The organism is Vibrio sp. V15_P4S5T153, assembly GCF_963874485.1.
In the GTDB taxonomy this organism is placed as follows: Bacteria; Pseudomonadota; Gammaproteobacteria; order Enterobacterales; family Vibrionaceae; genus Vibrio; species Vibrio anguillarum.
In genome coordinates this window covers 57672-108508 of the sequence record NZ_CAWNHR010000022.1, presented here as the reverse complement: position 1 = coordinate 108508, position 50837 = coordinate 57672, and the positions used below count along the sequence as shown (strand labels likewise).

General features: G+C 43.4%; 42 protein-coding genes, 2 tRNA genes and 1 pseudogene (1 of these 45 only partly in view). 27 read left to right on the top strand and 18 right to left on the bottom strand.

The features are described from left to right. Window positions 1-472: 472 nt before the first annotated feature. Window positions 473-1465, bottom strand: a complete 993-nt coding sequence (locus AACT42_RS24140; RefSeq protein WP_094131634.1) for a nitrilase family protein — start codon at window positions 1463-1465, stop codon at window positions 473-475. Window positions 1466-1527: 62 nt separating this feature from the next. Between AACT42_RS24140 and AACT42_RS24135 the strand changes: the two genes are divergently transcribed. From AACT42_RS24135 to choV, 8 genes are all read left to right on the top strand, one after another. Then, on the top strand, window positions 1528-2406 hold the full coding sequence (locus AACT42_RS24135) for a LysR family transcriptional regulator (RefSeq protein ID WP_094131633.1): 879 nt from the start codon (window positions 1528-1530) through the stop codon (window positions 2404-2406). Between the two features lie 308 nt (window positions 2407-2714). Next, window positions 2715-3503 carry a lipase family protein gene (locus tag AACT42_RS24130; RefSeq protein WP_094131632.1) on the top strand — a complete coding sequence of 263 codons (789 nt, stop codon included), beginning with the start codon at window positions 2715-2717 and terminating at the stop codon, window positions 3501-3503. Window positions 3504-3718: 215 nt separating this feature from the next. Continuing rightward, a complete protein-coding gene (gene betI / locus AACT42_RS24125; RefSeq protein WP_094131631.1) occupies window positions 3719-4312 on the top strand; it encodes a transcriptional regulator BetI in 594 nt (197 codons plus the stop codon). A gap of 21 nt (window positions 4313-4333) precedes the next feature. Further along, the gene (betB, locus tag AACT42_RS24120) at window positions 4334-5794 is read left to right on the top strand and encodes a betaine-aldehyde dehydrogenase (protein ID WP_094131630.1); all 1461 of its coding nucleotides are present in this window, start codon (window positions 4334-4336) and stop codon (window positions 5792-5794) included. Between the two features lie 18 nt (window positions 5795-5812). After that, window positions 5813-7513 carry a choline dehydrogenase gene (betA, locus tag AACT42_RS24115; RefSeq protein WP_094131629.1) on the top strand — a complete coding sequence of 567 codons (1701 nt, stop codon included), beginning with the start codon at window positions 5813-5815 and terminating at the stop codon, window positions 7511-7513. 36 nt (window positions 7514-7549) lie between these two features. Beyond that, window positions 7550-8494: a choline ABC transporter substrate-binding protein gene (locus AACT42_RS24110; RefSeq protein WP_094131628.1), complete on the top strand. Its 945-nt coding sequence runs from the start codon at window positions 7550-7552 to the stop codon at window positions 8492-8494. 49 nt (window positions 8495-8543) lie between these two features. Further along, the gene (gene choW / locus AACT42_RS24105) at window positions 8544-9392 is read left to right on the top strand and encodes a choline ABC transporter permease subunit (protein WP_017048787.1); all 849 of its coding nucleotides are present in this window, start codon (window positions 8544-8546) and stop codon (window positions 9390-9392) included. A gap of 2 nt (window positions 9393-9394) precedes the next feature. Further along, window positions 9395-10582 carry a choline ABC transporter ATP-binding protein gene (gene choV / locus AACT42_RS24100; protein ID WP_094168067.1) on the top strand — a complete coding sequence of 396 codons (1188 nt, stop codon included), beginning with the start codon at window positions 9395-9397 and terminating at the stop codon, window positions 10580-10582. A 132-nt stretch (window positions 10583-10714) separates the two neighbouring features. Here choV and AACT42_RS24095 read toward each other — a convergent pair. The 4 genes from AACT42_RS24095 to AACT42_RS24080 form a co-directional block, all read right to left on the bottom strand. Next, window positions 10715-10788, bottom strand: a tRNA-Cys gene (locus AACT42_RS24095). Between the two features lie 37 nt (window positions 10789-10825). Continuing rightward, window positions 10826-10912, bottom strand: a tRNA-Leu gene (locus AACT42_RS24090). 346 nt (window positions 10913-11258) lie between these two features. Beyond that, the gene (gene viaA, locus AACT42_RS24085) at window positions 11259-12704 is read right to left on the bottom strand and encodes an ATPase RavA stimulator ViaA (protein WP_094168066.1); all 1446 of its coding nucleotides are present in this window, start codon (window positions 12702-12704) and stop codon (window positions 11259-11261) included. Window positions 12705-12713: 9 nt separating this feature from the next. Next, window positions 12714-14372, bottom strand: coding sequence for an ATPase RavA domain-containing protein (locus AACT42_RS24080; protein ID WP_094133667.1), 1659 nt, complete (start codon window positions 14370-14372; stop codon window positions 12714-12716). 277 nt (window positions 14373-14649) lie between these two features. On the opposite strand from AACT42_RS24080, the gene AACT42_RS24075 reads away from it, so the two are divergent. The 3 genes from AACT42_RS24075 (at window position 14650) to AACT42_RS24065 (ending at window position 17113) form a co-directional block, all read left to right on the top strand. After that, a complete protein-coding gene (locus AACT42_RS24075; protein ID WP_017048791.1) occupies window positions 14650-15165 on the top strand; it encodes an NUDIX hydrolase in 516 nt (171 codons plus the stop codon). A gap of 109 nt (window positions 15166-15274) precedes the next feature. After that, the gene (gene ltaE / locus AACT42_RS24070; protein WP_017043160.1) at window positions 15275-16279 is read left to right on the top strand and encodes a low-specificity L-threonine aldolase; all 1005 of its coding nucleotides are present in this window, start codon (window positions 15275-15277) and stop codon (window positions 16277-16279) included. Window positions 16280-16402: 123 nt separating this feature from the next. After that, entirely contained in the window at window positions 16403-17113 is a 711-nt protein-coding gene (locus AACT42_RS24065; RefSeq protein WP_094133666.1) for a TetR/AcrR family transcriptional regulator, read from the top strand. A 10-nt stretch (window positions 17114-17123) separates the two neighbouring features. Here the strand turns inward: AACT42_RS24065 and AACT42_RS24060 are convergent, their stop codons facing one another. Continuing rightward, complete coding sequence (locus tag AACT42_RS24060; RefSeq protein WP_094125726.1) at window positions 17124-18389, bottom strand: DEAD/DEAH box helicase; 1266 nt, start codon at window positions 18387-18389, stop codon at window positions 17124-17126. 607 nt (window positions 18390-18996) lie between these two features. On the opposite strand from AACT42_RS24060, the gene AACT42_RS24055 reads away from it, so the two are divergent. Further along, window positions 18997-20214 carry an aromatic amino acid transport family protein gene (locus tag AACT42_RS24055; RefSeq protein WP_017047351.1) on the top strand — a complete coding sequence of 406 codons (1218 nt, stop codon included), beginning with the start codon at window positions 18997-18999 and terminating at the stop codon, window positions 20212-20214. 187 nt (window positions 20215-20401) lie between these two features. Beyond that, complete coding sequence (locus AACT42_RS24050; protein WP_094133742.1) at window positions 20402-21829, top strand: methyl-accepting chemotaxis protein; 1428 nt, start codon at window positions 20402-20404, stop codon at window positions 21827-21829. Window positions 21830-21924: 95 nt separating this feature from the next. Here the strand turns inward: AACT42_RS24050 and galE are convergent, their stop codons facing one another. Beyond that, entirely contained in the window at window positions 21925-22941 is a 1017-nt protein-coding gene (gene galE / locus AACT42_RS24045) for a UDP-glucose 4-epimerase GalE (protein ID WP_029189705.1), read from the bottom strand. Between the two features lie 208 nt (window positions 22942-23149). Here galE and AACT42_RS24040 point away from each other — a divergent pair, with 208 nt between their 5' ends. The 3 genes from AACT42_RS24040 to AACT42_RS24030 are packed head-to-tail and all read left to right on the top strand — an operon-like array spanning window position 23150 to window position 25592. Beyond that, complete coding sequence (locus AACT42_RS24040) at window positions 23150-23893, top strand: 5-oxoprolinase subunit PxpA (RefSeq protein ID WP_094123368.1); 744 nt, start codon at window positions 23150-23152, stop codon at window positions 23891-23893. Between the two features lie 53 nt (window positions 23894-23946). Further along, entirely contained in the window at window positions 23947-24666 is a 720-nt protein-coding gene (locus tag AACT42_RS24035) for a 5-oxoprolinase subunit B family protein (RefSeq protein WP_094133739.1), read from the top strand. After that, window positions 24663-25592 carry a 5-oxoprolinase subunit C family protein gene (locus tag AACT42_RS24030; RefSeq protein ID WP_176429106.1) on the top strand — a complete coding sequence of 310 codons (930 nt, stop codon included), beginning with the start codon at window positions 24663-24665 and terminating at the stop codon, window positions 25590-25592. Before AACT42_RS24035 ends, AACT42_RS24030 begins: the two co-directional genes overlap by 4 nt. 44 nt (window positions 25593-25636) lie before the next feature. Here the strand turns inward: AACT42_RS24030 and AACT42_RS24025 are convergent, their stop codons facing one another. The 3 genes from AACT42_RS24025 to AACT42_RS24015 all read right to left on the bottom strand — a co-directional run bounded on the left by AACT42_RS24025 (window position 25637) and on the right by AACT42_RS24015 (window position 30509). Beyond that, window positions 25637-27118, bottom strand: coding sequence for an FAD-dependent oxidoreductase (locus tag AACT42_RS24025; protein WP_094133741.1), 1482 nt, complete (start codon window positions 27116-27118; stop codon window positions 25637-25639). 275 nt (window positions 27119-27393) lie between these two features. Beyond that, the gene (locus AACT42_RS24020; RefSeq protein ID WP_094168056.1) at window positions 27394-29835 is read right to left on the bottom strand and encodes an ABC transporter permease; all 2442 of its coding nucleotides are present in this window, start codon (window positions 29833-29835) and stop codon (window positions 27394-27396) included. Continuing rightward, window positions 29835-30509: an ABC transporter ATP-binding protein gene (locus AACT42_RS24015; RefSeq protein ID WP_013867953.1), complete on the bottom strand. Its 675-nt coding sequence runs from the start codon at window positions 30507-30509 to the stop codon at window positions 29835-29837. Before AACT42_RS24015 ends, AACT42_RS24020 begins: the two co-directional genes overlap by 1 nt. On the opposite strand from AACT42_RS24015, the gene tesA reads away from it, so the two are divergent. The 4 genes from tesA to AACT42_RS23995 all read left to right on the top strand — a co-directional run bounded on the left by tesA (window position 30508) and on the right by AACT42_RS23995 (window position 36245). Beyond that, window positions 30508-31110, top strand: a complete 603-nt coding sequence (gene tesA, locus AACT42_RS24010) for a multifunctional acyl-CoA thioesterase I/protease I/lysophospholipase L1 (protein WP_064626273.1) — start codon at window positions 30508-30510, stop codon at window positions 31108-31110. The genes AACT42_RS24015 and tesA overlap by 2 nt on opposite strands. An 81-nt stretch (window positions 31111-31191) precedes the next feature. Then, on the top strand, window positions 31192-32391 hold the full coding sequence (gene fabV, locus AACT42_RS24005) for an enoyl-ACP reductase FabV (protein ID WP_094132541.1): 1200 nt from the start codon (window positions 31192-31194) through the stop codon (window positions 32389-32391). 200 nt (window positions 32392-32591) lie between these two features. Beyond that, complete coding sequence (locus AACT42_RS24000; protein WP_094132538.1) at window positions 32592-34502, top strand: bifunctional diguanylate cyclase/phosphodiesterase; 1911 nt, start codon at window positions 32592-32594, stop codon at window positions 34500-34502. A gap of 87 nt (window positions 34503-34589) precedes the next feature. After that, window positions 34590-36245, top strand: a complete 1656-nt coding sequence (locus tag AACT42_RS23995) for an ABC-ATPase domain-containing protein (protein ID WP_026028209.1) — start codon at window positions 34590-34592, stop codon at window positions 36243-36245. 166 nt (window positions 36246-36411) lie between these two features. Here the strand turns inward: AACT42_RS23995 and AACT42_RS23990 are convergent, their stop codons facing one another. Beyond that, entirely contained in the window at window positions 36412-37074 is a 663-nt protein-coding gene (locus tag AACT42_RS23990) for a DNA-J related domain-containing protein (RefSeq protein ID WP_094132536.1), read from the bottom strand. A gap of 331 nt (window positions 37075-37405) precedes the next feature. On the opposite strand from AACT42_RS23990, the gene AACT42_RS23985 reads away from it, so the two are divergent. From AACT42_RS23985 to AACT42_RS23975, 3 genes are all read left to right on the top strand, one after another. Further along, window positions 37406-38583, top strand: a protein-coding gene (locus tag AACT42_RS23985; RefSeq protein ID WP_094167903.1) for an IS3-like element ISVch4 family transposase whose coding sequence is annotated in 2 segments (ribosomal slippage) — window positions 37406-37664 and window positions 37664-38583 — 1179 coding nt in all. Because the reading frame shifts where the segments join, the coding sequence is not laid out codon by codon here. A 19-nt stretch (window positions 38584-38602) separates the two neighbouring features. Continuing rightward, the gene (locus AACT42_RS23980; protein WP_094133238.1) at window positions 38603-39271 is read left to right on the top strand and encodes a DUF2238 domain-containing protein; all 669 of its coding nucleotides are present in this window, start codon (window positions 38603-38605) and stop codon (window positions 39269-39271) included. A 114-nt stretch (window positions 39272-39385) separates the two neighbouring features. Next, window positions 39386-39598: a hypothetical protein gene (locus AACT42_RS23975; protein ID WP_010318303.1), complete on the top strand. Its 213-nt coding sequence runs from the start codon at window positions 39386-39388 to the stop codon at window positions 39596-39598. Here AACT42_RS23975 and AACT42_RS23970 read toward each other — a convergent pair. The 3 genes from AACT42_RS23970 to AACT42_RS23960 all read right to left on the bottom strand — a co-directional run bounded on the left by AACT42_RS23970 (window position 39555) and on the right by AACT42_RS23960 (window position 42758). After that, window positions 39555-40247: an HAD family hydrolase gene (locus AACT42_RS23970; protein WP_176429076.1), complete on the bottom strand. Its 693-nt coding sequence runs from the start codon at window positions 40245-40247 to the stop codon at window positions 39555-39557. The two genes, AACT42_RS23975 and AACT42_RS23970, sit on opposite strands and share 44 nt — an antisense overlap. Window positions 40248-40387: 140 nt before the next feature. Further along, on the bottom strand, window positions 40388-42178 hold the full coding sequence (locus AACT42_RS23965; protein WP_094133236.1) for an HD domain-containing phosphohydrolase: 1791 nt from the start codon (window positions 42176-42178) through the stop codon (window positions 40388-40390). 70 nt (window positions 42179-42248) lie between these two features. Beyond that, window positions 42249-42758, bottom strand: a complete 510-nt coding sequence (locus AACT42_RS23960) for a hypothetical protein (protein WP_013867962.1) — start codon at window positions 42756-42758, stop codon at window positions 42249-42251. A gap of 379 nt (window positions 42759-43137) precedes the next feature. On the opposite strand from AACT42_RS23960, the gene AACT42_RS23950 reads away from it, so the two are divergent. Continuing rightward, complete coding sequence (locus AACT42_RS23950; protein ID WP_061897517.1) at window positions 43138-43605, top strand: CreA family protein; 468 nt, start codon at window positions 43138-43140, stop codon at window positions 43603-43605. A 72-nt stretch (window positions 43606-43677) separates the two neighbouring features. Here the strand turns inward: AACT42_RS23950 and AACT42_RS23945 are convergent, their stop codons facing one another. The 4 genes from AACT42_RS23945 to AACT42_RS23930 are packed head-to-tail and all read right to left on the bottom strand — an operon-like array spanning window position 43678 to window position 47637. Then, a complete protein-coding gene (locus tag AACT42_RS23945; RefSeq protein ID WP_064626280.1) occupies window positions 43678-44241 on the bottom strand; it encodes a uracil phosphoribosyltransferase in 564 nt (187 codons plus the stop codon). A gap of 2 nt (window positions 44242-44243) precedes the next feature. After that, the gene (locus AACT42_RS23940) at window positions 44244-45506 is read right to left on the bottom strand and encodes an AAA family ATPase (protein ID WP_094183062.1); all 1263 of its coding nucleotides are present in this window, start codon (window positions 45504-45506) and stop codon (window positions 44244-44246) included. Next, complete coding sequence (locus AACT42_RS23935) at window positions 45503-46411, bottom strand: radical SAM protein (RefSeq protein WP_094132144.1); 909 nt, start codon at window positions 46409-46411, stop codon at window positions 45503-45505. The genes AACT42_RS23940 and AACT42_RS23935 overlap by 4 nt, the downstream gene beginning before the upstream one ends. After that, window positions 46408-47637, bottom strand: coding sequence for an ankyrin repeat domain-containing protein (locus AACT42_RS23930; protein WP_094132143.1), 1230 nt, complete (start codon window positions 47635-47637; stop codon window positions 46408-46410). Before AACT42_RS23930 ends, AACT42_RS23935 begins: the two co-directional genes overlap by 4 nt. A gap of 272 nt (window positions 47638-47909) precedes the next feature. Here AACT42_RS23930 and AACT42_RS23925 point away from each other — a divergent pair, with 272 nt between their 5' ends. The 3 genes and pseudogenes from AACT42_RS23925 to AACT42_RS23915 form a co-directional block, all read left to right on the top strand. Beyond that, window positions 47910-49199, top strand: a complete 1290-nt coding sequence (locus tag AACT42_RS23925) for a hypothetical protein (RefSeq protein WP_094132142.1) — start codon at window positions 47910-47912, stop codon at window positions 49197-49199. Then, window positions 49199-50197, top strand: a complete 999-nt coding sequence (locus AACT42_RS23920; RefSeq protein WP_094132141.1) for a DUF6035 family protein — start codon at window positions 49199-49201, stop codon at window positions 50195-50197. The genes AACT42_RS23925 and AACT42_RS23920 overlap by 1 nt, the downstream gene beginning before the upstream one ends. Window positions 50198-50536: 339 nt before the next feature. Beyond that, window positions 50537-50837: pseudogene (locus tag AACT42_RS23915) on the top strand (CreA family protein); its annotated part runs 89 nt beyond the window's last position; the annotation flags it as partial.

Sequence of the window (50837 nt, the reverse complement as noted above, 5' to 3'; positions counted from 1 at the left end):
TTTTTAATTATGAAAGAAAATGAATTACTGATGTAAATCAATTACAAACTCAAACTACCCTAAAGAGGTAGCCATAAAGAGGAATATCAGATAGAAATAAACACCTTATCGTAAATACTAGGAGACGACAGGTATAGGAAGATAATTTATATAGTATGATCACTTCCAATCAAACCTGATCATTTACAACAAAATTTGTCAGTTTTCCTCTGCCAAAGCACTTGGCAGAAGTTATATAAACAACTTAAACACGCTCATTATGCTTTCGAGTAGAAGCTTATGACGACGCTGTTCCTCCTCTATTTAGGGGGAGGGAATTAATTTCGTGAGTATTGGGTATGCTATTTATGATGAGCGATATAGTTTGTTGGAATGTTTTTGCCCCAAAGTTTGTTAGGGGTTCTTTATGAAACAATATAATCATAATCGCCAACGTATTACTCGTTGGCGACCACTCAATAAGTTACGCCATCTATTTTTGTGTCGAGAATCTTGCCTGATAAGGCGTCAGTTCATTCCCTTCCATCGTTAAGGGAGCGTATAGATTAGGTCTACGACCTCTGATCCAGCGTCTGCCTGTACACATATTTAAATCTTTCGCATTGAGATCGGCAATAACCATATCATTATCGATGCAGTCAGTTTCAGCGATAATTTCACCATAGGGATTGAGCACCATCGCATTCCCCGTTCTAACTTCATCCATATCAACCCCAACACCGTTACTAAAGATCAGGAACATACCATTGTCATGTGCACGCGCGGGTAGCCAACGCATTAACCACTTTCTTCCCTTAGAACCTTGCATTTCAGAACGAATCGAATCTGGATCTTGGTGACGATTATGCCAAAGCTGGGGATCAATCAACCCCATCGCATTAGGGCTGCGAGAGTTCGTTCCGCCTGTTTGATGAGGCGCGACTAGTATATCAGCCCCTTTTAATGCTGTTATTCGAACATTCTCGACTAAATTATTATCCCAGCAAATCAGGATTCCTACACGGCATCCATGTGGCGTATCAAACACAGTGTATTCATTGCCACTTCTCATGTGTTTGCTGACAAACGTATGCAGCTTTCTGTGTTTGGATATCTGGCCATCAGGCATTGCCATTACGTAAGAATTATAGAGATTTCCGTCCTTGTCCTTTTCAATTAAACCTGCGCCGATACTGAGTTGGTATTGTTCAGACATTTTTAGCAAGCGTTGGGACGTTTCCCCTTGTGGAATAAACTCGGACAAATCATTGATCTCTGATTTCTTAAGTTTCGAAACATGCCAATAACCAGTCACACACATTTCAGGGAAGGCGATGATTTTTACCCCTTGTTTAGCAGCCTTTTCTACGTAACTTTGAATAACTGATAAGTTGTAGTTTTTGTCGTTCGCATGGTGGTTAAATTGGACAGTCGCAACACGGATATCTTTCATAATTGTTCCTTTTACTTGGTGAATTTCAACCATTTTAAAAAGCTCCTTTGATTCCGTATAATGAATAAAATTCCTATAATTAATGAGCACATGGAATGGATTTTGTCGATTTACGCACATTCTGCCAGTTAGCGGTAGATGGTAACTATCGAGTAGCTTCAGAGCACTTACACATCACTCAGTCAGCTTTAACTAAGAAGATTCAGCGCCTTGAAGCTTTTTGTGGAGTGGTTTTATTCGAGAGAGGAAGACAAGGGGCCAGTCTAACTGCGGCAGGCGTAGCTCTTTTACCTGAAGCGCAACGAATTGTATCAAGTTTTGAATCTTATAAATCTCTAACTCAACGAGTCGCCAAGGGAATTGCAGGAAATCTCAATATAGGTTTTGGCATATCTTCCTACCACCTTGCACCAGATTACATAGCTAAGTTTAAAAAACACTACCCAGAGATCCACATTACGCTTAACGATATACCATCTCAAAAGCAGTCAGAATTTCTACTTCTAGGGGATCTTCATCTCAGTTTTAGTCGACTACCAACTGTAGCTCCGCTGAAGGGCGTGAAGCTCTGTACAGATCATCTAGTGCTTGCGACGCATAGAAGTCAAATCATAGACAAAAACAAACTGTGGTTTTCGTTAGATTCAATCGATTATTTACAGCTTAATCCTGAGCGAGGTAAGGGGCTAAGCCAACAAATAAACATGCTATTAGAGGAGCATGAGAAAAAACTGAATGTAGTTCAGGAGGCCGATGATATTCAAACATTGTTGGCACTAGTATCAGCAAATTTGGGGTTCACTATTGTTCCTGCAAGTGTAAAGCATATTGCGAATGAGCATGTCGCTTTTTGGGAACTGTCAGGGAAAAATAGCTCATGGGATGTCGGTCTAATTTGGAATGAGCAGTTAGAGAGCTTTGCAAAAGACAATTTCATTCAATTTGTTCAGAAGATGCAAATTGAATGTCGTTGATTCTATAGGTGTGCTGTAACTCATTTTTGTCCAAACTTTTGTCAGGCCGATCTTCGCTGGCTCATTTTTGCCCCATTATGCTCCAGAGTGGAAGCTGAACCGTTCTGTTCCTCCCCCTTTCAGGGGGAGGTTAGGAGGGGGTGTGCAGGCCCTACCCCTTGAAGGGGAGGGAATTTTGACATTCTGTCCTTCGCATCTTTATGGCTGACAGCATTTAAATATAAATACTCCCCCACCCAAAACTGCATCATTCATAAAGCATTCACATTCAATCGCTACGTTAGCTCAATATCTTCGAGAGCTGTCATGTGAAACCACTTAAACGCTATCAATACGAACGCTATGCCGTGCTGTGCAACCTTGCTTATCCCAGAGTGTTTAGGCAGACACGTTACGGTTTTGATCCGAACGGTCAGCACATCATCCGTAACCAGTTTGGTAAAATCATGATTCGAGTGCTGTGGAGTAAAAACCAAGAAGAGGCCGTGGTGGTCATCAAAGGTTCGCACAGTGTCAGTGATTGGCTTTTGAACTTTGCAATGTGGACACGCAGTTGCAAACACTTAGGATTGGATTACCGTATCCATGCGGGCTTTTACCATCTCCTGCATCAAGAGAGCCTGCCAACGCGCAACGAAGATAAACTCGGCCTATCGGTTTTACAACGGCTGGAAGCCGTCGTTGTTCCTCTGATCGAGAGCGGCAAACGCATTGCCATCACTGGTCACTCTTCGGGTGGGGCTATTGGGTGTATTTTTGCTGACTACATCGAAAAGAAATACCCAAAATGCATCAAACGCATTGTGACATTCGGCCAACCCGCGATTGGTAATTGGCGTTTTCGTCAACGCTACGCGCTTAGCCACAAAACCTATCGTATTTGTTGTGACCTCGATATCGTCACCTTTATGCCACCCATTCCTTTAATCTATTGGCATGTGGGTAAATTGCTGTGGCTTTACAATGGGCGTATTTACGAAAACACACCAACGTTCATTCGATTAGGCAGGTCTTTATTGAGCTGGCTAGTTCGCCCCTTCTCTTACCACCTCATGAGTAAATACATCCGCAATAAGGATTTCTTCGATGAACGATAGAAGCTAGCACCGAACAAAAAACACGGTGACTTCAAATATTTTTCACACTAAGCAATTATGAAAAATTAATTGTAATCAATTGAATTAAAGCAATATTTATCATTAACCATATAAATTTAATGGCAATTATCATTCAAAATAGATTTGAACTCTAAACATTATCGTGGCATTTTATATTTAACTAATCGTTCAATATAAAATAATCAGGATGAATTATGCCAAAGGTAGGGATGCCAGACATACGCAAACCTCAACTTGTCGCCGCAACAATGACAGTCATTGAACGCGTTGGATTACATGGCGCAAGTATCGCTTTAATCAGCAAAGAAGCAGGTGTCTCGACAGGGATTATCAATCACTACTTTGGCGGCAAACATGGATTATTGGAAGAGACAATGCGTGTTGTTTTACGTGAGCTTTCAACCACCATCACTCAGCATTTAAACCAACTCCCAAAAGAGGCTCATTACGAACGCATTAATGCCATCGTAACCGGCAATTTCAAAGGGTTCCAAGCAGAAAACCAAGTCGTTAAAACATGGTTAGCGTTTTGGGCTTACTCCATGCACGACGCACAATTAAATCGCCTGCAATACGTCAATGAACAGCGTTTACTTTCTCATCTTAAGATTGAACTCAAGCAGCTGCTCCCATCAGAACAAGTCAACCTCGTGGCTCATGGTATCGCGTCACTGATTGATGGCATTTGGCTACGCGGAGCATTAAACCCCAAAGGGATAGACCCTGCTCAAGCACATTCCATCATTAACGATTACCTCAATAAACAATTAGCGTTTTACGCGCAATAACAACTCACTTCAGGCCTTAAAATGGAAATACAATCGCTTTATATCAACGGAACGCTCCGATCTGCGACTTCAGGAGAACGTTTCGATACCTACAACCCAGCAACAGGTGAAGTGATAGCAAGATTGCAGCACGCCAGTGCCAATGATATTGAACAAGCTATCACATCAGCCAAGCAAGGATTCGCGGTATGGTCAAGAATGACCGCAACAGAACGCAGCCGTATTTTGCTAAAAGCAGTAAAAATACTTAGAGAACGAAACGATGAACTTGCTGTACTTGAAGTTCTCGATACCGGTAAGCCGATTCAAGAAGCCAATTGCGTTGATATTGCGACTGGCGCAGACGTCATTGAGTACTTTGCGAACTTAGCCCCCTCGCTTCAAGGCGAGCAACAGCCGCTCAACGACCATCAGTTTTTTTATACTCGCCGCGAGCCATTAGGCATCTGCGCGGGCATTGGCGCATGGAATTATCCGATTCAAATCGCGATGTGGAAATCAGCGCCAGCATTGGCTGCCGGCAATGTGATGATTTTCAAGCCCTCAGAGGAAACGCCATTAAGCGCATTAAAACTGGCAGAGATCTTCAGTGAAGCCGGAGTGCCAGACGGCGTCTTTAACGTGGTTCAAGGTGATTACCGCGTAGGTCAAATGCTGACAGCCCACCCTGATATTGCCAAAGTCTCTTTTACCGGTGAATCGGGCACCGGGAAAGCCGTGATGGCAGACAGCGCTCGCAGCTTGAAGTCTGTCACTATGGAATTGGGCGGAAAGTCACCGCTCATTATTTTTGATGATGCCAAGCTTGATCAAGCTGTCTCCGCCGCCATGGTGGCAAACTTTTATACTCAAGGTGAAGTGTGTACCCATGGGACGCGCGTTTTCGTACACGACAGCCTCTACGATGCGTTTGTCGCTCAGCTTAAGCTGCGTACTGAACAATTAGTGATTGGCGATCCTATGGATATCAACACCCAGATTGGCGCGTTAATTTCCAAACCTCATTTAAACAAAGTACTCACAGCGATTGAGCAAGCCAAAACCAGCCAAGCAACTTTGCTCACTGGCGGTTATCAAGTTACCGATAACGGCCTAGATAAGGGCAACTTTGTTGCACCAACCGTTTTCATTGATTGCACTGATGACATGCCTCACGTGCAGCAAGAAATCTTTGGCCCTGTAATGTCAGTGCTTAAATTTAGCGATGAAGACGAAGTGATCGCGCGCGCGAATGGTACTCAATATGGCTTAGCGGCAGGAGTGTTCACACAGAACCTTTCACGTGCACACCGAGTAATTCACCAACTTCAAGCCGGGATCTGCTGGATAAATACTTGGGGAGACTCTCCGGCAGAAATGCCTGTTGGTGGTTATAAGCATTCCGGAATTGGCCGTGAAAATGGCATAGAAACCCTTAAGCACTATACCCAAACCAAAAGCATTTTAGTGGAGCTAGATGATTTTGCTAGCCCATATGCTTAATCGTCAAAGGAGCCTTCTATGTTAAATCACTTTGATTACATTATCGTCGGTGCGGGCTCAGCAGGCTGTGTTCTTGCCGATCGCTTAACCGAGTCTGGCGAGCATCAAGTTTTACTGCTCGAAGCCGGTGGTAGCGATAAAAGCATTTTCATTCAAATGCCAACCGCCCTTTCTTACCCGATGAACAGCGAAAAATACGCATGGCAATTTGAAACCGAGTCAGAGCCCGATCTCGACGGGCGTAAATTACATTGTCCACGAGGCAAAGTACTCGGAGGCAGTTCTTCGATCAATGGCATGGTATACGTACGCGGCCACGCTTGCGATTTTGATGAATGGGAATCACTGGGCGCTAAAGGTTGGAATTATCAAAATTGTTTACCCTATTTTCGCCGCGCTGAATCTTGGATAGGTGGCGATAACGCTTATCGTGGCGGCAACGGGCCCGTCGGTACTTGTAACGGTAACGACATGCAATTGAACCCACTTTATCAAGCCTTCATCGATGCGGGCAAAGAAGCCGGTTATCCAGAAACTGACGATTACAATGCTTATCAGCAGGAAGGTTTCGGACCAATGCATATGACGGTAGATTCTGGAGTTCGCGCCTCAACGTCCAATGCCTATTTACGCCGCGCGATGAAGCGCCCGAACCTCACCGTAAAGACAGGAATTGTGACACATAAAATCTTGATTGAAGAGCAAAAGGCCATCGGCGTTGAGTTTGAAAAATCAGGCAAGATCCAACAAGCGTTTTGCTTGCGAGAAGTGATCTCAAGTGCTGGTTCTATTGGCTCTCCTCAACTTTTGCAACTTTCGGGTATTGGCCCTAAAGCGCTGATTGAACAAGTTGGTGTGAAACTGGAGCAAGACCTGCCTGGCGTGGGTCAAAACCTGCAAGATCACTTAGAGATCTATTTTCAATACCATTGTAAACAACCGATCACACTAAACAGTAAACTCGGTTTAATCAGCAAGGGGCTTATCGGCACTGAATGGATCTTAACTCGTAAAGGATTAGGGGCAACCAACCACTTCGAGTCGTGCGCGTTTATTCGCTCTCGCGCAGGGCTCAAATGGCCAAATATTCAATACCACTTTTTACCTGCTGCAATGCGGTACGACGGCCAAGCGGCCTTTGATGGTCACGGCTTCCAAGTTCATGTGGGGCCCAATAAGCCAGAAAGCCGAGGACAAGTACAAATTGTCTCTCGCGATCCAACGGTTTCACCCTCTATCGCATTTAATTACCTATCAACCGAACAAGATCGCCAAGATTGGCGCGATTGCATTCGTCTCACCCGCGAAATTCTAGCGCAACCAGCATTGGATAGTTATCGGGGTGAAGAAATTCAACCGGGGGAAGAGATCCAAAGCGATGACGATATTGATTCATGGGTCAAACAGAATGTGGAAAGCGCTTATCACCCCTCTTGCAGCTGCAAAATGGGCGCAGATGACGACCCAATGGCCGTAGTGAATGACCAATGCCAAGTGCGCGGAATTCAAGCTTTACGCGTGGTGGATTCCTCGATATTCCCAAGCATTCCCAACGGGAACCTGAATGCGCCAACCATCATGGTCGCAGAGCGCGCCGCCGATCTTATTTTAGGCAAACCGCTATTAGCCAGTACTGAAGCTCCAGTATGGATTGCACCAGATTGGCAAACCAAACAAAGAATAAAACCACCAATGAGAAAGCCGGACGCTTACTCATAAAATTTATAAAGTCAGTCAAAAATACAAGGAAATAACATGTCTATTACTAAAAAAACCGTGCTCACACTTACAATGACGACTCTGCTCAGCGCCAACGCTTACGCCAATCAATGCGATACGGTGCGCTTTGCTGATGTGGGTTGGACAGACATTACCGCCACGACAGCAATAACCACAGAGCTGCTCAAAGGGTTAGGCTATCAGACAAAAATCGATTTACTCTCAGTACCCGTGACCTACTCATCTATGGCAAACGGTGACATTGATGTATTCCTCGGTAATTGGATGCCAACCATGGAAGGCGATATTGCCAAATACCGTGAAGCTGGAACGGTTGAAACTCTGCGCGCTAACTTGGAAGGAGGAAAATACACACTCGCTGTGCCTAAGTACGTTTATGATGCCGGTGTCCAATCGTTTGCTGATATCGCTCAATTTTCAGATAAATTTCGCGGCAAAATCTATGGTATTGAACCGGGCAATGACGGTAATCGCTTGATCCAATCGATGGTTGATGAAAACGCTTTTGAGCTGAAAGATTTTAGCGTTGTTGAGTCAAGTGAAGCGGGCATGGTGTCACAAGTGGCACGCTCAGTACGTCGTAATCAGTGGATTGTGTTTCTAGGTTGGGCTCCACACCCAATGAACAGCAATGTTGAAATAGAATACCTTGATGGCGGTGACGATTACTTTGGCCCAAACTACGGTGGTGCAAATGTCTACACCAATGTGCGTCAAAACTACCTAGCACAATGCCCAAATGTCGGTAATTTATTAAAAAACCTATCCTTCTCGCTTGAAATGGAAAACCAACTGATGGAATCCATTCTCAACCAAGGCGTGTTACCAGAACAAGCCGCTCGCCAATGGTTAATCAAACATCCAGAAAGTATTGTTCCATGGCTAAAGAATGTAAAAACCAAAGCTGGAGCACCTGCACAACAAGCTATTAGCAACTATTTAGCGCCATTTAAAGCATAAATTAATTTAAAGGAGGAGGTGAGCATTTCACCTTCCAAAAGGCTATACCGTGAATTTTATTACAGAGAACAAAATCCCCTTAGGTCGTTGGATGGAAAGTGGCGTTGACTGGCTGACCATCCATGCAGCCACATTTTTTGATACTGTTTCCTACTTACTTGAGACCATCATTTTATCTTTAGTTGATGTGTTTAAATGGATGCCCCCTGCCGTGCCGATTTTAGTCACCGCAGCCATTGCATGGTATCTACATCGTCAGATTTCATTGGTGGTATTTGTTATTGCTGCCCTACTGCTTATTCTAAACCTTGGCTACTGGCAAGAAATGCTGGAAACCTTTGTCTTGGTGTTTGCCGCGACAACGATTTCCGTATTAATTGGCGTACCATTGGGCATTATCGCCGCGCATCGACCATGGCTTTATACGCTGATGCGCCCAATTCTTGACTTAATGCAAACGGTACCAACCTTTGTTTACCTCATTCCAACGCTAGTTCTGTTCGGTTTGGGTATTGTTCCGGGGCTCATTTCGACCATTATCTTTGCCATCGCCGCCCCCATTCGCCTCACCTATCTTGGGATTACTAAGGTACCGGAAGAGTTAGTTGAAGCGGGTAAAGCATTCGGCTCTAGCCGTATGAACTTACTGCTCAAAGTGGAGTTGCCAGCAGCGCTACCCAGCATAATGGCAGGGATCACTCAGTGCATTATGTTATCACTTTCCATGGTTGTGATTGCCGCCTTAGTTGGTGCTGACGGCCTTGGCAAACCCGTGATTCGTGCACTCAACACCGTCAATATTTCTCAAGGTTTTGAAGCTGGTTTAGCCATCGTTTTAGTCGCCATCATTCTTGATCGTTTATGCAAAACCCCACATCAAAATAATAAGGACGCATAATCATGGATGCGATTACCATTAAAAACCTCGATGTTATCTTTGGTCAGAACCCAAATGAAGCACTGCAACGACTCGACGCGGGTGAATCTCGCCAAGAGATTATCGATGCCTGCGGTCAAGTCGTAGGGGTAAACAATGTCAGCCTTACTGTTAAAGAAGGCGAGATTTGCGTCTTGATGGGGCTGTCTGGTTCAGGGAAATCGAGCTTGCTGCGCGCGGTGAATGGCTTAAATACCATCAGCCGAGGATCATTAGAATTAAAAGATAGCGAACGCTTTGTTGACCTTGCCAGCTGTGATAAAGCAACGCTTCAGCATTTAAGGACAAATCGTGTCTCGATGGTGTTTCAAAAGTTTGCCCTTATGCCTTGGTTATCGGTTTTAGATAACGTGGCGTTTGGCTTAGAAATGCAAGGAATGAGTAAGAAAAAACGCCACCAACGTGCTCGTGAACAGCTAACAATGGTTGGCCTTGCTGAATGGGAAGATAAATTCCCCCACGAACTTTCTGGCGGCATGCAGCAACGTGTCGGTTTAGCGCGTGCTTTTGCAATGGACAGTGACATCCTGTTAATGGACGAGCCATTCTCAGCACTTGATCCGCTGATTCGTGCGCAACTGCAAGATGAGTTATTAGATCTACAAAGCAAACTCAACAAAACCATCTTATTTGTTAGCCACGACTTAGATGAAGCACTAAAAATAGGTAATAACATCGCGATTATGGAGTCAGGAAAACTGATTCAGCACGGTAAACCAGAAGAAATTGTCCTTACACCCAAAACGGACTACGTTAAAGAGTTTGTGGCACACACTAACCCTCTTAACGTACTAAAAGGACGTTCATTAATGCAGCCCATCGAACAGTTAAAGCAACAAGACGAACGTTGGCAGGTCTGCAAAAAACAGGATGTTTGGGTCGCACAACATGATAAAACTCTGACGCTATATGGAGCAACGTCGACCGCTCTTATCCACTGGGATACCCAAGTCAGCGATATGTCGAACATTGATTCATCGATGATGATTATTACAACACCTGATATTGATATGCGTAGCGCGATTGAGTTGAAACATCGAACTCAAAATCCGATTCTTCTGATGGAAAATAATCAGCTCGTCGGCGTCTTAAGCGACCAAGAAATTTACAGTGCCCTACTGGGAAATTATCAAACCGAAAAGGCGGCTTAACACTCACCTCTGTACATTGCTGTCAATGTCATGTTAACGCCATCATACCGATGGCGTTATTTTCTAAACAGGCTGTTGATTCTTAATCACATAGATCAAAAAAAGACGCTAAAAAGCGTCTTTTTTTGTTTTTGGAGGCGCGACCCGGAGTCGAACCGAGGTCCACGGATTTGCAATCCGCTGCATAACCAGTCTGCCATCGCGCCTTTAATTTTTTGTTGCTCTTAATGAGCAAAGAATAGATGGTGCCCCGGGCCGGACTTGAACCGGCACGACTCGAAAGTCGAGGGATTTTAAATCCCTTGTGTCTACCAATTTCACCACCAGGGCACGCAATTCTGGATTGCGATGCCGTCAACTGAATCAGTTACACACCATCGAAAATTTTTTGAAGTACATTCGCTAGCTTTGTTATTAACAACATTTGGTTATTAAAAACATTTGTTATTAAACATTGCTTTGCAGCTTTTAATAACTCTGCTCATCTTGCTGAGCAACTAACTCCTGACATTGTTCTTTCGGGCTTTGCCGTGAGAACGAGGCGTACTTTAACGGATTAAGAAAATGAGTCAACAATAAATTTTCCACTTATGAATCAAGTGACTAAGAATCGACCCACAAAGGATAGAAGGCGAACAATTAGAGCAACAATCCATCAGTTTTTATCAAGTGATCGTTACCATTTTTTCATCAGTCGCCCGACGAGATTAGGATGGTATGCCCAGCAGTGATCAAACATCACCATCAACTGTGGATTACCATAGCGAGACAAACTCACCGCATGGAAACGATTTTTTTGATGTTTTAAGGTCGCGATTTTTTCTAGCAGAGCTTCCGGCGGTTTAGGTGCGATGAAATCCGACAATACGACCAAATCTGCATTGCGGTATTTGTCACTGTTCATCAGTTCAACCGATTGTTCTAGCACAGGGTCTAAATCCGTTCCGCCGTGAAATGAATAACTTAAAAAATCACTCGCTTCACGCAAGCCATCTTGCTTGGTCAGCTCATAGGTAATTTGCTGAGTAGAAAACAGCATCACGTAGCACTCGCGCCTCTCAGCAAGCGCGATCTGCATCAGAGCATAAGCCATCGCTTTTGCACACTGTTCTGGGAAACCACTCATGGAACCAGAAGCGTCCACACATACGATGAACGGCCCTTTTTCAATCTCAAACTGTTTGTGCTCTGGTTGGTACGCTTTGACTTTACGCAAGGTGCGAGACTTGCCTTGCATGCGATAGTTCATCAAACGCTTATCCACTAAATGCTTGTAGAAAACCACCTCAAGTTCAGGATAGGCAAGAAACATGGTTTCGTTGGGCAGCAGTTTGTTCAGATCATCACTTTCGTGGATGCCGACGATGTCATCCGTCGCTTCGTCCGATTTCTCCTCCACCATTTGCAGCGCTTCGGCTGGGGTGCGGTTGAGATCCGGGTCATCTACTTCGCCAGCCATGCGCCCAAGCTGTTCAGCAATCTCTTGCAATCCTTTGTTCTTTTTCAAAAATTCCGCATGGCGCTTCATAACACTAATGTCTGTTTTACTGAGCTTCGCCGATGCCATATCCCACAAGCGACCGACGCTGCTTTCATCACCCGATTCCGTGACTTTATCCATGTTTTTCATGGTTTCCATACGCTGGTACAAATCGGCCAACACTTTTTCTTTGTTACTTTCAAGTTCGTTGATTTGCGCTTGTTTAATCGCATGGCAAAGGCTTTGATACCATTGGTCACAAAAGAAATGAGGGAACATGGGGTTATGCAACCCCTTGTTTTTTTCGATTAAACGACGTGCTTGGAGATAAAATGCTGAGTGCCATTCCAACTGTTTGATTATCTCGTTAATCCGGGTAAAGAAGGTCTCTTCATCCCAGTGAATTACTTCTTGATATAAGGTCAGCTCTTGTTGAAAACGCTCAGTTTCACACACTTTTGTAATGCGTTTTTTGACACTACCACGCCACTTAGTTAGGTGATTTTTAACTGAATTCGCCACGCCGCGGTTTTCAGCCATCATCATCACTTGCGAGCGCGCAAGCAAATCATTCACTGCCGTATCAATGATGCCCGAGTCGGCAATCATTAACGCTAAATTTAAACCATCGGCACCAAGCATCTTCTCTCCTTACGCAAAAAACTGGTTTAGGTTTTTAAAACGAAGCACCGTTTTTTCGCATTCGGTATGAGTCGATTCAAGTAATTGCTGCAGATGCTGCAGCGTCGCTTCCATAGCGGTGGGCAGCTCCGGATCAATGAAGTTATGCGGCAAAGCGCCGTGAAACTTAGAACGTACTTTACGCAAATGGTGTTCGGCATGTTGCAACTGTGCAACGGCTTGATCCGCTTTCGTAAGCCACTCTTGATAAAGACTTTCGTCTAAACCTTGCTCAGTCACCAAACTCACCAACACCGAGCGATTAGCAATATCTTTCAGAACGAGGTTATTACCAGCATCTAAATCAAACCTTAAACGGCACAAATTGGTATTTTGATTCACATAACCATACACATCGCCATGCCCCTCTTTGATCGTTCTTTCAAGCTCGCTTTTAGGCACATAAACCCAGCGGCTATCGCCTTTTTCGGCCTCAGAGACGGACATATTGCTTTGCAGCAATACCAATTTGACCAAGTCATGAGTGGTGCCTACCTGATAGGTTTTTGCCGATTTGGTATCAAACTGATGCACTTGCTTTTTAATCAAACCGGATGATGTTTCCAACGAGAGCAACATGCCAAATTCAGACTCTAGCTCTTCTTGAATCTCAGCCAGCTCTTCACGACACACTACGATTTGATGTTCAACTTCTTGTTGGTCAAAAGCATGTTTCAACGCAAAGTCGCGTATAACGCGGCGCACAATATCGCGAGAATCGGGGCTATTCCAAAGACAATCTTGCAGCAACAGTAAATCAAGCGGGTTGATTGAGTCGCGGCCATTAAAAAACGCACTCGCTTTGAGCAGCTTCACCGCTTTTTTCCAACGGCGGTCTGAAACGTACATATCAATACTTGCCGCAGCGGGCTGGTTTTCAACGGCATGCTCTAGCATGTTTTTCAGCTCAAATAACTTTTCAAACACGTCATCTGTCAACAGTAAATCGTCAAGTTGTCGCTGCCATGAGTGGTACTCTTCATCGGTAATCGCAAGCCCTTCAGGGATGCGCGCTTCTTGTGGCGTACCGACGGTCAGCATCGATTTGAAATTCTGCTTATTTTGAATACGGTTGACAAACACACGCACTAACATGCGATCGTACAAGGCGTCTAAACCACTCTCTTCATCCGGTAATTCGTTCGATGCCGAAACCAGAAGACGCATTGGTACACGTTCAATATCGCTCCCATTTTTGAAGGTCTTTTCATTCACTACCGTTAATAAGGTATTCAAAATGGCGGGGCCTGCTTTCCAAATTTCATCAAGAAAAACCACTTGTGCGGTAGGAAGATAGCCTTTGGTTAGGCGAACATAGCGCCCATTATCTTTTAATTCTTGAATGCTTAATGGACCAAATACCTCTTCTGGTGTTGAGAAACGCGTCATGAGGTATTCAAAATAACTGCTGTTATCGAAGGCTTGGATCAGACGTTTCGCAATCAAACTTTTTGCAATGCCAGGAGGGCCGAGTAGGAAAACACTTTCCCCCGCTAAAGCAGCCAGTAGACAAAGTTTGATGGTGTCTTCACGCTCATAAACACCATCCGATAAAGCCTTAGCAAGCTTATTTATGCGCTCTGAAAGTAGCGCTTTTTGCGCATGAGATGCAGGAGTAAAATTGATCACTTAAGCGCTCCAAATGGTTTGTATACATAACTTTATACGACTGTTATTGTTTTGTTACAAATAGATTTTAGTATAAGCGCCCACTTATAGCAGATCTCTTTTCTGTGAAATTCTTCGAAATCAATGTTTGCATATATGAGACTGACATCACTGATTGTGCAAGCAATATTGATACTTAGGTTATCGTTTTACTTTGTCTTAGCCACAGATTCTCGGTAAGGTTGAACCCTTATCACCATATCAGTCATTGGCTAGCCACAATTAAAGAAGAGTTTGCATGAGCAAAACCATACATACATGGAAAACCATTTCATTAGTGCAAGAGGATGTCACCCTTCCTACGGGCAAAAGCATTGAGCACACCACCATCGTCCATCCGGGCGCGGCCGTGATTTTGCCGATCACAGAACAAGGCGATATTATTCTGATTAATCAGTTTCGCCCCTCACTCAAAAAGTGGTTGTTAGAGCTCCCAGCAGGCACTTTAGAAAAGGGGGAGCTTCCAGCCGAATGCGCGCACCGTGAGCTTGAAGAAGAAACAGGGTACAGTGCAAGTGAGCTGATCACTTTAGGGCAAGTCACACCATTAGCTGGATTTTGTGACGAAATACAGCACCTGTTTGTCGCTAAACAGTTGAGCAAAACTGCACGATTATCATGCGACGATGATGAAGTCATTGAGGTGGTGACGCTTTCGATCCAGGAATTGGAGCAAAAAATCATCACTGGGCAAATCACAGATTCAAAAACCATTGCCTGCTTAAGTAAGGCGAAGCTGTGTGGCTATCTATAAAATACTTAGCTATCGATAAAGTGCTTAGTTATCAATAAAGTACAAGCACAGATAAGAATTTAAGTGAAAATGCTTCTAGCAAAAATAGAAAAACGCATGAGGAGATTATATGGATTTTCGATCAGATACCGTTACTAAACCCACCGCCGCGATGCGTGAAGCAATGGCTAATGCCGACGTGGGTGATGATGTGTATGGCGATGACCCAACCGTCAACGCCTTAGAAGAGTGGGCCGCGCAGCGACACGGTTTTGAAGCGGCGCTATTTACCACGTCAGGCACACAAGCCAACCTGCTGGGTTTAATGTCACATTGTGAGCGTGGTGATGAGTACCTGTGTGGCCAACAAGCGCACAACTACAAATATGAAGCGGGTGGCGCCGCGGTTCTTGGCTCTATTCAGCCGCAGCCAATCGAAAATAACCCTGATGGCACGTTAGACTTCGATAAACTGCGCGCGGCCATTAAACCTGATGATGCCCACTTTGCTCGCACGCGACTACTTAGCCTTGAAAACACCATCAATGGCAAAGTTCTACCACTCGCCTATTTAGCGCAAGCGCGAGCGTTTGTTGATCAACACCATTTGGCACTGCATTTAGATGGCGCGCGCGTATACAACGCCGCTGTAGCGCTGGATGTGGATGTTAAAGAGATTGCGCAATACTTTGACTCAATGACGGTCTGTTTATCTAAAGGGCTTTCAGCTCCTATCGGCTCGCTGCTGTTGGGTTCAAAAACCTACATTGCCAAGGCTCGACGTTTAAGAAAAATGCTCGGTGGCGGCATGCGTCAAGCCGGCATTTTGGCCGCAGCAGGCCATCTTGCATTGACTGAACAAGTCACTCAGCTGAAGACTGATCACGACAATGCCCAATATTTAGCGCGCAAATTAGCGGACTTAAACGGGTTTTCCGTCAATCCAGATTTAGTGCAAACTAACATCGTATTTGCCAAATTAGCTGATTCTATCGATATCCATACAATTACCAATCAGTTGGCGCAAGATGGAATAAAAGTTTCGCCAGGCAATCCGGTACGTTTTGTGACCCATAAAGACGTCTCACGCGATGATATTGATTTTCTAATCAGCAAACTCTCCCTTTATCTCTGATCCAATTAACATTGTGCAGTCATAACCTTATCATCGGTTATGACTGCCAACGCGTTTTTTCCGTGAAACTGCCTCTCAAATCTGGTACAACTGCGCTCGTTAAAAAATGAGACGAGTTAAAAAATGACCAAAAAACAAGGCCGCCGAAGTGCCACTGATGCCCAAAAAACCAAAAGAGACATTCTAGTGGTCGCTGCGGATCTGTTTTGCGAGCTAGGTTATGCACGAGTGTCATTACGAACGATCAGCGAAAAAGCTGGGGTTTCGCACAGTTTGCTGCGTCATCATTTCGGTAGTAAAGAGCAAATATGGCGCAGTATCAGCGATGGTCTCCATCTTTATATGGAGAATTATTTACGTCATATATTGAAAGAGATCCCAGCCAACACCCCCGCCAACGTGCAGTTGTATTTGTTCATTGTACGGCTGCTCGCGCATATGCTGACCGTCAAACAGCCGATTCAACTGATCGCCGATGCGGTAAGACAAGAAGATGCTCTGTTTGATTATTTTATCGACAGTGCAGGTGAAATTGAGCAGCTCGTCGAACAACTTGCCGAGCAATACAACCGTGAATTTTCAGCCACACCAATAAAGGTGTGGGAGATAAAATGGCAGATGATCATGTACGCGCACGGCGCGGCAAGTCTCACACCATTTTTAAAAGAAACATGGTCAGATGAAACTCAAGATGTGAACCAATGCTTACTAAAACATTGGCAACTCTTTAATGACTTGATGATCGCCAAGTTCCATATCGACGAAGCTCAGACGCTCTGTCCGAACTCCATCAATGAGTTGCTGTATGATATTGAATGTGACTGGGCCAGATAAAGCGGGCGCTTTATCGCTTACCTCTACCTGCATGGATGTTTAGTTTTGCTTTCATCTTTCTTTTTTCCGCTGAACGGCTAGGTTTACGACTGCTACGCTCAGTCGGTAAGGCTTCCAACAAACTCGGCTCAAACCCTTTTAACCACTCTTGTGGCAGGCGTTGATTGAGTAAGGCCTCTATCGCTTCAAGCAGATACTCTTCATCTCGGCTCATCAAAGAGACCGCGAAACCCGTTAGCCCGGCCCGGCCTGTGCGACCAATACGGTGCACGTAATCTTCCGCTTTATAGGGCATGTCGTAGTTAACCACTTGCTCAAGTTGCTGAATGTCAATTCCACGAGCCGCAACATCAGTAGCGATCAACGCTCTAACTTTACCTGATTTAAAATCATCCAATGCTTTTTGGCGCGCCCCTTGGCTTTTATCGCCATTGATCGAGGCCGCTTTGATGCCGTCCAATTTCAGTTCTTTGGCTAGCTCATCGCTACCTTGTTTAGTTTTGGTAAATACCAAGACTTGCTGCCAATTACGTGAACCAATTAGATAAGCTAATAACTCGCTTTTACGTTTTTTATCCACTGGATAAACGATCTGTTTTACAGTATCAGCGGTCGCGTTGGCCGGTGAAATTTGCACGCCGACAGGGTCGCGCATCATTTTGTGTGCTAATGCTTTGATTTTGTCATCAAAGGTGGCCGAGAAAAACAGCGTTTGGCGTTCATCATTCATGCGTTTCAAAATACGTTGGATATCAGGCAAAAACCCCATATCGAGCATGCGATCGGCTTCATCCAGCACCAACACTTCGGTTTGCGTCAGGATAATGTTGCGCACAAAAAGATGGTCAATTAACCGCCCCGGCGTCGCAATTAAAATATCCGCACCGCCACGTAAATTACGTGTTTGCACTTGCATGCTGGTTCCACCGTACGCGGTGACGATCTTCAATGTAGTGCTTTGTGCATAAGCACTTAAGCTATCAAAAACTTGTTGAGCCAGCTCACGAGTCGGAACCAAAACAAGCGCGCGCACAACTTTACTATTGGTTTCTCGCTCGGCTTGGTTATCAAGAAAACGTTGCAAAATAGGTAAACCGAAAGCTGCCGTTTTGCCGGTACCCGTTTGCGCCCCAGCCATGACATCTTTACCAGCCAAAACATGCGGGATAGCTTGAGATTGAACATCCGTCGGTTGTTCAAAACCTAAAGATTGCAGAGCGCTAACTAATGTGGTTGAAAGTCCTAAACGTTGGAATGGGTGCACAGTATCAGACATTGCAGCTTACCTATTGGAAATCAGGGCGCGGATTGTAACAAAGCGCAAGGTAATCGCCTATTCAAAATCAGCGGAAATCAACAGTGTTAGGGAATTGATACATGAGGGGGGAATGTAAGGAGCATAGCCAGCATAGGCTGCTGGCTGGTACTATTCTGCGCTCTGTTCAGAGCATTCATGAGATACAGAGTCATAATCGGATAAATCAAATCCGATCTCCATGGCGTCGAGCCACTCTAAGCACTCATCGTTTTTATATTGGTCACTCATTAATCGACCTCCTTTGATATTGACTGAGACGGGATTATCACGTCGCAAGATCCTTTTTAAATGATTTATATGACAGTTTTTTGAAAGCGAATAGTCAAATTAATCATCACCACAATATCTATCACAGCGAAACGATTTCGACCACTCTTATTTAGCCGCCACCTTGCCATGTAAACAAAAAAATACACTCATGGATTTTTATTTTTACATGGCTGTTGAAAATGAATCCGAAGTTCTACAATATAGCCCAAAATGAGTGGATTAATGGTCAACACCCCGTTGTATTCATATATATCACTCCCTGAAACACAACATAACGTATAAAGAACTTTACACCATGACTCAATCAAAGATTTTCGGCAGTACTTTGATCATCGCAGGGACCACTATCGGTGCAGGCATGCTAGCTCTACCGCTCGCTTCTGCAGGTATCGGCTTTGGCACATCATTACTGATTATGATCGCCCTCTGGGCATTAATGGCTTTCACTGCATTGTTAATGGTTGAAATCCATCAATATGCAGACAAAGACGCCACCTTACATACATTGGCTAAACAGATCTTAGGGCAAAAAGGAAAATGGGTAGCGAGCTTTGCTATGCTATTTTTGTTCTATTCGCTTTGTGCAGCTTACATTGCTGGTGGCGGCGCACAATTCACTCATCGCCTGACAGAGTTTGCTGGCATTGAGATCAGCAATCCGTTGGGCACCTTGCTTTTTACTTTACTGGTTGCACTTGTGGTGACGATCGGCACCAGCACGGTTGATAAAGTGAACCGCCTGCTGTTTGCCGGTAAAATGGTCGCGATGATTATAGTGCTCTCATTTCTTGCACCTAATGTTTCTCAGTCATACTTGCTTAGTATGCCACTTGAGCAAGGCTTAATCGTTGCTGCAATTCCCGTCATTTTCACCTCATTCGGTTTCCATGGCAGTATTCCGGCGATTGTGAATTACTTAGATGGCGACACCCCTTCGCTGCGCAAAGCCATCTTAATTGGTTCTGCTATCCCGTTGATTATTTACATTTTTTGGCAGATCGTCACGTTAGGTGTCGTTAGCCAACCTCAGCTGGTTGAGAATTCCGGCCTGAGTGCGCTAATTGTGACATTAGGGCAAACCGTTCATCAATCCAATTTAAGCAGCATTATTGGCGTGTTTGCCGACCTTGCACTTTTGACGTCATTCTTAGGCGTAAGCTTGGGCTTGTTTGAATTCATGGGCGATACGATTAAGAAAAAGAACATTCCATTGCACCGTATGGCTGCCTCCGTCATCACCTATCTGCCACCATTAGTCTTTGCGCTATTTTACCCTCAAGGCTTTATTATGGCGCTCGGTTACGCGGCTATTGCGTTGACTATTTTGGCCATATTCTTACCGATTGTGATGGTGATTAAAGTGCGTTCAAACCAAGTATTCCAACCGCAGGGTGGAACACAATATCAAGTCAGAGGCGGCAAACTGGCTCTGACCATGACAGCAACCATTGGTTTGATGATCGTCACTTCGCAAATCTTTATTAGCCTTGGTGTACTACCCGCTCTGGGTTAATCAATTAAAGTTAAAAGTGGGGGAGAGTAATATTACTCTCCCCACTTTTTTAACCTAAAATAAGATCAAAGTCTCAATCTTGATATTTAAGTCAACATTCATTTCATAAAATTCTGCACGAACACACACATTTAGCCTTAGTATATTTATAAAATTTACTATTACTTTTTTGCATATCGGAGCAGCAATGAAAGAAGTTCAGTTCAGGACGATTGACCGCGTGTTCATTAAAATGTCAATTAATGACAAGATGTGGGTGATCTTCGCTTTATTCCTCACCGCTTTAAGCTTTGTCGCAGGAAATCGCTATGTTGATTCACTGGCCCAGATAGAAGCGCAATCGAAGTTAGCTGTTGAGTACAAACTGCAAGGTCTGCTTGCCAGCGGCGCAGATCCACAAACCCTTTCAGCGGTTGAAACTCGCCATTCTTTAGCCGCAACTAGTTATCAAAAAGGGGTGATTACCGCCACAGCAAAACACAGCGATGGCAAAGTTTACGCGCTGACAGAGAATCTCTCTTATCTTGAAAAAGACGCTCAGCGATCGGCACTCTCGACTTTTCTGTTGAGCTATTTGTGGGCAATCCCTTTTGCTATTTTCCTCTATTGGGTCGCTACTTTTATTGGCGGTGCATTGTGGGTGCTATACACAACAACCTTGAAAATTTCAAAAGGTGATTTAACTTCACGATTAGGTTTTCATCCCGGTCGAGATGAGTTTGGTACCATCGGCTGCGCGCTCGATAACGCCATGGACACCTTGACCGAACTGGTAGTTTCAGTAAAACAAAACGCCACCACTCTCGGTGAGACATCCAGCTCTTTTACCCATGAGATGAAAGAGAGCGAGCAACAAATCAGTAGCCAATACGCTTCATTGGATTCCGTCGCCACGGCCATGGAAGAGATGACGGCCTCGGCGCAAGAAGTCTCCACAATTTCCCAACAAGCCAATCAGCAAGCCGATCAAGATTCAAAACAAGCGGAAGAGAGCTCACAACTAGTTCAGCAAGCGATTAATGAAATTTCCCAGTTGTCAAAGTTCATTGAACAAGCCTCTCATTCGGTGTCTACATTGAATGAAAATACAGCGCAGATTAATGATGTGATCACCACCATCAATGCCATTTCGCAACAGACAAACTTACTGGCACTGAACGCTGCAATAGAAGCGGCACGTGCTGGTGAACAAGGGCGCGGTTTTGCCGTGGTAGCTGATGAAGTTCGCACCTTAGCTAGCCGCACGCAAGCGGCTACTGTTGAAATTCAATCCATGATTGAGAAGCTGCAAACCGAAAGTCAAGATATCGCACGCATTACTGAGCAAACGGTTAGTCAAGCTCAAACCAGTAGTGATTTAGTCGCTAACATCGGCAATAACGTCAATCAAATTGCTGAATCAGCAAAAATGATCAATGACATGAGTATTCAAATTTCAACTTCAGCCGAGGAGCAAAGCGCCGTTGCTAATGATATTGCTGCTGAGCTGAGTGATATTCGTACACAATCCAATGCGATTCGCAGTGTTGCGCAAACCTCATCGCAAGGTGTCGCTAGCCTTGCAAACGCTTCGCGCAACCTTGGTGAAATTTTAAGCCGTTATCGGACCAACTGATCATTGGATTGCTTGAGTAACCAAGTCAGATCAAAATAGCCAGTCATTTGACTGGCTATTTATTTCATTCATCGCAGAGAAGTTGAAGCAAGAGCTTAAGACTCAGGATAACCTTGTGGATTATTTGACTGCCAACGCCACGTATCTTGTGTCATCGCTTCTAGGCTGCGAGTCGCTTTCCAACCTAGATCCGCCATCGCTTTGCTTGGATCTGCCCAACACTCCGCAATATCACCAGCGCGGCGTTCGACCAATTGGTACGGCACGCTTTTACCTGACGCTTGTTCAAACGCTTTCACCATCTCTAGTACACTGTAGCCATTTCCTGTGCCTAGGTTATAAATGTGCAAGCCTGCTTGTTGGCCTACTTTTTCCAGCGCAGCAATATGACCATCGGCTAGGTCCATTACGTGAATATAATCGCGAACACCTGTGCCGTCTTTAGTTGGGTAATCACTGCCAAAAACAGAGAGAAATGCTCTTCGACCCACAGCCACTTGCGAGACAAAAGGCATTAGGTTGTTCGGAATACCTTGTGGATCTTCACCTAACTCGCCTGATGGATGTGAACCTACAGGGTTAAAATAGCGCAGCAGTGTAATGCTCCAATCTGGGTTGGCTTTATGGAAATCGGCCAAGCACTCTTCAACCATTAACTTACTACGGCCATAAGGGTTGGTCGCGCTGGTTGGGAAATCTTCGGTAATAGGCACTGAGGCTGGGTCACCGTATACGGTTGCAGATGAACTAAAAACAAGTGCCTTCACGCCAGCTTCACGCATGGCCGCCACCAGTACCAATGTGCCATTCACATTGTTATCGTAATATTCCAATGGTTTTTCTACTGACTCACCGACTGCTTTTAAGCCTGCGAAATGGATCACCGCTTGAATATTTTGCGCTTTCATCACTTCAACCAGTTGTGCTTGGTTGCGTACATCACCATGGACGAACAGCGGCTTCACACCGGACACTTTTTCGATGCGCTCTAAAACCGATGCTTTACTATTGTATAAGTTGTCAAAAATTACGGGTGTCATACCGGCGTGGATCATTTGAATGCAGGTATGGCTACCGATATACCCCATCCCGCCTGTCACTAATACTTTCATTGTTTTTACCTTCTGACATTGGTTGTGCAAGTTTAACGACTTTCAACCTAAACTTCACTTATAAATCAATCTGCTTTAATGTTTGTCTATCAGGCCAATTCGCTCTCTTTCGGCCCATATTTATCGCCAAACAATGAATCGGATCACTGTATATTGCCTTTGATTACGGCAAGTTACTCAACATGGACACTCAAGGATGATGCAACCCGTGACAAAAAGAACAATCACTCTCAATTGTGACATGGGCGAGAGCTTCGGTGCATGGCAAATGGGCGCTGATGAGTTGGTGATGCCTTGGATTGACATGGCCAATATTGCGTGTGGCTTTCATGCCTCTGACCCACACGTGATGAGCCGAACGATTGAGCTGGCGATTCAATTTGATGTAATGATTGGCGCTCACCCGGGTTACCCCGATTTGCAAGGTTTTGGTCGCCGTTCAATGAGTTTTAGCGAAGAAGAGATATGCGAGTTACTGATTTACCAGATTGGCGCACTCAAGGCATTATGTGAGAGCAAAAATGCCGAGATAAGCTACGTTAAACCTCATGGGGCTTTATATAACGATATGATGCGTGACAAATCTGTCTTTCGCGCAGTGGTCGATGCAGTTTCTTGCTTTAATGTGCCCTTGATGATCTTAGCTTCAGGCAATAACCAAGATTACCTTGATATCGCCGATATTTATGACGTGCCATTGCTGTTTGAAGCCTTTGCCGACCGGACTTATCTCGCTAATGGTATGCTAACTCCAAGAGGCCAAGCCAATGCAGTGCTGACTAATGAAGAGGCGATCATCAATCAAATTAAACAACTGGTTGATTACGGAAAAGTGACCAGTTCGGATGGCTTTGTGATCCCTATCGAAGCCGATACGATTTGCGTGCATGGCGATAACCCGACGGCGATTGAACTGATAGAGAAAATCCGAATTTGTCTACGAGAGCGTTGAACCATTACACGTGTATCTCCTAGCGGCTACAACGTCATCACAAGGAGTGTTAAGTGACATTGGACTACAGCATTGAACCCGTTGCGGAATGCAGCCTCTTATTGCGTTTTGCTCACCCGCCATCGGCCGATCTCTCACTCGATATCGGACAAATTGCGCAGCAGATCATGGTGCAGTTTTCTGCTTACCTGATGAATGTCACCCCTTCTTACACTACCATTTTGATCGATTACCTTCCTTATCGTATAAGTCAAAGGGAGCTAGAGCAGCAATTGATCACAGCGATCGCGGCCTTATCTTTAACTGTGGAAGCCACCCACAATTTGGTTGAGCTTGGCGCTTACTACGATGAAAGTGTCGGCCCAGATTTGAAGCGCTACCATGCGCTTGGTTTATCCACGCAACAAGTTATCGCGCTGCACACTCAAACGGTCTACACCGTTTGTGCCGTCGGTTTTGCACCAGGCTTTGCCTTTATGGCTGAAGTAGATGAACAATTACGCTTACCGCGCCATGCCACCCCACGCCTTAGTGTGGCCAAAGGCAGCGTCGCGATTGCAGAACAGCAAACGGCCGTCTATCCGAACAACTCTCCCGGAGGATGGAATATCATCGCCAATTGCCCCCATGCGCTCTTCTCTCCTCATCAAACACCAATGACGCCTTTTTCGATTGGAACTAAAGTGAAGTTTACAGCGATGACTCGCGAGGAATTTTTATCATTAGGAGGTGAAATACCTCAATTAGCCGCGCAGTGGGAGCACCATTCATGAGCCCCCTACTACAGGTGATAAAACCCGGTCAACTGAGCTTAATTCAAGATTTTGGACGCTTTGGTCTCAGTCATATCGGTGTTACTCAATCAGGACCAGTCGATGATTACGCCTACAGTTGGGCCAACCATTTACTGGGTAACCGAGTCAATTTAGCAACGCTTGAAATCACGCTTGGTCAGGCGGAATTTCATGTTGAACATCCATGTATGCTGGCAATTGCAGGTGGTGATTTATCGGCCACGTTAGATGGAAAACTGATTGGTAATTGGCAAAGCTTTAGCGCGCAAGCCGGGCAAACACTGAAATTTGGCCTAGCCAAAAATGGCTTAAGAGCTTATTTGGCCGTGCGCGGAGGGTTCATTGTGCCTCACCATTTAGGTAGTGTTGCCACCGTACCCAAAGAACAGCTTGGTGGGTTAACGCAAAACGGCGTACCACTGCAAGCGGGCGATTCACTGCACTTTAATCCCCACGCTATCGATAACAAACCCGTACACATCACTTTTCGTTATAAGCCTGATTATAATCTGCCACTTAAATTACGCGTCATTGAAGGCTACCAAGCCCTGAAATTTTCATCGCAGCAACTCGATCGCTTTTATCAAACCCGCTTCACCGTCAGTCAGCATGCCGATCGCATGGGCTATCGTCTTAATGGCGATACGGTTACCCCACCCGCGACACCTATTTTATCGGAAGGAATTGCTTTGGGGGCGATTCAAATCCCGCCAGATGGCCAACCGATCATTTTACTCAACGATCGCCAAACCATCGGCGGTTACCCTAAATTAGGGTGTGTGGCTCGCATTGATCTGCCCCGTTTGGCGCAAGCAAAACCGGGGCAAAAAATACGTTTTGTCAAAGGTGATATACAAGGCCTGCAAGAGGTTTGGTGCCAATGGGCGCGTTATTTCGGCTACTAACGACTATCACCTTGCTCCTTTAGAAAACCGCAAGGCGTCACCCATCAAACCATACCGACAATTTTTGCCAATCCTTCAGGATAAGCACGCGCCTTGGCTAAGGCGATGGCTTTCTCTTCCACCTGTTCAAGAGCCAAACTCATGCTGATTGGGTGACGAGCTTCTATCGATTGTAGCAAGTCTTCATCGTTCACTAACTGCCAATGCTGAACAATTTTAGTTGCCGCTTCCAACGCGGATGAACCTTTGACCACTTCGATTCGCGCATAATTATGAGCTTCAAACGTAACATCAGCGGCTCGTAATGTGGCATCTTGGCCGGGAATTTGCTGCGCACCAAACAGTGGCTTACCAGCTACTTGTGCTTGAATATACTGTGGGATGAACTGACTCATGTGGTGTATGGCTCGTTCACTGCGCTCTTGCAGTGCGTCCTGTTGCCAACCGTTCTTAATTTTGCGTTCGAGATAATCAGGCAATACGGGCTGTGATGATCCAGCTTGCGAGGCCACTAACCCATCTTTAAATAACGTGATTCCCTCGGTCATACCATGCAACTGAAATAGACCATCAGCATACGGTGTTAGCTGAGCCATTCCTTGTGGGGTGCCTCTTGGCCCGTGAAAAATCACTTCTGGCCATTGCTGGTCGCATTCTGCCCAACGGGTAACGTAAGCCGCTTTAAATTCCACCAAGCGTTGACGCGGAGCCTTAGCCAAATCATCGACTATTCCCGTTTCATAACCACATGCATTGACTAAATAATCGGCATGAATAACGTGTTCATGCTTTTGAGCATCCAGATAAACGAGCTGCCATTGCTCATCAATAAAATCAGATTTGATTAATTGAGCGTGCGTTAAAACTTGGCAATGAGGCATCGCCGCTAACGCAAGCTCAGCACTGGCCGCCAGCCGAAAAACACTCCAACCGTATTCTTGCACCGCAATGACTGGGTACTTCAACTGATTTAAATCTGCATGTTGAGCAAAAGGGATCACCCAATCATCGAATGATGTCGGTTGATCACTCTGTTGCTGAGTTGCTAATACCTGCAGTGCTTCACGGCTGTAGAGTTTGAAATACTCTTGGGGTTGACCAAGCTGCTGATTACGTGGGTCTTCATCAACCAATTGTTGATAGCTGCGCTGAATAAGCTCTAGCCTTGGCAATAAGGCTTGCGGCTCACCGCCATCACTATGCGGAACAGCAATCACAGTCGGTCGCTTATTCAGCGTGTGGGGATAGAGCCTGACGGTTTCAATCGACTGCTTAAGTAACTCAAGACACTGCTGCTGCGAAATTTCGCGATAGAGGTTACCGCCCGCGTGCAGATGGCAAATCGGCGGCCCATTGACGAGACCGGCGCTTTTCTCCAAAAGCAGCACATTGAGCCCCAGTTCTCCCATATGAACGGCGGCAGTGGCACCAGCCACACCCCCACCAATAATTGCGACACATGGAGAATCTGTATTGAACTTTTTATATGACATAAGATACGAGTACTCTGGAAAACCCGGATGCATTCTAAAGCTTGTAAAGCGTTATTAAAATCACATTTTTCACGTGGTCTTATCTGTTTTACGACTAACAAGCAATACGCATAATCGACAAATAACTTAAAAAATTGCTTGACTCAATAAAGCCAAAACGACGTTTTTTCAACCTTGTGAATAACAAAACTGCGCAACCCAAGGTAACTACGGGGCTAAGCGCAAATAGGCCGTTATCAAGCCGTCGAGTTATCCCAAACTTTATCCACTGTTTTTGTGGATAACTCCGTCTGGGATTATGGATACCGCTAGTTAAAGTCTTTATTTATAGGGGTTAACAGCCGCTTAATTAAACTACTCACGACCAGCGATAATGTGCAAAACGTCGCCAAGGGTAGCACCAACCACATGCTGTAATGCGCCATAGGTTCTAGTTCAAAACCGAACTTCATGACGCTGGCCACCACCGCGTCAGAGCCAAGGCTTGCGACAACTCCGGCAATGAGCGCCATCAAACCGTATTCTGCCCAAATAGTTTGCTCGACGCGGCGCTTGCTGGCCCCTAAAGTGCGGTATAAGCGAATTTCTTGTTGCCTCTGGCTTAAACTTAAACGCAACAGAGTAAAAATCAGCAAAATACCAGCAATCACACCCATTGCAGCCAGCACTGTCACTGACCAGATAATTTGCGTCAGCAAAGTTTGAATCTTATCGCCCATTGCCCGGATATCCATCAAACTGACCGTAGGATAAGTGCGAGCAAGGGTGGCAAGCAAGGCGTTATCTTGATCTTGCGCTCTGAAACTCACCAGCCACGTGGCAGGGATCTCCTGCAATAGGTCTGGGGTAAAAATGAAATAGAAGTTAGGCTTCATTTCTCGCCACTCGACTTGGCGAATGGAATTTACTTTCGCTTCCACGGTTTGGCTATTGATCACAAACCCCAAACTATCACCCAGTTTCAGCCCCAAATCACGAGCAACGTCGGATTCAACCGAAACGCCACCTTGCTCTGTCCACGCTCCTGCCGTCAGTTGGTTGTTGCTGGGTAGCGATTCTCCCCAAGTGAAATTGAGCTCTCGCCTCAACGCATCACTCCCCTCTTCACCTTGAGCTTGTTGCTTGGCCTCTATGCCATTAATAGTCGATAAACGCCCTCGGATGATCGGATAGGCTTGCGAACGCACAATGTTGGCGCTGTCTAACGTGTTAAGGTAATCGTTAACTTCATTTGGTGAAATGTTGAGTGCAAATGCGTTATGAGCATCGCTGGGTAAGGTTCGCTGCCAATCAGAGAGTAAATCGGTACGCACTAACCAGATGATCGCCAATAACATTAACGATAGTCCTAACGCGCCGAACTGGACTCCGGTCGTGATTGCCGAACGATTGATTCGGCTGAGCGCTAATTTAAGCGCGGTAGAGAGCGGAAGACGTCCTAAACTACGAGCCACCAAAACACTGACCACAGCAAGCACTGCAAAAAGCGTCACTATCCCAGCCAACACAATCCACACTAAGAGGTTATTCCAATAAACCCACAGCATCGGCACTAACGGAATCAAGATGAGCAACCCATTACGGCGATGATTCGGTTTCGCTCGCTCTGTTTGCATGACATTGAGCGCACTGGTATCTAGCAAATGCAGTAAAGGAATGCCGAGTGCAGGAAAAGCGATCAATACACTCACCATCAGCGCAATAAAAGCGGGTTTAGCGCCATAACTCGGTAAAGGCGTAGGCAATAAATCCACCAGCGGCACGCGTAATAAAGACTCTAGGCCAATGCCGATCAATACCCCAAGCACCGCAGCAGAAATAAACAAAATCACCACTTGTACGAACAACCATTGGCGGATCCAACGTTTGCTCGCCCCAAGGCTTTTTAACATGGCGATGGTTTTTTGCCGCGTAGAAACATAGTGCTGACAAGTCAGGACTAATGTGGTTGCCGCCATGATGATCACAATCGCTACGGTTAACGACAAATATTGCTCTGTCCGCTCAAAAACCTCATTCGTTCGGCTGGCGCTATTTCGGTCGCGCCAACGATCGCTAGGCGTTAAAGTAACGGGCTGTTTTACTGCTTCAATCTGTCCATCATCACCATTAATGAACACGCTAAATTGCACTCGGCTCCCCAATTGAAGTGCACCAGTACGAGCCACATCGTCTTGGTGGATCAACACCGCGGGCATCTGTTGAAATGGATTAAAGCTGAGTCCCGGCTCCTCAAGGATGCGTCCCGATACCGTAAAGTCAGCATCGCCCAGCGTGACCTGATCGCCAATTTGAACGTCTAATTGCGCAAACACTCGTTCATCTAACCACAGTTGATTCGGCACAAGGTGCTGAAATGTCGTCACATCATCAGAAAGACGCATTTCACCGCGTAGCGGATAAGCACTATCCACTGCTTTGACAGTGACTAACTGCATACCGCGCTCACTGAATGCCATTGTCGCGTAACGCGTAAGTTGTGAAGACGGCAGTTGCAAGCGCTCGATCTGATCGAGCAATGACGCTGGGGGTGGGTTTGCGGAAACAAACACACTATCGGCAGTGAGTGCGTCTTTACCTTGTTTAACAATCACTTGCTCCATACGCTCAGCTAAGGCAGTCAGCGCAAAAATACAAGCAATGATCAAGGTTAGCGCCACTGAAATAGGCCACAACTGTCCGTGGCGGATTTCACCTAAGCTCCAGCGAATTAATCGTTTATTGAGTGAACGGCTCGACATCTCGCTCATTACCGCTCCTCCAACATACCAGCTTGCATGTGGAAAATACGATCACATTGAGCCGCAAGAGCGGGATCATGGGTAACCAGCACTAAGGTCGTTCCGTGCTGCTTATTTAATTCAAACAATAATGAAACCACTTTTGCCGCGGTTTCTTGATCAAGGTTGCCAGTAGGCTCATCGGCAAACAGCACTTTCGGATTGATCATAAAGGCTCTTGCTAGCGCGACTCGTTGCTGCTCGCCCCCTGAAAGTTGTGCAGGAGAGTGATGCATTCGATGCGATAAACCAACGGCCGTCAACAAGGATTTAGCACGATCTACATCCTCTTTTTCACCTTTTAACAAACAAGGTAGCGTCACGTTCTCTAACGCAGACAAGCTTGGGATCAGCAAAAAGCTTTGAAACACAAAGCCAACCGATTGACTGCGGATCGCCGCGCGTCCTTCATCGTCCAGTTGAGATAATGGCTGGCCCAATAGCTCTACCTCTCCGCGTGTCGGCGTATCAAGCCCAGCCAACAGCGTCATCAGGGTTGATTTCCCCGCACCAGACGTTCCGACTATCGCCACGCTTTCACCACTTTTGATCTCTAGGTTTACCTCTTTTAGGATTGTTAAATGCTCTTGATTGGTAGAGACTGTTTTAGATAATGAATGTGCTCTAATAACGGATGTTTGCATGACTCGACTTCTTTCCTTGATTTGTATTTTATTATTCTCGGCTAGCGCTAGTAGTACCACACTCTTGATATTGGGTGATAGTTTAAGCGCTGGTTACCAAATGCCGATTGAAAACGCTTGGCCTAGCTTGCTACCTAATGCGTTGCAAGCTGAAGGTAAATCAGACATTGATGTCATTAATGCCAGTATTTCTGGCGATACAACGGGCAATGGCCTAGCCCGCTTACCGTCACTACTCACCCTACATACCCCTGATGCGGTGCTTATTGAGCTTGGTGCGAACGACGGATTGCGTGGCTTTCCATCTCAATTGATCAGCAGCAATTTAACCGCCATCATTGGCCAAATAAAAAAAGCAGGCTCAACCCCTCTTTTGATGCAGATTCGCATTCCACCAAACTATGGCAAACGCTACAGCGATGCCTTTTATAGCCTCTATTCTGAGCTTAGCCTCCAACACACTGTGCCGTTACTGCCCTTTTTCTTAGAGCAAGTGATCATTAAACCCGAGTGGATGATGGCTGATGGCTTACATCCGACGGTCGACGCTCAGCCGTGGATCGCCAATTTTGTTGCGCAACATTTAGCAGAGCATCTCTGATTTTAATGCCTCAGCTCAATGAACTTTACCTAGTTTTACGATATTTTTTAGACCATTCCCCTAACCGCAAAGGTACAAACTATGCACATTGAACCTGTGATCAAAGGTGTGGTCGCTCGCTCTGCTCATCCACTCGGATGCGAACAAGCTGTGTTACAACAGATTAATTACGTAAAATCTTGCAGACCGATCACTCACGGGCCAAAACGAGTTCTCATTTTAGGCGCATCGTCAGGCTTTGGGCTCGCCGCCCGCATTGCCCTAACCTTTGGTGGTTCAGAAGCCGATACGATTGGCGTTTCCTTTGAAAAAACGCCATCAGAAAAAGGGGTTGGTAGTGCTGGTTGGTACAACAATCTCTTTTTTAAACAACAGGCCGAGCAAGCGGGTCGAGTCGCCGTCAATATCGATGGGGATGTTTTTTCATCATCAGTACGCGAGCAAGTGATTGAAGCGATAGAGACCTATTTTGAAGGGGAAGTCGATTTAGTCATTTACAGTATCGCCAGCGGCATGAGACCAAAACCCAATTCAGATCAGTATTGGCGCTCCGCCATCAAACCGATTGGTGAGGCCGTTTCTGGTGCGACGATATTACTAGAAAACGATACGTGGGTAGAAACCACCATTGCTCCTGCAAATGACGAAGAGATCGAAAGTACACTGAAAGTGATGGGTGGCGAGGATTGGGAAAACTGGATAGATACGCTGATCAACACTGAATCGATTGCACAAGGGTGTAAAACCATTGCTTTTTCATACATCGGCCCTCAGATTACTCACCCCATTTATCTTGACGGTACACTGGGACGCGCCAAAATTGATTTGCACCAAACCAGCCACTCTCTCAACCTAAAATTGTCTAACTATGGCGGCGGGGCTTACGCAACTGTTTGCAAAGCTTTAGTCACGAAGGCGAGCGTGTTCATTCCCAATTTAAGCCCTTACATTGTCGCATTGTATAAGGTGATGAAAGAAAAAGAGACGCACGAAGGATGTATCGAGCAAATGCAGCGTCTGTTTAGCGAAAAACTCTCTAACAAAGGCAAAGTACCCGTTGATGGCGAACGACTGATCCGTATGGACGACTGGGAGCTCAACCCAGATACTCAGCAAAAAGTGGCCGATTTACTGGAGAAAATGGATCAGCACAACTTTAAGCAACTAGGTGACTACAAGGGCTTTAAGCAAGAATTCATGCAGCTCAATGGCTTCGACTTTGATTGTGTTGATTATGCTCAAGAAATTAATATCGACCATTATATCAAGCAAGCCGATTAACTCCTTCCGTATCATTTACGAGACACAGCTAACTATCTCAATGCCCCAATATTTTATTGGGGCTTTTTTTTGTTACATTGGCGGCGCGTTCTTATTCTTAATACCATAATATGGTCATAGGAGCGGATCTTGTCATCGTCAGTCTAGAGCAATGAATGCTCGGCTTTTTTAAGCTTTGTCGTCCAAAGGAATTTGATAATATGTCGAAAATAAAGACACATGAGATGCTCATCCCCTCTTCAATGATGGATGGATGGCAGCGCATTGTGAATTTACTCGCTGAAATTTTAAACGTCCCGAGCGCATTAATCATGCGTGCTAGCCAGCAAAAACTCGAAATATTCTGTAAAAATACCAACGTCGACAACCCCTATCAAACCGGACATAAAGAACCCTTAGGACAAGGTCTGTACTGTGAAACTGTGATGCAAACACAGCAGGAACTATTGGTCCCGAATGCTTTAGCCGATAAAAAATGGATGCATAATCCAGATGCACCACTGGGCATGATTGCCTATTGTGGCATCCCATTAAAGTGGCCGAATGGTGATATATTTGGCACCATTTGCGTACTCGATAGCAAGGAGAACCATTTTGGCCCCACCTATCGGCAGTTACTGGAGAGTTTTCGCGATACCATTGAATCCCAGCTCACCACCTTATACCAACAAGTAAGACTTCAGCAGCTCAATGATGAGCTTCAGCTTCGCGTCGATAACCGAACACAAGATCTTGCTGATCTCAACTACTCGCTCACGCAAGAGATCGATAAACGCCGCGCCGCAGAACAACAGATTCAATATCAAAAGTGGCATGACATCAGCACAGGTTTTTTAAATCGCAACGCACTTGAACTGGAACTCAAAAATAGCCTTTTACAAGCAACAAAACAGCACACCGAAGTTGCCGCCATTCATATTGGTTTCACTAATGCTCGTCATATTCAATCTCACTTTGGCTACCGAGCATGGGATCAAGTCATCGCTCGATATCGTGAGCGACTAGGCCGCTGCGATAAAATTGAAATATTGACCGCTCGACCCACGTCGACAGATTTAGTCTTGATCGTCAAAACAAAACTATTAGCGCGTCACTTGGAAAAGTTGTGCCATAAATTGGTCGAAATCGGGCATTCTGAATTTAAGCTCGATGACCATAATGTTCATCTTCATTCCTATATTGGTATTGCAACGAGTTTAGACACTGACAATGCTATAGAACTGCTCAAACAAGCTTCTGCTGCCATGGTCTCTTGCAAAGATTCCGGTCATAAATTTTGCTATCACTCGCAAGTATTCAGTGACTCACTCCGGCAAATCAACCAATTAGAAAGCTACTTATTACGAGCAGTGCGCAACGATGAGCTCATGCTCTATTTTCAACCGAAGGTCTCTCCAACCACTCATCGCTGGACGGGGGCAGAAGCGCTACTACGTTGGCGGCACCCCGTATTGGGCGATATATCCAATGAAACCTTAATTCACATGGCCGAACAAAATGGACTGATTTTTGAAGTGGGTAACTTTGTCCTGCGATCGGCCATCGAAAAAACGAGCCAATGGGCAAAACAGGTCGATAATTTCAAAATGGCCATTAACGTTTCAGCCGTCCAATTAAAGAATGCCCAATTCGCAGACCAAGTTCGTGAGCTACTGAACACCTACCAACTTCCAGCTCGGTACTTAGAGTTGGAAGTAACAGAAAGCTGTTTGATTGCGGATGAAGTGGTGGCTCGCAACACACTGCGAATTCTACACCAACTAGGCGTGACGTTGTCACTTGATGATTTCGGCACGGGCTACGCCTCTTTCAGCTATTTGAAAAAATTTCCCTTCGATTGCATAAAAATAGATAAAAGCTTTGTACATCAATTGGATCAAAGTGAGGAAGATAAAGAAATTGTTCGCTCAATCATTCACGTTGCCAAAAAATTAAAGCTGAAAGTGATCCTCGAAGGGATTGAAAATCAAAGCCAAGAAGACTTTATCATCAGTGAAGGGTGTGAGTTTGGCCAAGGCTATTTCTATGGTAAACCGATGCCTTGTGACGAGTTTGAGGCTGGGCTACTGAACCAAAATTATGCACACCCTGTCGAGACAAAGGTTTTGTAGGATAAAGGAATCCCTTATCATGTCTTTACTCTCAGTGTGGCGGTTCCTATAATCGCCGCCTTTCCTTTCCAAACGAGCGATATCGAGATGGATTTATTAACATCAATTCTCAAAAAGCTAGAAAAACAGAACTACCGCGCCTATCAGCAGATCAAAGGTCAATACGAATTTGGTGATTTCACCTTGCATATCGATCATATCCAAGCGGACCCTTACGCTTCTGCATCTCGCTTTCGCGCTACTCGAGCATGGTCTCTGACCGGTCTGGAATGGTTAAAAGAGAAATCACCTGCTTATCAAATGGCTGCAAGAGATTTTATCGCTCGTAGTTTTGCGGAGTTTGCTAAGCAAGAGAACCATATTGCCATCGCATTGACGGGCCAAACGGTGCTTGATAGTACAGCTGTTCTCTTTACGGAGCATGGTATTGAGCTTCGTTTTCGCATCAATTTACCCGCTGAAGGTCGTGACATTCTGGCCAAGAAAGCGCTCAACATCATCACCTTCTACCTGCCAAAATTCATTCGCCGGGCCACCATTGAACGTGAACTGGATAAAGATGCCCTACTTGAGCATTGCGCTGTGATCGAAGATCAAGAAGCAATGCGTGCACAACTGGCACAGCACAATCTGGTTGCTTTTGTGGCCAATGGCAGCGTATTACCTCGCTTGGCAGGTAACTGTGATCTGCCGATGAAAGACGCCGTTACTTTCCAAGCCCCCACATCGTTAGAAGTCGAGCTTGAGACACCAAACCAAGGCAAAATTAAAGGACTCGGCATCCCCAAAGGTATAACCCTTATCGTCGGCGGTGGTTTTCACGGTAAATCGACTTTGTTAACGGCGATTGAGCGTTCAATTTACAACCATATTCCCGGCGATGGCCGTGAGCGAATTGTTACGGATCATCAAGCCATGAAAATTCGTGCTGAAGATGGCCGTTGCGTACATAATTTAAATTTGTCCAACTACATCAATCACCTACCTATGGGTAAAGAAACCTCCGATTTCAGCACTCAAGATGCGTCCGGTTCAACATCGCAAGCAGCGTGGTTACAAGAATCCATTGAATCTGGCGCTAGTACATTACTAATTGATGAAGATACTTCCGCCACCAACTTCATGATCCGTGATGAGCGTATGCAAGCGCTGGTTAGTAAAGGTGATGAGCCCATTACACCATTGGTTGATCGTATCGGGCAACTTCGCGATGATTTGGATATCTCAACACTGATCGTCATGGGGGGATCCGGTGATTACTTAGATGTCGCCGATACTGTCATCCAGATGCATGACTACCACGCCGTTGATGTGACTAACAAAGCTAAAGAAGTCATCAAACAGCACCCAACTGCTCGTCACAACGAATGTGAAACGCCACTGGCTATTTTCCCAGAACGCGCTGTGAATCGCACTGCGCTGCAAAAATTACTGGTTGATGGTAAATTCCGAGTCTCTGCCAAAGGCGTTGATTCGCTTCGCTTTGGCAAAGAATTTACGGATTTAAATGCGTTAGAACAATTGGAGTCACCTTCTGAAGTCAATGCGATTGGCTGGACTTGGTTCCAGTTTGCGCAGACTCCGGGGTGGTCTGCGCAACCAAGCAAAGAGATGATGGCTTTATTAGCAGGAACATGGCACCAAAATATGCCAAACCACGGTGACTTGGCGAAACCACGTGTCATCGATGTGATGGCGGCGTTGAACCGTATGCGCAAGTCGCAATTTAAAAACCACCAGTAAAGATTAACTCCCCAACAACAAAAGCAAAAAGAAGCGAGAGATCGCTTCTTTTTTACTTCAGTACCTTATTGCTTCAGTACATTACAGGTAGTTAGCTTAGGTATGCCTTACAGTGCCAGTTGACCTTATTCGGCGAACATCTTGTCTAGAGTTTAAGGTTTGGACTTTAACTATTTTGCCGCAAAATATTCCATGCTTCACACAACACTCTAAATGTTTCAGCATTGCCATTGTCTCTATCTGGATGCCACTTTAGTGCCAACTTGCGCCATGTTTTTCGGATTTCAATTTGCGTCGCTTCCGCTGGTAATTTAAACAGCCTCAATGCTTGAAGACGATTCATATTAAGGTTACTCGTTCCACCCATTGCTTTACGGTAACGAGTCCAAAATTCGTTCAACAAGCGGCGCACTTCTCCTTCATCAGCCTCATAATTTTTCCACTGAGTGTAATAATCACGCAATGGTTCATCTGGGTCGATTTCACAATTAACGGCACGATGCGTAGGCATTAGTACAATGTCCATTGCTGATACTTGTAACCACTTTTCAGGGTAAAGCGTCTCTTGAAGCTGATAGAGCGCGTTCATGATCAAAAAATTACGCTTAAAGAGGTCTTTTTCAGGTGCGCTATCAAGTACAGGCATGAATCCCTGTTCACTTAAATGTGTCGCTAACGTATGGACTTTCCAACCGGAAGGCTGTTTACGCAACACCTCCAACATTGGCCAAAGCAGCGGATTTTCCATGTAAGATTGAAACTGAGCGGTAAGTTCTAAGCTTTCAGACATACTTTCGGGCCTACTTTGGGACATAGTCTCGACGTTCATATTAAGGTTCTCTCTTCATTCAAATCCAATATCGCTTTTTTGTCGAGTTTCTTACCGCATATTATCTTGGCTTTTTGAACTAGAGTCCGTTTATAACACGCACTATCTATCAATACATAAAAAGAGAAAGATCGAGTTGTTGCATGATCTTCTCCACCTTGCTGATCTCTTTGCTAAGACAATGCGAAAATCAATCACAAAACGAAGCTAGATACACACATCTCAAACACAAATTTCTACGTCTATAAGATACAGAATTTGTAGTGGCATAGTGAATTTGGTCACTTAGTTAGAGGTGATATCATCACCTCATAAGTTAACAGGTGACATTATGACAAAACGTACAAGACGACTATTTAGCGCAGAATTTAAGTTAGAAGCAGCGCAGCTAGTCTTAGACCAAAATTACTCAGTGACGGAAGCAGCCCAAGCCATGAATGTGGGCAAGTCCACGATGGATAAATGGGTTCGCCAGCTTAGAGAAGAACGCCAAGGGAAAACACCGAAAGCTTCACCTATGACCCCTGAGCAAATAGAAATTAGGGAATTGAAAAAGAAGCTGGCTCGCCTTGAAGAGCATAATGAAATACTAAAAAAAGCCACGGCTCTCTTGATGTCGGACTCACTGAACAATTCTTGATAATCAAGAAACTCAAGCAGAGCCACAGCGTAAAAATATTATGCGAAATCTTCAATGTTCATCGAAGCAGTTATAACTATTGGCTTAAGCGCCCAGCGTTAATTAATGCGGAAACAATAAAACTGCGCAGCTTGATTAGCGAGGCTCACGCCGCAAGCAATGGCTCTGCGGGAGCGAGAACCATTGCAGATATAGTCACAAATCAGGGTGTAAAGCTGAGCCGATACCGAGCAACAAAGCTAATGAGAACTCTTGGTTTAGTGAGCTGCCAAGAACCAAAGCATCGTTACAGAAAGGCTTCACAAGAACATATTGACGTTCCAAATCACTTAAGTCGTCAATTTGCTGTTGCGGCTCCAAATGAAGTCTGGGCTGGCGATGTTACGTATATTTGGACGGGTAATCGGTGGATGTATTTAGCGGTCGTTATCGATCTTTTTGCCCGCAAAGTGATTGGTTGGTCGATGTCTTTATCACCGGATTCTAGGCTAACAGGCAAAGCTCTTTCGATGGCCTATGAGTCTCGTGGTAAGCCTAAAGGTGTTATGTTCCATAGCGATCAAGGCAGTCATTACACTAGCCGTAAATACCGTCAATTGCTGTGGCGCTTTCAAATAAAACAGAGTTTATCTCGCCGAGGAAACTGTTGGGATAATGCGCCGATAGAGCGCTTCTTTAGAAGTTTGAAGACGGAATGGGTGCCAACTGTGGGTTATCATAGCTTCGCTGAGGCTCAACAAGAGATCACCCGCTACATTATCGGATATTACTGCCAACTCAGGCCACATCAGTATAACGGTGGTCTAACTCCCAATGAATCAGAACGATTATATTGGGAAAACTCTAAAACCGTGGCCAATTTTAGTTGACCACTACAATTCAACAAAATTGAACATCGTGCAAAATAGTGGCACTATCCATCGGTATTTTGTGATAGGAAAAAACATGTCTCTCAACTTCTCACGCACGCTTTTATTTTTGACGGCGATCTACGGTGTACTCTTTCTATTTTCAGCGATCGCGCCAGTTTCTCGTGCTGTCTGGTTAGCAGAAATCATCCCTGCGCTAGGGATCTTAGCACTCGTCTATTGGGCTTCAACAAAACTACGCTTTAGCTCAACGGCTTATATTCTGATGTTTGTGTGGCTTAGTTTGCATACCATTGGGGCTAAATATACATTTGCAGATGTTCCGTTTGCTTGGTTCAACGAACTGATCGGATCATCTCGTAATAATTTTGATCGCGTCGCTCATTTCTCAATTGGCCTTTATGCCTACCCTATCGCTGAATATTTAATTAGAAAGCAGCACTGTAAACCGCTAATTGCCTCATTGTTCGGGCTTTTCTCTATCATGAGTATCGCAGCAGGTTACGAAATTATTGAATGGTGGTATGCCTCAATCGCGGGAGGTGATGAGGGAATCGCTTTTCTGGGTTCACAAGGCGACATTTGGGACGCACAAAAAGACATGTTATGCGATACCCTTGGGGCAATGACGGCACTTTGCCTATTATGGTTTAGGTCAAAATCAAACATTCCTTACAGTGAAGTATGAAATGCCTCTAATTTTTGGAACTAAGGTAAATATTACCGAGAGCAAGTTTTGATTAGTGTTTATTCTGTGAGTACGGAGAACATGACTCTCCCTTTTTGCTGCTGAGAATTGATTATGAAAAATATAAATAAAACACTTGAAAAAATAGACTGCTGTCCACTTTGTCAACATGACGAATACTTTATTTCCACAAACAATGAAAAGTTTATCTGCGCACAATGTGGTTTTAAAACCGACCACTTACAAAGCGTCCAGCAAATGATTGGTGTACACACAGCGCTAATCAGTCATAAACACATTCATTGCTTGGCCAACAATGTGCATTGAGCCATGGTTTAAGCTCGAGTAATGTGTCGATAACAACGACATTAGGCGCTTGAGAAAAACCCTGTGGGTTAAGAGGTGCTAGCTGAACGGTTGGTACCTCTGCATTGATACCCGCTTCAACCCCTTTTGCTGAATCATCCACATAAATACATTCTTGCAAAAGAAATCCCATATTCATTGCACAATAACGAATCAAATCAGGTTCAGGCTTCCAGCTATTCGCATCAAAGGCTGAAAAAATGCGTCCTTCAAACAACGGGAGCAAACCGCTCCATTGTAAAATTGATGATATTTTTTCTTTAGGTGCATTAGAGGTGACACAATATTCAATACCCTGCTGGCGTAAATACTCAAGTAGTTCTATCGCACCATCCATGGGTGAAAGATATTGCTGGAAGAGCTCATTAACTTTATCCCGATAAAGGTTCTCTAAAAGATCAAGATCGGCGTTAATGTTCGTATGTTCAAGCGCCTGAAACAGTATGTCCGCAATCTTCCCACCTTCAAAATGGTTACTCACTTGTGCAAAAGTAAGGTGGGCTCCTAGTTGGTTCAATACATTGACTAGCGCTTCGCAGCACAAACGCTCACTATCAACTAAAGTACCTTCACAGTCGAAAATAATACATTTTATTTTTTTCTCAGTCATAAACACTTCCTTCATCCAATGCTTAATTTTAACCGCTGGGTGAATGTATAAAATGATTGAGTTAACAGAATGAAACGAAGATAAGAGTTGATATGCATAACTTATAGCCACATCACTCTTTGATACTCAATGGGGCGTATTTAGCCGGCTCTGTAGTAGCTTGTCGTATCGGGATACAAATTACGGATTTGGATAAAATCATCCAAATGATTAAGCAATAAATTGACTAAAGTAGGGTCAAACTGAAAACCGCATTCACGTTCAAATAAACTTACTACATTCTCAAGCGGCCACGCTTCTTTATAACAACGTTCACTTAGCAAAGCATCAAACACATCCGCTATCGCAGTAATGCGAGCAAATATATGAATGTCTGTGCCTTTTTTCTGATTAGGATAACCTTTACCATCCCAACGCTCATGGTGTTCATGCGCGACAATCGCAGCTAATTTAGTTATATCACCTTCGCTTGTATTGAGGATGTTATAACCAGCGGTAGTGTGAGTCTGCATGATTTCCCACTCATCTGGTGTTAATTTTCCAGGCTTATCCAAAATCGACTCTGGAATCGCAATTTTTCCCACATCGTGCATTGGGCTGATGATCTCGATCATTTCTACCTCGCGCTGCGTTAACCCGCACAAACGAGCCAGCAGCGCAGAGAGCCTTGCTACCCGCTTAACATGATTACCCGTTTCACCAGAGCGCGTTTCTATTGCTTCTCCGAGTAAATGAATCATTTCCCGCTGTACGGCTAATGTACGCTCTTGCAATACCACTATTTTACGGTTTTTGACGCCAAGCTCTCTTTTTTGTCTGAGGGTCACCCCTTGCATAACAATCACAACCAGCAAACAGAGAATAATAAAGCTAGCCGCGAGTAACACTTTCCAATGCTGTTCAAAATAAGAGAGAGGACGATTAAGAACCAACACATCCTGTGGCAAGGCTTTCATGTCAATCTGATGTCGCTGCATGGCTTGGTAATCAAAAACCGCTCTTGTACTGCTGATTTGCATGTCAACTGCGGAGGCTAAATCTAGTGAGACAAATTGGTTTAACGCCATCAAGATATCTTTTCCCAGTTGCTCAGAACGATTAACATGCCCTCCAACGATACCATCACGAATATAAAACTCCCACAGTACAAAAATGGGGGCAGCGCTAGCTTGTGCTAGGCGGTAGGAAATCTCTTGATAAGTATGGTAAACACCTTGATTTGTCTCTGTATTAAAGTGCGATAGCAGTACCGCATCATCAGGGGAAATCTGGAATAGCACCTTTTCTGCTTCAGCCAAAGTGATGGAGTTAATATCGATAAACTCGATACCTTTTAAAAGATCCGTAGCCAGCACTTCATCGACTTTTTTTCGGATCAATTGCGAAGTATGACTTTGATCTGATAAATAATAGATTTTCTTGAGTTTTGGCCGTAATGATTTGATTAAATGGAAGTTTTCTATGATAGCTTCAGATTCATAAATAATTTTATTGTACTTAGTCATGTCATCGAGTGTGGCACTTTTGTCGTTGATGCAAACCGCAACCATAGGCGTATCTGGTTTAAATAGGCTTGAGAGCCCTTTAGTGAACTTTAACGCATTGTCATCGGTAATAATAACCGCATCGAATGGATAATGACGGTATTTAACGTGGAGGTATTTTTGGGCTTCATCAAGATACTCTTGGCTATAAATTCTTTTTGTATCAAGGTATTCAATGGAGAGCTTAATCGGTGTTTTGCTGCTCTTAACTACAGCATCAATGCCCTTTTGAAATTCATATGTCCATTGATAAGATGATTCGTATGAATGCAGCACAAGAATATTTTTAGGCTCCCAGCGAGTTGACTTAGCAGGAAACGACAAAAACAGCGCATAACAGACCATAGCAGTCCAACTAAGCCAATATGTTATTTGCTGTTTATTCATACATAGCTCTCCGTGCAGGCTAAAATTAATACCAAACCAGGCGCTATAGTACCAATTTCATCAGGACAAGCTACTGTTCTATAAAAACATTACCATTGCACTCATGATTAGCACGCCATTTTGCGAGCAACAACCGCGTGAATACATCTTCACCTCCAAATGCATTTTTATCCAGAGTCACGATGTCGGAGATGAGTATCTCATGTGAAGTGGAGGTGACGATACCAGCAGCCACAGGCTCCCCATTTTGAAAACCTAAGTAAAGCTCGCAAGGTGCTGAATAAATGATTTGGGTAAAGAATTCGATAACTTTTGATTGATCGTTTTTATCGCTCCATAAGCTTGCTTGCAACAGAGCAAACCATATTGTCATCCGATGAAAATCAACCAAATAAACCTCTTCAAGCAACGATAGGTTAGGCTCCTCAGTGAGCTCAATAAAAGGGCGAGAACTGCGTTGAACAACCGCTTTTTGGTAGAGATCTCGACCTTGTAAGCTCTCTTCTGTTGGAAATTCGACATTCACTTGGTCAAATAGCCATTGGTTTTTAATGGCGGCAACGTCAGGTTGGTTAATCATTGTTATTTACTTCTTCTTCTAATTGTTGCAAGCAGGATACTGACCAGATCGATATGCGACAAGCCATTACTCACATTATCCTCATCTAAACTGCAGATATGCTGGCCAAAACATCAACATAACAGCCTATATCATTCTCCTTTGATGCTGCTATCATGTGCAGAAAGATGGATAAATGGATTATAGACATGAACAAGAAACTCATCACCACCGCATTCATACTTAGCTTTGGTTTAGTTGGCTGCGATAGCAATGAAGTTGGCGATGTATCGCTCGGATTTTTCACGCTTAAAGATGTATAACCCATTACCAACACTATAACAGAATGAATCATAACTCCCCAGGTTAGAATTTACATATTTAATAACAAGGACTTAGTATGAAGAAACTTATGACTGCCCTATTCCTTTCAGGACTGCTTTCTGGCTGTTCAGATAATGAGGTTGGTGACGTAGGCTTGGGTTGGTTCACCTTAAAGGACATTTCAATTTCGAGCTTAGTTGATGAGGAAGTTACAGGGGTAACGTGTCATATTGCTTCGATTGAAGCAGATTTGAGCCTTGCCGATCCAAGTGACAGTTCCATTTCTTGCCGTCAAACAGGTGATATTACTCCTGAAATGATAGCCAAAATTGACAAGAGTAAATCTGGTGAAGTTGTGTTTAAGCAGTCAAAAAGTATTTTCTTTAAGACAATGAAAGTACGTAGAATTTACGACTCTGAGAATCAAACCCTACTTTATTTGTCATACACCACCAAGGAAACTGACGGTAGTTTCAAACACAGCCTTTCTACAGTCCCTCTATGGGGTACTGCTGCTTATATAGTAGCGAATACTGACCAATAGTTTTCTATTGACTCATAAAACACCAAACAGGAGCAATATGGTAAATGATACTGCTCTTGCTTGGTAAATGTCTTAGCTATATGTATTAAACAGTCTATCGCCAGTATCAGGTCCCTTTCCACCTGAGATGACTTGAACCTTTGCTCCCTCATACTTGTTATCTGATACTCGTACAGTATATAAATCATAGCTCTCAAGTAGCTCAGTCGAAGAACTTGGGATCACTGTTGTAGCGAGCTTTACAGAGTCCGTATCTGGAAGTTGGTCAATCAGGCCAAAAACACTTTTACCTGAATTTATTACTGCATCAACAATGATAATGTTCTTGTCTCTAACAATTTCGAGGTCTTCGTTAGAAATCAGATCATCATTGACGAAAATTATTGATACATTGCTACCTAGCTGTTCAAGCTTGTCTGCAATACCATTACCAAAGCACAAACCTGCCCGCATCAAAATCAATACAGCATAGTTTCGTTGTTGATTTGAAGATTTTGCTATTGGTTCTGCAATAACCTCTCCTAACTGATAGTGTGCGGTACGAAGTTTGTAGCCCATCGACATTGAACTGCTCTTACAAATATCAATCAATTGTTCAACATTATTATTTTGGCAGCTTTCATTTAATACATACATAATTATACTTCTTCTAGTTCACAGCATTTATTGAGGTCATATGACAATCCAACCTCAAACATTGATTCGATATTTGTACACTCCGTTTCTGCTAAGTAAGCCTCCACTGCTTTGTTTAACTTTTCGTGAGCAACCAAATACCCTTGATTTGCTGCTTCTAACATTGGAATGTCAATCATCGAATCGCCAATGGCTACTACGTGTTTTCCTTTGTCTCTTAGTAGATTCGATAATTCTTTCTTGAACAATGGCGTAACAAGATATTCAATTTCTGGTTTGCAAATGTTCCCTAGCAAAATGTCAAATATTTGATGCTTTTCGTTAACTAAGTTCCATATATCAAATACGCCTGACGTAACACCGATAACAATAGAGTCTTTCTGATTAGTTAAATAGTCGAATATGCTCTGGCTCAGTTTTATATTTTTTAAAGTTTGAGTCGCTGATTCTCCCACTTTCATAGGATTATGCTTTTTGTATAGATTCCAAACTTTAAAAAATTGGTATGAAGTATACCTATCATTTCTAAATATAGATTTTAACTCTTCTTTTTTTATTCCTAAATATCTACAAAAATCATAAGTCCCATCATTAATTGAAACAGTCTTATCACAGTCAACAAGGATAACCTGATTTGATTTTTCTAGTAACTCTTTATAGCTAGTATAAAAGTTAAGAGCTAAGGATTGATTACACAATTTTGATGTATACGAGTCCAACCAAAAAGAAATAAACTGAACCGTTGATTTAGTGTCTTCATCTAAAATCACTAGCTCTTTTCTATGACTATTACATATTTTCTCTAATTCACATTTTTCATACTTTTTCCAATTTTTTATTTGTTCTGCAGTAATATCTAAATTTCTTTTTTCTCCAGTGCTTTTTCTTGAAAACTCTACAATCATTTCTGATGGAGTATCCAAGTAGAAGAAGTGGTCGTAAACATTTTCATCCTGTTCAGTGAAGACTACTTTGTAAGAATCACCATCTATAAAAGAATAGTGACCATCTACTAGTACGAGATCGTATTCTGAATTTTTTTCATTCACGATCTCAGTGAATTTTTCTCGTAGAGTTTTTTTTCTTGATTCTTCGAGACTTTTGAAGGGTTTTTGAAACATATCTTGAGCAAGAGCATTCAATGTCTTTGAACCCTCAATATGAATAGCGGTTAACAGCGTAGTTTCCTGTAAATAGGCTATTACATTCTTGATTAGATAGTCTTTACCAGCTCTGGATACACCATAGATAGCTAACTTCATCATTTAACCTCAACATATTTATCGTAGTAACATTCACCGTCTTCTAGAGACCTCATCTGACCCATTTGAAACTCCAAATTTTCAAGGTCCATATCGAATGCTCCATAGTTGTAATCTTCATTTCCATAGAATCTACCACAGGGATAGATACCACGTTTTGTGATGAAAATATTGGTACGACCTACTCCACAGAGTGTGCCATACATTGTACAGTCATATTTCTTTTTGTTATTTTCATCAAGTTGACGTACTTCGAACTGACTACCTTTAAAATCTTCAAGTAAAGATTGATATTCGTCCTTTGATACTGTCATACTTTCATCGTGGGAATCGAAAAGACGTGAGAACGTTACATCCTTAAAGTTGTTGTCTTCAAGATAAGTTCTAAGTTTAGTTTTATTCAAAATGGTTTGGCTATGTACTGTACAGTTTATGGGTGGCTTATGTCCAAACTTAGACTCATACTTTTTCACTCCATTAAAAACAACATTATATTTCTCTCGACCTAAATTATGAAGCTCTTCATAACCATCCAATGAGAAGCACATTTTTATCGAGTCTTTATGCTCCAAGAAAAAATCCAACATTTTCTCTGTTAATATTGTTCCATTTGTAATGGTATAAAATGCTAATCGGTCAAGATTATTATTTTTTACATACTCAATAAGGCCAACAATTTTTCTATATTGCAAAATAGGTTCACCAGAACCAACTATCCCAATTTTGAAAGTGGATAAGTTGTTAATTCTTGCATAATCATTTAGGTTTTTTGCTATTTTTATTAGCTCATAAGTAGTAAACTCTTGCGGAATTCCACTTAACTTTCCATTATCTTCATTATGAAAGTGGCAGTAAGCACATTTTAAGTTACATTTTTCTCCAAGAGATATACAAGCTCTATCAATCACTTCAAGTATCCTTTAAACAGTTCAAATATATCACTACTTTTCGGGTTGTTAGCATCTAAATAGTCAACTGCTGTTTTGTTATTTCTACACCTAATCATCAAGTCAGTTTTTTCAATTAGCATTCTGACCATTTTTATATCGTGCTTAATACAAGCTTTCATCAAAGGTGTGTAGCCATTATTATCTTGTTGATTGGTACAAGAATCGTGAGACAAAAAGTAATCTGCCGCTTGTAAAAAACCACTCCACGCAGCAATCATTAGTGGTGTATTACCAGCATTCTTACCTCCACTCCCATAGTCAAGATCAGCCCCGTTTTCGACCAACAACTTTATTATTTCAATTTTTTTAATCTGTGTTGCGTGATGGATAGCTGAGAATCGGTATTTGTGCTTATCCCTCACATCAAGATTGATTTCTTTTAGTGTGAGAAGGTATTTGAGCATCGGTAGGTCACGATTTCGTACAGCACAAATCAATGGTGTTAAGCCACTATCAGGACTATGAAAATTGACATCAACGCCCTGCATATCAAAATCCATAGCTTCTTGAAGTTTCTTTCCTTTAACTAAAGAACCGAACTCAATAGAGCGCACAACATCATAATCGTTGTCTGCGGTATGGAACTTCTCTATGTACATATTGGGGGTTATTGCTGTGAGATTTCTTGGCTCTCTAGTCAAGAACTGAAAATAGATATCATCACTTAGCAAATACACATCATCGTAAGGGCAAGCTTTCGATCTCTTGATTGCTACATCAGCGATCTTCTCATCATTGTTTCCATCTGTTTTGATGCTTTTTTCTATACAGAATTTTACTTTCTTCTCAGTAATGGATTTCATTACCAACCAAGCTTTTTGTTTTGTAGAAGGGTTGCCTCTGTCTTTCAGATTATTCAATTCTGCAATGACTATTTCTGGTATCACAACCTCTTCAAAGAACTCTTCAAGCTCATCAATAATCGATGGTCTTTTGATCAACGCAGAGGTATCAACAACGATAACCTTTTTCTTGATTGAAGTATTACCGACTAGCTCATCTGTCGAAGTTTTGAATATTTTCGATAGTTTTAGCAACTGAGACGAAGATGGCTCGTTTTTCCCGTTTTCCCAATTTGATATCACAGGTCTAGCGACGTTAAGCTGCTCCGCAAGTTCTTTTTGAGACAGCTTTTGCTCATCTCTAAATGTTTTGATGTTTTTTCCGATTAGTTCTGTCAGCATAATTTACACTCATATCCTTTAGTTATGCAATCAACGTCTTATGTGTATTGAAACATAACAGGGTGTTAACGGAGGCACAAGAAACAAGTTACTGATGTATAGATACTTTACAGCGTGTAACTATGCGTGACACGTATTCTGTGTTGAACACTCAGAAAGTTGCTTTGACTAAAATTGCAATTAATTTCTCAAATACCAATCGAATTGCATATATTTCTATTCTAAAATCTGGTTGAATATGACTATGTATCTGATCTTGTGGGAGTTTAGCTATGTTGTGTAGCACTCAAAGAATGGGAGTTCGATTTTGCCTTAATAACAATGGGGTTTTGATAGACTCAAAGGAAAGCAATGACTTAACAGGTCATTGTCGTGTTTGCGGTAAGAGCGTCCAACGTGAGAAAAGTTTTCAACTATTTCAACATTCAGATAAACAATGCGACCACCTAGTTCTATCGGAAATCTGTGAACGTTTAACCTATTTAATTTCAGATCAACAACGACTAGCCATACCTATTGATTACACTTGCACAAACAGTATTAGTGTAGATGTGACACACTGCTCCCTATTAATCGGCACAGATACTAGACCTCTAATCGAACTAACACTGCAAGATAATCAAGCGATCTATCTTACAGTAACGTTAGATGACTCCGAAGTTGACCAAAACCAGATTCAAAATCTCAGAAAACGGTTCGAGAGTGTGATTGAGCTGAATCTTAGCAATCTTACTGTCCCATCTACCGACTTTACTTCTTATCTAAGCGACAAGGTTTTAGATGACCAATTTCACAAACGTTGTACTTGGCTTTCTTTCAACCCTCTTCACTCACTAACCAGAAATATCGCATCAATTGAACAATCCTCGATTCAGAACGAACAGCAACGAGCTTTAAGTGAACTTGAACAGGTAAATGAAAGAATCAAAGTTGCTAACCATACACTGGAACAAATCAACCGTGACATTGTAACAACGCAGACAACCTTAACCCACTATCATAACCAGCAACACAAGTACGACTTAAGTAAAAACATAGAAGATCTGAAAAGACAAGAAAGTGAGCTATTTAAGAAAATCTCAACACTAAAACGGCAAAGAAGCGAATTATTGAGCGGTAATACAACATCTAGACTAAGCGATAAAGTTGAAGAGTTGCGTGCTGCCTACTCTTTAGGTAAGCAGCATATCAAACAGCAAGAGTTTGAGAAAAATAGCTTAAAGAGACAGATTGAACGTCTAACGAATCAGAAATCTGAGTTTGATAAAGAAATTGATAATGCCAAATGGTTAAGACGTGTACTTGAAAAGTTTGACTGTAGCTTTGGAGATTTAGAGCAAGAACTAATGCAAATTGTCGAACTCTCTGAGTCTTATGACCAATATCAAAACAAGTCCAGACTAGCGCAGAACAAACTCAACGAACTTGAAGCCAATGTGAATAAAAAACAAGAAGAGCTTGATGAAGTAAAGAAAGGGGTTGAGTTTTACAAAGCTCAAAAGTTTAAGTTATTCAAAGAGAATCAGGGACTTAAAAAGCTCGTTGAAAGTGGTGATGTGTGATGGCTATAATTTTTAAAAAACGTTTGATAACTGAGATTTACGACCCTCAGACTCACGATATTATTTTGGTTTCTGACCAACTTGACTCAATAGAAGAAGGTGAATTTTTCAAGAAAAGAAGCCTTATTGAAGACGGCTTACGAACTTACTTGTGTGCGGTCTGTTTTCAGCCTGTCGTACTCCGTTCGAACCAAGCCCGCACAATTGATCACTATAAGCATAAACACCAAAACGCAGAGTGTCCTCTACAAGAGAAAGATTCAGTGCTAAAGCAAGAGCAAATCCTTGCTATGAAATTCAATGGACAAAAAGAGGGAAAAGCTCATAGAGAATCTAAAGAGTTCATTCACGAAGCTATTCAAAATGATCGACTACAAAGATTCACTGAATGTGATATAGAGGCAACGTTTAGAGACTCTACTGACGATCCAACGCAGATAATGAGTAAAGAGTGGCGTATACCTGACGTATCTTCTTACTATAACGATGAGGGACAAACAAAACGTGTCGTGTTTGAATTGCAAATGAGTACAACGTTTATCAGTGTCATTGCGGCTCGTGAGCACTTCTATCAACGAAACAACACTTTTGTTATATGGGTACTATTAGATTTTGACGGAAAACGCTTCACCGACTTGGATATTGCCTACCGAAATCGAGCCAACGTTTTTGTACTAAGCCGTGAAGCAAAAGAAAAGACTCAAGAAACAGGTGAGTTATGGTTTGATGTTCATTGGAGAGAGCCATTCATCGAGGGTCAAGAGCTTAACTACGAATGGAAAAACGAACTTGTCCGATTTTCTAAACTCACATTCCACGAGTACTACCTTAAAGCCTATTACAAAGATGTTGAAATAATGGAGGGAGAACTGAAATCTCAGTTAACAATCTCTAAGCGAAAAGATAACCCTAACCTTTGCAATAGTTGTAAAGCGTCAACGCAAACACTAGTGTTAGACGAAAAGAAAAGGTGCGGAGTATGCTTGTCTATAAAATAGTAAAATTCGTTGTATTTTCCGAATTCTATGGCTTGCTTCTAGCGCAAGATAACTGTATGTAAATACAGTTAATGGTCAAATACTTACTACCCTACTCCTTTTGGGGAGATGGGTCCTCCTTTACCAACACATTGACTGAGATAAAATCATTATTTTTCATACAGATAGCATAATGCACCTAATTTTGTAGGCTTCACAATGTTCAGTCATCGTTTCTCAAGTATAAAGGTAATGTTCTCGGAGTTATTGTCATTAAAATGATACAGAAATCATTTTAATTCAGGATGTTAAAGCCTTGATAGATGTTAAATTTTTTCTTTAATATTAAAGAAATAGTGTGGGCGTGTTACTATGAAAGTCGTAAAAATCGAAAATCTAAGTGATGATATTGTGACTGGTGTTACGTGCCATATTGCTTCAATTGAGGCTAATTTGAGTCTTTCTGATCCAAGTGATAGCTCAATCTCGTGTCGTCAGACTGGTGACATTACGCCAGAGATGATTGCAAAAATTGATAAGAGCAAATCAGGCGAAATCGTGTTTAAGAAGTCAAAAAGCATTTTCTTCAAGTCAATGAAAGTCAGACGTATCTACGATGCAGAAAATCAAACCCTGATCTACTTGTCTTATACTACCAAAG

What these genes read in the sequence shown, in the direction of transcription:
- AACT42_RS24140 (WP_094131634.1), bottom strand. Translation starts at nt 1,465, where the DNA reads ATGGTTGAAATTCACCAAGTAAAAGGAACAATTATGAAAGATATCCGT.
- AACT42_RS24135 (WP_094131633.1), top strand. Translation starts at nt 1,528, where the DNA reads ATGGATTTTGTCGATTTACGCACATTCTGCCAGTTAGCGGTAGATGGT.
- betI (WP_094131631.1), top strand. Translation starts at nt 3,719, where the DNA reads ATGCCAAAGGTAGGGATGCCAGACATACGCAAACCTCAACTTGTCGCC.
- betB (WP_094131630.1), top strand. Translation starts at nt 4,334, where the DNA reads ATGGAAATACAATCGCTTTATATCAACGGAACGCTCCGATCTGCGACT.
- betA (WP_094131629.1), top strand. Translation starts at nt 5,813, where the DNA reads ATGTTAAATCACTTTGATTACATTATCGTCGGTGCGGGCTCAGCAGGC.
- AACT42_RS24110 (WP_094131628.1), top strand. Translation starts at nt 7,550, where the DNA reads ATGTCTATTACTAAAAAAACCGTGCTCACACTTACAATGACGACTCTG.
- choV (WP_094168067.1), top strand. Translation starts at nt 9,395, where the DNA reads ATGGATGCGATTACCATTAAAAACCTCGATGTTATCTTTGGTCAGAAC.
- viaA (WP_094168066.1), bottom strand. Translation starts at nt 12,704, where the DNA reads ATGCTTGGTGCCGATGGTTTAAATTTAGCGTTAATGATTGCCGACTCG.
- AACT42_RS24075 (WP_017048791.1), top strand. Translation starts at nt 14,650, where the DNA reads ATGAGCAAAACCATACATACATGGAAAACCATTTCATTAGTGCAAGAG.
- ltaE (WP_017043160.1), top strand. Translation starts at nt 15,275, where the DNA reads ATGGATTTTCGATCAGATACCGTTACTAAACCCACCGCCGCGATGCGT.
- AACT42_RS24065 (WP_094133666.1), top strand. Translation starts at nt 16,403, where the DNA reads ATGACCAAAAAACAAGGCCGCCGAAGTGCCACTGATGCCCAAAAAACC.
- AACT42_RS24060 (WP_094125726.1), bottom strand. Translation starts at nt 18,389, where the DNA reads ATGTCTGATACTGTGCACCCATTCCAACGTTTAGGACTTTCAACCACA.
- AACT42_RS24055 (WP_017047351.1), top strand. Translation starts at nt 18,997, where the DNA reads ATGACTCAATCAAAGATTTTCGGCAGTACTTTGATCATCGCAGGGACC.
- AACT42_RS24050 (WP_094133742.1), top strand. Translation starts at nt 20,402, where the DNA reads ATGAAAGAAGTTCAGTTCAGGACGATTGACCGCGTGTTCATTAAAATG.
- galE (WP_029189705.1), bottom strand. Translation starts at nt 22,941, where the DNA reads ATGAAAGTATTAGTGACAGGCGGGATGGGGTATATCGGTAGCCATACC.
- AACT42_RS24030 (WP_176429106.1), top strand. Translation starts at nt 24,663, where the DNA reads ATGAGCCCCCTACTACAGGTGATAAAACCCGGTCAACTGAGCTTAATT.
- AACT42_RS24025 (WP_094133741.1), bottom strand. Translation starts at nt 27,118, where the DNA reads ATGCATCCGGGTTTTCCAGAGTACTCGTATCTTATGTCATATAAAAAG.
- AACT42_RS24020 (WP_094168056.1), bottom strand. Translation starts at nt 29,835, where the DNA reads ATGAGCGAGATGTCGAGCCGTTCACTCAATAAACGATTAATTCGCTGG.
- tesA (WP_064626273.1), top strand. Translation starts at nt 30,508, where the DNA reads ATGACTCGACTTCTTTCCTTGATTTGTATTTTATTATTCTCGGCTAGC.
- AACT42_RS24015 (WP_013867953.1), bottom strand. Translation starts at nt 30,509, where the DNA reads ATGCAAACATCCGTTATTAGAGCACATTCATTATCTAAAACAGTCTCT.
- fabV (WP_094132541.1), top strand. Translation starts at nt 31,192, where the DNA reads ATGCACATTGAACCTGTGATCAAAGGTGTGGTCGCTCGCTCTGCTCAT.
- AACT42_RS24000 (WP_094132538.1), top strand. Translation starts at nt 32,592, where the DNA reads ATGTCGAAAATAAAGACACATGAGATGCTCATCCCCTCTTCAATGATG.
- AACT42_RS23995 (WP_026028209.1), top strand. Translation starts at nt 34,590, where the DNA reads ATGGATTTATTAACATCAATTCTCAAAAAGCTAGAAAAACAGAACTAC.
- AACT42_RS23990 (WP_094132536.1), bottom strand. Translation starts at nt 37,074, where the DNA reads ATGAACGTCGAGACTATGTCCCAAAGTAGGCCCGAAAGTATGTCTGAA.
- AACT42_RS23975 (WP_010318303.1), top strand. Translation starts at nt 39,386, where the DNA reads ATGAAAAATATAAATAAAACACTTGAAAAAATAGACTGCTGTCCACTT.
- AACT42_RS23970 (WP_176429076.1), bottom strand. Translation starts at nt 40,247, where the DNA reads ATGACTGAGAAAAAAATAAAATGTATTATTTTCGACTGTGAAGGTACT.
- AACT42_RS23965 (WP_094133236.1), bottom strand. Translation starts at nt 42,178, where the DNA reads ATGAATAAACAGCAAATAACATATTGGCTTAGTTGGACTGCTATGGTC.
- AACT42_RS23960 (WP_013867962.1), bottom strand. Translation starts at nt 42,758, where the DNA reads ATGATTAACCAACCTGACGTTGCCGCCATTAAAAACCAATGGCTATTT.
- AACT42_RS23950 (WP_061897517.1), top strand. Translation starts at nt 43,138, where the DNA reads ATGAAGAAACTTATGACTGCCCTATTCCTTTCAGGACTGCTTTCTGGC.
- AACT42_RS23945 (WP_064626280.1), bottom strand. Translation starts at nt 44,241, where the DNA reads ATGTATGTATTAAATGAAAGCTGCCAAAATAATAATGTTGAACAATTG.
- AACT42_RS23940 (WP_094183062.1), bottom strand. Translation starts at nt 45,506, where the DNA reads ATGATGAAGTTAGCTATCTATGGTGTATCCAGAGCTGGTAAAGACTAT.
- AACT42_RS23930 (WP_094132143.1), bottom strand. Translation starts at nt 47,637, where the DNA reads ATGCTGACAGAACTAATCGGAAAAAACATCAAAACATTTAGAGATGAG.
- AACT42_RS23925 (WP_094132142.1), top strand. Translation starts at nt 47,910, where the DNA reads ATGTTGTGTAGCACTCAAAGAATGGGAGTTCGATTTTGCCTTAATAAC.
- AACT42_RS23920 (WP_094132141.1), top strand. Translation starts at nt 49,199, where the DNA reads ATGGCTATAATTTTTAAAAAACGTTTGATAACTGAGATTTACGACCCT.